At 68.1% G+C, this 55,552-nt stretch carries 53 protein-coding genes and 1 pseudogene (1 of these 54 cut by a window edge); 17 read left to right on the top strand and 37 right to left on the bottom strand.

Annotation, left to right across the window (positions count from 1 at the left end):
- Positions 1 to 182, bottom strand: partial view of a PAQR family membrane homeostasis protein TrhA gene (gene trhA / locus L810_RS12255; protein ID WP_021158676.1) — the 5' end (the start) only. 439 nt of this gene lie to the left of the window's left edge; 182 of the gene's 621 nt are visible here — the first part of the coding sequence; it begins with the start codon at positions 180 to 182; its stop codon lies beyond the left edge, outside the window.
- Between the two features lie 210 nt (positions 183 to 392).
- Positions 393 to 779: an ArsR/SmtB family transcription factor gene (locus L810_RS12250; RefSeq protein WP_088611426.1), complete on the bottom strand. Its 387-nt coding sequence runs from the start codon at positions 777 to 779 to the stop codon at positions 393 to 395.
- A 135-nt stretch (positions 780 to 914) separates the two neighbouring features.
- On the opposite strand from L810_RS12250, the gene L810_RS12245 reads away from it, so the two are divergent.
- A complete protein-coding gene (locus tag L810_RS12245; RefSeq protein WP_051392229.1) occupies positions 915 to 2,072 on the top strand; it encodes an MFS transporter in 1,158 nt (385 codons plus the stop codon).
- A 116-nt stretch (positions 2,073 to 2,188) separates the two neighbouring features.
- Here the strand turns inward: L810_RS12245 and L810_RS12240 are convergent, their stop codons facing one another.
- On the bottom strand, positions 2,189 to 2,395 hold the full coding sequence (locus L810_RS12240) for a YbdD/YjiX family protein (protein ID WP_006480280.1): 207 nt from the start codon (positions 2,393 to 2,395) through the stop codon (positions 2,189 to 2,191).
- Positions 2,396 to 2,407: 12 nt separating this feature from the next.
- The gene (locus L810_RS12235; RefSeq protein WP_021158673.1) at positions 2,408 to 4,486 is read right to left on the bottom strand and encodes a carbon starvation CstA family protein; all 2,079 of its coding nucleotides are present in this window, start codon (positions 4,484 to 4,486) and stop codon (positions 2,408 to 2,410) included.
- Positions 4,487 to 4,756: 270 nt separating this feature from the next.
- Between L810_RS12235 and dapF the strand changes: the two genes are divergently transcribed.
- Entirely contained in the window at positions 4,757 to 5,587 is an 831-nt protein-coding gene (gene dapF / locus L810_RS12230; RefSeq protein WP_021158672.1) for a diaminopimelate epimerase, read from the top strand.
- A 228-nt stretch (positions 5,588 to 5,815) separates the two neighbouring features.
- On the opposite strand, the gene L810_RS12225 is transcribed toward dapF, so the two are convergent.
- The 4 genes from L810_RS12225 to L810_RS12210 all read right to left on the bottom strand — a co-directional run bounded on the left by L810_RS12225 (position 5,816) and on the right by L810_RS12210 (position 10,042).
- Positions 5,816 to 6,244 (bottom strand): PRC-barrel domain-containing protein, encoded by a 429-nt coding sequence (locus L810_RS12225; RefSeq protein WP_042974211.1) that lies wholly within the window; start codon positions 6,242 to 6,244, stop codon positions 5,816 to 5,818.
- Positions 6,245 to 6,432: 188 nt separating this feature from the next.
- Positions 6,433 to 7,389 (bottom strand): hypothetical protein, encoded by a 957-nt coding sequence (locus L810_RS43960; RefSeq protein WP_021158670.1) that lies wholly within the window; start codon positions 7,387 to 7,389, stop codon positions 6,433 to 6,435.
- 16 nt (positions 7,390 to 7,405) lie between these two features.
- Positions 7,406 to 8,536, bottom strand: coding sequence for a 3-deoxy-7-phosphoheptulonate synthase (locus L810_RS12215; RefSeq protein ID WP_021158669.1), 1,131 nt, complete (start codon positions 8,534 to 8,536; stop codon positions 7,406 to 7,408).
- A gap of 189 nt (positions 8,537 to 8,725) precedes the next feature.
- Positions 8,726 to 10,042: a lipase family protein gene (locus L810_RS12210; RefSeq protein ID WP_042974184.1), complete on the bottom strand. Its 1,317-nt coding sequence runs from the start codon at positions 10,040 to 10,042 to the stop codon at positions 8,726 to 8,728.
- Positions 10,043 to 10,447: 405 nt separating this feature from the next.
- Here L810_RS12210 and L810_RS12205 point away from each other — a divergent pair, with 405 nt between their 5' ends.
- From L810_RS12205 to L810_RS12195, 3 genes are read left to right on the top strand one after another with little or no spacing between them, the layout of a single operon-like run.
- A complete protein-coding gene (locus L810_RS12205) occupies positions 10,448 to 11,002 on the top strand; it encodes a hypothetical protein (protein ID WP_042974183.1) in 555 nt (184 codons plus the stop codon).
- 28 nt (positions 11,003 to 11,030) lie between these two features.
- The gene (locus tag L810_RS12200) at positions 11,031 to 11,453 is read left to right on the top strand and encodes a hypothetical protein (protein ID WP_021158667.1); all 423 of its coding nucleotides are present in this window, start codon (positions 11,031 to 11,033) and stop codon (positions 11,451 to 11,453) included.
- Positions 11,453 to 12,718, top strand: coding sequence for a hypothetical protein (locus L810_RS12195; RefSeq protein WP_042974205.1), 1,266 nt, complete (start codon positions 11,453 to 11,455; stop codon positions 12,716 to 12,718). The genes L810_RS12200 and L810_RS12195 overlap by 1 nt, the downstream gene beginning before the upstream one ends.
- Positions 12,719 to 12,809: 91 nt before the next feature.
- On the opposite strand, the gene L810_RS12190 is transcribed toward L810_RS12195, so the two are convergent.
- A complete protein-coding gene (locus tag L810_RS12190; protein ID WP_042974181.1) occupies positions 12,810 to 13,517 on the bottom strand; it encodes a YceH family protein in 708 nt (235 codons plus the stop codon).
- A gap of 410 nt (positions 13,518 to 13,927) precedes the next feature.
- Between L810_RS12190 and L810_RS12185 the strand changes: the two genes are divergently transcribed.
- Positions 13,928 to 14,692: an SDR family oxidoreductase gene (locus L810_RS12185; RefSeq protein WP_042974179.1), complete on the top strand. Its 765-nt coding sequence runs from the start codon at positions 13,928 to 13,930 to the stop codon at positions 14,690 to 14,692.
- A 13-nt stretch (positions 14,693 to 14,705) separates the two neighbouring features.
- On the opposite strand, the gene L810_RS12180 is transcribed toward L810_RS12185, so the two are convergent.
- Genes L810_RS12180 through L810_RS12170 form a run of 3 tightly spaced genes read right to left on the bottom strand, consistent with a single transcriptional unit; the run spans position 14,706 to position 17,139 of the window.
- Positions 14,706 to 15,413, bottom strand: a complete 708-nt coding sequence (locus L810_RS12180; RefSeq protein WP_021158665.1) for an MOSC domain-containing protein — start codon at positions 15,411 to 15,413, stop codon at positions 14,706 to 14,708.
- Positions 15,410 to 16,306 (bottom strand): dihydrodipicolinate synthase family protein, encoded by an 897-nt coding sequence (locus L810_RS12175; RefSeq protein ID WP_021158664.1) that lies wholly within the window; start codon positions 16,304 to 16,306, stop codon positions 15,410 to 15,412. The genes L810_RS12180 and L810_RS12175 overlap by 4 nt, the downstream gene beginning before the upstream one ends.
- Before the next feature lie 50 nt (positions 16,307 to 16,356).
- Positions 16,357 to 17,139 (bottom strand): aldolase, encoded by a 783-nt coding sequence (locus tag L810_RS12170; protein WP_021158663.1) that lies wholly within the window; start codon positions 17,137 to 17,139, stop codon positions 16,357 to 16,359.
- Between the two features lie 133 nt (positions 17,140 to 17,272).
- Between L810_RS12170 and L810_RS12165 the strand changes: the two genes are divergently transcribed.
- The gene (locus L810_RS12165; RefSeq protein ID WP_021158662.1) at positions 17,273 to 17,815 is read left to right on the top strand and encodes a helix-turn-helix domain-containing protein; all 543 of its coding nucleotides are present in this window, start codon (positions 17,273 to 17,275) and stop codon (positions 17,813 to 17,815) included.
- A gap of 31 nt (positions 17,816 to 17,846) precedes the next feature.
- Positions 17,847 to 18,584, top strand: a complete 738-nt coding sequence (gene hutC, locus L810_RS12160) for a histidine utilization repressor (protein WP_021158661.1) — start codon at positions 17,847 to 17,849, stop codon at positions 18,582 to 18,584.
- A gap of 104 nt (positions 18,585 to 18,688) precedes the next feature.
- On the opposite strand, the gene L810_RS12155 is transcribed toward hutC, so the two are convergent.
- Positions 18,689 to 19,537: a phytanoyl-CoA dioxygenase family protein gene (locus tag L810_RS12155; protein ID WP_021158660.1), complete on the bottom strand. Its 849-nt coding sequence runs from the start codon at positions 19,535 to 19,537 to the stop codon at positions 18,689 to 18,691.
- A gap of 39 nt (positions 19,538 to 19,576) precedes the next feature.
- Entirely contained in the window at positions 19,577 to 20,380 is an 804-nt protein-coding gene (locus tag L810_RS12150; RefSeq protein ID WP_042974177.1) for an ABC transporter substrate-binding protein, read from the bottom strand.
- Between the two features lie 440 nt (positions 20,381 to 20,820).
- On the opposite strand from L810_RS12150, the gene L810_RS12145 reads away from it, so the two are divergent.
- Positions 20,821 to 21,300: a helix-turn-helix domain-containing protein gene (locus tag L810_RS12145; protein ID WP_021158659.1), complete on the top strand. Its 480-nt coding sequence runs from the start codon at positions 20,821 to 20,823 to the stop codon at positions 21,298 to 21,300.
- Positions 21,297 to 21,986, top strand: coding sequence for a nucleotidyl transferase AbiEii/AbiGii toxin family protein (locus L810_RS12140; RefSeq protein WP_021158658.1), 690 nt, complete (start codon positions 21,297 to 21,299; stop codon positions 21,984 to 21,986). The genes L810_RS12145 and L810_RS12140 overlap by 4 nt, the downstream gene beginning before the upstream one ends.
- Before the next feature lie 3 nt (positions 21,987 to 21,989).
- Here L810_RS12140 and L810_RS12135 read toward each other — a convergent pair whose 3' ends face one another.
- On the bottom strand, positions 21,990 to 22,664 hold the full coding sequence (locus L810_RS12135; RefSeq protein ID WP_021158657.1) for an ankyrin repeat domain-containing protein: 675 nt from the start codon (positions 22,662 to 22,664) through the stop codon (positions 21,990 to 21,992).
- 185 nt (positions 22,665 to 22,849) lie between these two features.
- Here L810_RS12135 and L810_RS12130 point away from each other — a divergent pair, with 185 nt between their 5' ends.
- On the top strand, positions 22,850 to 23,713 hold the full coding sequence (locus tag L810_RS12130) for a LysR family transcriptional regulator (protein ID WP_021158656.1): 864 nt from the start codon (positions 22,850 to 22,852) through the stop codon (positions 23,711 to 23,713).
- A 107-nt stretch (positions 23,714 to 23,820) separates the two neighbouring features.
- Here the strand turns inward: L810_RS12130 and L810_RS12125 are convergent, their stop codons facing one another.
- The 3 genes from L810_RS12125 to L810_RS12115 form a co-directional block, all read right to left on the bottom strand.
- The gene (locus tag L810_RS12125) at positions 23,821 to 24,306 is read right to left on the bottom strand and encodes a nuclear transport factor 2 family protein (RefSeq protein WP_021158655.1); all 486 of its coding nucleotides are present in this window, start codon (positions 24,304 to 24,306) and stop codon (positions 23,821 to 23,823) included.
- A 67-nt stretch (positions 24,307 to 24,373) separates the two neighbouring features.
- On the bottom strand, positions 24,374 to 25,558 hold the full coding sequence (locus L810_RS12120) for an amidohydrolase family protein (protein ID WP_042974175.1): 1,185 nt from the start codon (positions 25,556 to 25,558) through the stop codon (positions 24,374 to 24,376).
- A 102-nt stretch (positions 25,559 to 25,660) separates the two neighbouring features.
- Complete coding sequence (locus tag L810_RS12115) at positions 25,661 to 26,860, bottom strand: amidohydrolase family protein (RefSeq protein ID WP_042974172.1); 1,200 nt, start codon at positions 26,858 to 26,860, stop codon at positions 25,661 to 25,663.
- Positions 26,861 to 27,399: 539 nt separating this feature from the next.
- On the opposite strand from L810_RS12115, the gene L810_RS12110 reads away from it, so the two are divergent.
- Complete coding sequence (locus L810_RS12110; protein WP_021158654.1) at positions 27,400 to 28,047, top strand: glycine zipper 2TM domain-containing protein; 648 nt, start codon at positions 27,400 to 27,402, stop codon at positions 28,045 to 28,047.
- Positions 28,048 to 28,260: 213 nt separating this feature from the next.
- Here the strand turns inward: L810_RS12110 and L810_RS12105 are convergent, their stop codons facing one another.
- The 3 genes from L810_RS12105 to L810_RS12095 form a co-directional block, all read right to left on the bottom strand.
- Complete coding sequence (locus L810_RS12105; protein WP_021158652.1) at positions 28,261 to 29,652, bottom strand: amino acid permease; 1,392 nt, start codon at positions 29,650 to 29,652, stop codon at positions 28,261 to 28,263.
- 106 nt (positions 29,653 to 29,758) lie between these two features.
- A complete protein-coding gene (locus L810_RS12100; protein ID WP_021158651.1) occupies positions 29,759 to 31,009 on the bottom strand; it encodes an NAD(P)/FAD-dependent oxidoreductase in 1,251 nt (416 codons plus the stop codon).
- Positions 31,010 to 31,040: 31 nt separating this feature from the next.
- Positions 31,041 to 31,394: a RidA family protein gene (locus tag L810_RS12095; protein WP_042974203.1), complete on the bottom strand. Its 354-nt coding sequence runs from the start codon at positions 31,392 to 31,394 to the stop codon at positions 31,041 to 31,043.
- A gap of 299 nt (positions 31,395 to 31,693) precedes the next feature.
- On the opposite strand from L810_RS12095, the gene L810_RS12090 reads away from it, so the two are divergent.
- Together L810_RS12090 and L810_RS12085 are read left to right on the top strand one after the other, a co-directional pair.
- Positions 31,694 to 32,329: a helix-turn-helix domain-containing protein gene (locus L810_RS12090; RefSeq protein WP_042974171.1), complete on the top strand. Its 636-nt coding sequence runs from the start codon at positions 31,694 to 31,696 to the stop codon at positions 32,327 to 32,329.
- A 164-nt stretch (positions 32,330 to 32,493) separates the two neighbouring features.
- Complete coding sequence (locus tag L810_RS12085; protein ID WP_021158648.1) at positions 32,494 to 33,003, top strand: GNAT family N-acetyltransferase; 510 nt, start codon at positions 32,494 to 32,496, stop codon at positions 33,001 to 33,003.
- Between the two features lie 76 nt (positions 33,004 to 33,079).
- Here L810_RS12085 and L810_RS12080 read toward each other — a convergent pair.
- Both L810_RS12080 and L810_RS12075 read right to left on the bottom strand, forming a co-directional pair.
- Positions 33,080 to 33,284, bottom strand: a pseudogene (locus L810_RS12080) (endopolygalacturonase); the annotation flags it as partial.
- A gap of 173 nt (positions 33,285 to 33,457) precedes the next feature.
- Entirely contained in the window at positions 33,458 to 33,817 is a 360-nt protein-coding gene (locus tag L810_RS12075) for a hypothetical protein (RefSeq protein WP_021158646.1), read from the bottom strand.
- Positions 33,818 to 33,944: 127 nt separating this feature from the next.
- On the opposite strand from L810_RS12075, the gene L810_RS12070 reads away from it, so the two are divergent.
- Positions 33,945 to 35,303: an aspartate aminotransferase family protein gene (locus L810_RS12070; RefSeq protein ID WP_042974168.1), complete on the top strand. Its 1,359-nt coding sequence runs from the start codon at positions 33,945 to 33,947 to the stop codon at positions 35,301 to 35,303.
- Positions 35,304 to 35,435: 132 nt separating this feature from the next.
- On the opposite strand, the gene L810_RS12065 is transcribed toward L810_RS12070, so the two are convergent.
- The 5 genes from L810_RS12065 to L810_RS12045 all read right to left on the bottom strand — a co-directional run bounded on the left by L810_RS12065 (position 35,436) and on the right by L810_RS12045 (position 41,487).
- Positions 35,436 to 36,653 (bottom strand): serine hydrolase domain-containing protein, encoded by a 1,218-nt coding sequence (locus L810_RS12065; RefSeq protein WP_042974201.1) that lies wholly within the window; start codon positions 36,651 to 36,653, stop codon positions 35,436 to 35,438.
- Between the two features lie 77 nt (positions 36,654 to 36,730).
- Positions 36,731 to 37,927, bottom strand: coding sequence for a serine hydrolase domain-containing protein (locus L810_RS12060; protein ID WP_021158642.1), 1,197 nt, complete (start codon positions 37,925 to 37,927; stop codon positions 36,731 to 36,733).
- A 58-nt stretch (positions 37,928 to 37,985) separates the two neighbouring features.
- Entirely contained in the window at positions 37,986 to 39,398 is a 1,413-nt protein-coding gene (gene hydA / locus L810_RS12055; protein ID WP_021158641.1) for a dihydropyrimidinase, read from the bottom strand.
- A 10-nt stretch (positions 39,399 to 39,408) separates the two neighbouring features.
- Positions 39,409 to 40,137 carry a maleate cis-trans isomerase family protein gene (locus L810_RS12050; RefSeq protein ID WP_021158640.1) on the bottom strand — a complete coding sequence of 243 codons (729 nt, stop codon included), beginning with the start codon at positions 40,135 to 40,137 and terminating at the stop codon, positions 39,409 to 39,411.
- A 51-nt stretch (positions 40,138 to 40,188) separates the two neighbouring features.
- Entirely contained in the window at positions 40,189 to 41,487 is a 1,299-nt protein-coding gene (locus L810_RS12045) for an MFS transporter (protein WP_021158639.1), read from the bottom strand.
- Positions 41,488 to 41,659: 172 nt separating this feature from the next.
- On the opposite strand from L810_RS12045, the gene L810_RS12040 reads away from it, so the two are divergent.
- Complete coding sequence (locus L810_RS12040; protein WP_042974167.1) at positions 41,660 to 42,373, top strand: GntR family transcriptional regulator; 714 nt, start codon at positions 41,660 to 41,662, stop codon at positions 42,371 to 42,373.
- Between the two features lie 21 nt (positions 42,374 to 42,394).
- On the opposite strand, the gene L810_RS12035 is transcribed toward L810_RS12040, so the two are convergent.
- Together L810_RS12035 and L810_RS12030 are read right to left on the bottom strand one after the other, a co-directional pair.
- Positions 42,395 to 43,579, bottom strand: coding sequence for a M20 aminoacylase family protein (locus L810_RS12035; RefSeq protein WP_021158637.1), 1,185 nt, complete (start codon positions 43,577 to 43,579; stop codon positions 42,395 to 42,397).
- A gap of 69 nt (positions 43,580 to 43,648) precedes the next feature.
- Positions 43,649 to 44,881 carry a diaminopropionate ammonia-lyase gene (locus L810_RS12030; protein ID WP_021158636.1) on the bottom strand — a complete coding sequence of 411 codons (1,233 nt, stop codon included), beginning with the start codon at positions 44,879 to 44,881 and terminating at the stop codon, positions 43,649 to 43,651.
- Between the two features lie 180 nt (positions 44,882 to 45,061).
- Between L810_RS12030 and L810_RS12025 the strand changes: the two genes are divergently transcribed.
- On the top strand, positions 45,062 to 45,538 hold the full coding sequence (locus L810_RS12025; RefSeq protein ID WP_021158635.1) for an Lrp/AsnC family transcriptional regulator: 477 nt from the start codon (positions 45,062 to 45,064) through the stop codon (positions 45,536 to 45,538).
- 83 nt (positions 45,539 to 45,621) lie between these two features.
- Here L810_RS12025 and L810_RS12020 read toward each other — a convergent pair whose 3' ends face one another.
- The 7 genes from L810_RS12020 to L810_RS11990 form a co-directional block, all read right to left on the bottom strand.
- Positions 45,622 to 47,346, bottom strand: coding sequence for a tannase/feruloyl esterase family alpha/beta hydrolase (locus tag L810_RS12020; protein WP_021158634.1), 1,725 nt, complete (start codon positions 47,344 to 47,346; stop codon positions 45,622 to 45,624).
- Between the two features lie 28 nt (positions 47,347 to 47,374).
- Positions 47,375 to 48,514, bottom strand: a complete 1,140-nt coding sequence (locus L810_RS12015) for a porin (protein WP_021158633.1) — start codon at positions 48,512 to 48,514, stop codon at positions 47,375 to 47,377.
- Positions 48,515 to 48,581: 67 nt separating this feature from the next.
- Positions 48,582 to 49,787 (bottom strand): 3-(3-hydroxy-phenyl)propionate transporter MhpT, encoded by a 1,206-nt coding sequence (gene mhpT / locus L810_RS12010; RefSeq protein WP_021158632.1) that lies wholly within the window; start codon positions 49,785 to 49,787, stop codon positions 48,582 to 48,584.
- A gap of 276 nt (positions 49,788 to 50,063) precedes the next feature.
- Complete coding sequence (locus L810_RS12005) at positions 50,064 to 50,558, bottom strand: MarR family winged helix-turn-helix transcriptional regulator (RefSeq protein WP_042974199.1); 495 nt, start codon at positions 50,556 to 50,558, stop codon at positions 50,064 to 50,066.
- A 197-nt stretch (positions 50,559 to 50,755) separates the two neighbouring features.
- Positions 50,756 to 52,507 (bottom strand): acyl-CoA dehydrogenase, encoded by a 1,752-nt coding sequence (locus L810_RS12000; RefSeq protein WP_021158630.1) that lies wholly within the window; start codon positions 52,505 to 52,507, stop codon positions 50,756 to 50,758.
- Between the two features lie 10 nt (positions 52,508 to 52,517).
- Positions 52,518 to 54,422, bottom strand: a complete 1,905-nt coding sequence (locus L810_RS11995) for a feruloyl-CoA synthase (RefSeq protein WP_021158629.1) — start codon at positions 54,420 to 54,422, stop codon at positions 52,518 to 52,520.
- A gap of 101 nt (positions 54,423 to 54,523) precedes the next feature.
- The coding region (locus tag L810_RS11990) for an aldehyde dehydrogenase family protein (RefSeq protein WP_042974165.1) at positions 54,524 to 55,552 on the bottom strand (1,029 nt) is incomplete at its 5' end.

Genomic DNA, 55,552 nt, shown 5'->3' with positions numbered 1-55,552 from the left:
CTGTGGTACAGCGTCGAGATCGCGTAGAGCACGCAGAGCATCGCACCGTACACGCTGAAACTCACCACCTTGTAGGCGTCGCCTTCGAGCGCGCCCATCGTCACCAGTGTTACCAGCCCTGCCACCGATAGCACCGCGCCGACGAGATGGGTAATGCTGTTGAAACGCTCACCGGCATGCACGACGGGCTCCTCCTGTGCGGGTTCATCGGGTTGAATGGTTCACATGATACCGGCCGGGAAACGAAGCCGGGTTGCAGGCAGATCAAGCCCGGCACTCGAAAGGCTCCGCGGCGCCGCGCGCCCGGCGCGTCACGCTCGCCGCCGCATGGCGAGCCGGCGCGTGCCGCCGGGCGGCTCATCCACCCTCCACCTTCCACCCTCCAGCAGCCGTCAACCGTCGCTGTCTGCCGGCGGCGCCCACTCGGCCACGAGCTTCAGCAGGCCGGGAAAGCGCAGATCGAGATCTTCCGTGCGCACGCGGCTGCGCCGCTCGAGCCCGTATTGACGCTGGCGCAGCACGCCCGCGTCGCGCAACGCCTTGAAGTGATGGGTGAGCGACGATTTCGGGCGATCGAAGCCGAACCAGCCGCAAGGATGGTCGTAAGCCTCGGATTCCAGCATCAGTTTCCGCACGATCGTCAGTCGCAACGGATCGGCCAGCGCGCCAAGAATGGTTTCGAGCCGAAGCTCGGCGACGTCCGGCTCCGGCAGCGGATCGGGCAAATCCGCGGGCGCCGGCGCGAGGCCGGCCGCCCGTTCAGGGTGGGTTCGTTTCATGTCCGCAAGCATATCACCCTGTACGAGTTTTTTCGAACTAAACTATAGTTCGAAAAAACTCGTACAAGGAGCGCACTCATGTCCGACACCGCCGTCCCCCAATCGCGACCCGCGGGCTCGCGTTCCGCGCCTCGCATGGCGCACGCCGCCTGGATGGTCACCGCCGTGTTCATGCTGTCCAACTCGCCGACGCCGCTGTACGTGTCCTGGCAGCGCGCACTCGGTTTCTCGTCCGGCACGCTGACCGTCATCTTCGCGCTCTACATCGCCGGCCTGCTGGGTACGCTGCTCGTCGCCGGCCAGCTTTCGGACCGTTACGGGCGCAAGCCGGTCCTGCTGCCCGGCCTCGCCGCGGCGCTGATCGCGTGCGCGTTGTTCGCGACCGCGTCGTCCGTCGCCATGCTCGCGGTCGCCCGCTTGCTGACGGGCATCGCGGTCGGCGTGATCGTGTCGGCGGGCATGGCGTCGGTGATCGATCTCGCGGGCACCGAGCGCCGCAAGGCCGCGCTGCTCGCGTCGGTCGCCATGGTGCTCGGCGCGGGGCTCGGGCCGTTGCTCGCCGGGATTGCCGCACAAACCACCGCGCATCCGGTCGCCCTCGTCTTCGGCGTCGAGTTCGTGATCCTGCTGAGCGCGTTGGCCGTCGCGCTGCGGCTGCCGCGCAACCAGCCCGCGCAGGCGCCAGGCGACGCGCCGCCGCTACGTCTGCCGTCCGTGCCGGTTCACAACCGGCGCCATGTCGCCAGCGGTGTCGCCGTGTTCGGGCCGGGCATCACCGCAACCTCCTTCGTGCTTGCGTTGGGTCCGTCGTTGCTGGCACGCCTGCTTCACGTGCGCAGCCCGCTGCTCGCGGGCGGCATGGCCTGCGCGATGTTCATCGCCGCTACCGGTGTCCAGTTCGTCGCGCGGCGCGGATCGATCCGTGCGACGTTCGTTGCCGGCACGGTCGCCACCACGCTGTCGATGATGATGCTGTGCATCGCCGTGCATGCGTCGTCGGCTGCCGTCCTCGTCGCGGCGGCGCTTTTCGCGGGCGCGGGACAAGGCCTCGGGCAGCTCGGCGGCCTGACGCTGATCGGCCTGCACGTACCGGACGCGCGGCGCGCCGAAGCGAACGCCGTCATGAACATCGGCGGCTACCTCCCGGCGGGACTGATGCCCGTGATGACCGGGTACGCGATCGACCGCGTCGGCTTCACGGCAGGCGCGACCGGTTTCGCCGTCGCCTTGACGCTGATCGCGCTCGCCGCGGGGGCCGCCGCGGTGCTTGCGCTCCGTCACGACAACGACTGACGGCCGTACGCAGCGGCATGCGTTGCACGAGCCGGTCGCCTTGCGGCGACATGAAAAAAGGCGTCATGGCTTTCACGCCATGACGCCTTTTCGTTCTTTCCTGCCGTTTCAACCGCTCAACAGCACTTCCCTGCTCCCGACCCGTACCGCGCATTCTGACGCTCGCGGAAGAATTCCTCGTACGTCATCGGCTCGCGGTCCGGATGGGTCTCGCGCATGTGCGCGACGTAGGTGTCGTAGTCGGGCAGGCCGACCATCAGCCGCAACGCCTGCCCGAGGTAACGCCCCGCGCTGCGCAGGTCGCTGCCAAGATCGCTGAACATCGCGGCCTCCCCTCAACGTCCGCTGCCGAGCGCCTGCGCGGCCGGCATCGCTTCGTACGGCGTCTCGCGCACGGTCGGCTTCGACTCGCGGCGCGCGCGCAGCACGGCGAGCACGCCGTACACCGCGATCGCCACGACGACGAAGATGAACAGCCCGGCCAGCGCCGCGTCGATGTAGTCGTTGAAGATGATCCGCTTCATCTGCGCGATCGACTTCGCCGGCGCAAGCACCTTGCCTTCGTCTACCGCGGCCTGCAGCTTCGCGGCGTGCGCGAGGAAGCTGACCTTCGGGTTCGCGTCGAAAATCTTCTGCCAGCCGGCGGTCAGCGTGCAGATCAGCAGCCACACGGTCGGCACGATCGTCACCCACGCATAACGCTCGCGCTTCATCTTGAACAGCACGACGGTGCCGAGCACCAGTGCGATCGCGGCCAGCATCTGGTTCGAGATGCCGAACAGCGGCCACAGCGTGTTGATGCCGCCGAGCGGATCGACCACGCCCTGGTACAGGAAGTAGCCCCACGCGGCCACGCACAGCGCGGTGGCGACCAGGTTCGCGGGCAGCGACTCGGTGCGCTTGAGCGCCGGGTGGAACGTGCCGAGCAGGTCCTGCAGCATGAAGCGGCCCGCGCGCGTGCCCGCGTCGACGGCCGTCAGGATGAACAGCGCCTCGAACAGGATTGCGAAGTGATACCAGAACGCCATCATCGCTTCGCCGCCGATCACCTGGTGCAGGATGTGCGCCATGCCGACGGCCAGCGTCGGCGCGCCGCCCGCGCGCGCGATGATCGTCGTTTCGCCGACGGCCTTCGCGGTCTGCGTCAGCATGTCCGGCGTCAGCACGAAGCCCCATTGCGTGACCGTGTTGGCCACCGCTTCCGGCGTCGAGCCGAGCACGGCGGCCGGTGCGTTCATCGCGAAGTAGATGCCCGGCTCGATCACGCACGCGGCAACCAGCGCCATGATCGCGACGAACGATTCCATCAGCATCGCGCCGTAACCGATGAAGCGCGCGTTGGTTTCGTTGTCGATCAGCTTCGGCGTCGTACCCGACGAGATCAGCGCATGGAAGCCCGACACGGCGCCGCACGCGATCGTGATGAACAGGAACGGGAACAGGTTGCCCGACCACACCGGGCCCGTGCCGTCGACGAACTTCGTCAGCGCGGGCATCTTCAGTTCCGGCGCGACGACGAGGATGCCGATCGCGAGGCCGAGGATCGTGCCGATCTTCAGGAACGTCGACAGGTAGTCGCGCGGCGCGAGCAGCAGCCACACCGGCAGCACCGATGCGACGAAGCCGTAGCCGATCAGGATCCACGTGAGCTGCGTGCCGGTGAACGTGAACCACGCGGCGAGCGTCGGCGAATCGTGCACGTGCTGGCCGAACGCGATCGACGCCATCAGCAGCACGAAGCCGATGATCGACACTTCGCCGATGCGGCCCGGACGGATGTAGCGCGTGTAGACGCCCATGAACAGCGCGATCGGAATCGTCGCGGCGACGGTGAACGTGCCCCACGGCGAATTGGTCAGCGCCTTCACGACGATCAGCGCGAGCACCGCGAGGATGATCACCATGATCAGGAACGCGCCGAACAGCGCGATCACGCCGGGCACCGTGCCGAGCTCCATCTTGACGAGGTCGCCGAGCGAACGGCCGTCGCGACGCGTCGAGATGAACAGCACGATGAAGTCCTGCACCGCGCCGGCGAACACGACGCCGGCCAGGATCCACAGCATGCCGGGCGTATAGCCCATCTGCGCGGCGAGCACGGGCCCGACGAGCGGGCCGGCGCCGGCGATCGCGGCGAAGTGATGGCCGAACAGCACGTACTTGTTGGTCGGCACGTAGTCGAGGCCGTCGTTGTACTTGACGGCCGGCGTCATCCGCAGCCCGTCGAGCTGCATGACCTTGCTGGCAATGAAACGGCTGTAGAAGCGATACGCGATCAGATACACGCAGACTGCGGCGATCACGATCCAGAGGGCACTGACGCGCTCGCCGTGTGCGAGTGCGATCGTGCCGAACGCGAACGCGCCGAGCAGCGCGACCGCAATCCAGAGCAGGGTACTGGAAGCCCGATTCATGGCGTCTCCTGGTCTCCAATGTGTTTTTGAGTGGATGCGGCGAGGCGCCGAACCCGCGTGACGTCGATGCGTCGTGCCGCGGTCTCGCAAAGGCCGCGGCGATGGGCCGTAGTATTCCGTGTGACCGGGGAGGCTTACAAGCGGTTAACTACGTATGCGGAGCTACGTAGAATTACGTAGATGCCGGTTGGGTAGATATCGTCCGGCGCGCGATTGATCGTGAACGGCGGGCCACGTACAGTGTTCACCTGTCTCTCTGCCGGAACCGCCATGCCGATCGGATTTCAGAAGATGAACGCAAACGGCGACGACTTCGTCATCGTCGACCTGCGCGGTCAGGATCAGGATCGTGAGCACGCGATCGACCGCGACCTCGTGCGACGCATGGGTGACCGGCACCGCGGCATCGGCTTCAACCAGCTTGCCGTCGTGTCGGACTGCGACGACGCGGCGGCCCGCGTCGCCTTCTGGAACGCCGACGGCTCGCCGCTCGACACCTGCGGCAGCGCGACGCGCGGCGTCGCATGGAAGCTGATGCGGGAATCCGGCATGGCGTCGCTCGTGCTGCGGACCCGCCGCGGTTATCTCGTGTGTTCGAGGGAGACGAACGGCCTGATCACCGTCGAGATGGGCACGCCGCTCACCGGCTGGCGGGACGTGCCGGTCGCCGACGCACTCGACACCCTCGCGCTGCCGCTGCCCGGCGCGCCGGCCGCCTGCAACATGGGCAACCCGCATTGCACGTTCTTCGTCGACGATCTCCGCGCGATCGACGTCGCGGCACTCGGCTCCGCCATCGAAACGCATCCGCTGTTTCCGCAAAAAACCAACGTGCATTTCGTTCAGGTCATCGATCGCACGCATATTCGCCTGCGCATCTGGGAGCGCGGCGGCGGCGTGCCGCTCGGTTCGGGATCGTGTTCGTGCGGTGCGGTCGTCAACGGCATCCGGCGCGGGCTGCTCGACGATACGGTGCGCGTGACCTGCGACGGCGGCGATGTCACCGTTCGATGGGACGGTACCGGCAGCGTGCTCCTGAGCGGGCCGGTTTCGTTCGGGTTCAGCGGGGTATGGGTGGGCGAGGAGAAGCCGGCGATCTGATCGCCGGCATGTGTGGCATTCACGGCGTGTGACGGCGCACCGTGCCGATTCGCGCGCGATGCGCAGTTGCATCGGCATCGATCGTCGAGGCAATTCGTCCGGAGCCACGATGCGAGGCCGAACCCCGCCGACTTGCGCCGACTCGCGCCGACTCGCATGGCCATCGACGAACGACGGTCGCCGCCCCCGGCGCGGTGCGCGCCGGGCGGCGATGCATCGAATCGGCGATCAGTGCTTGTCGTCGACCTTCTTCGGCTTCGGCGGCGACGGCACCTTCGCGTACTGGAACGCCGGCGTCGCCTTCAGCGCTTCCTTCGTCGCGCCCGGCAGGTAGATGTTGCCCTTGCGCACGTCGAGCGACGCGATCGGCACCGCGACGTCGTGCGCGGCCACGCCGAGGAAGCCGCCGGCCGACACGATCGCCGCGGACACCGAGCCGTCCGGCGCGACGATCAGGTCGCGCACGGTGCCGACCTTCTGGTTGTCGTCGTTGTAGACGGCCTTGCCGAGCACGCTCTTCTTCACGCTCCAGCCTTCGAGCAGCGCCTGCGATTGCTCGACGGTGACGCTGATCGGCTGCGCACCTGCGATCTGCGCGTGCGCGCTGACGCTCGAGGCGAGGACGGTTGCTGCGATGAGGGTCTTGTAGAAAGCCATGCTGTTGTGCACTCCGGTGAATTGTTGTCGGTCGCGGCGGCCGGCCGAGCCGCCGCCGTGCATGCGCCGCGCGAAGCCCGGCGGCCCGCGCGCGACACATCGCACCGGCCCATGTTAGCGCCACTCGCGCAACGCTGCATCGGACGCGATGACGCAGCACCCGTCACCCGCCCCGCGCGATGGCGACACTACGGACAACGCAGCGAATCGCGAACGCGATCGAACTCCGGCAGATAACGCGCGTAGTTCTCCTCGCGCGCCGTGTAGATCAGCGCGCAGGTCTTCGTGTCGCCGGCAGTCGCCACGACCGCCTGGTGGACGACTGCATCGCCGAGCGTCTCCTTGTGCTCGCAAGTCAGTGCGGGCCTGCCGGCTATCGTTTCGTTTGCCGCGTGCGGCGATTCGGTCGCGCTGCCCCCTTCCCCGCCTCCCTCGTCCCACCCGTCGCAGAGGCTCGACAGGGCATCGTCGCTCTTGTCGCCGATGACGAACTCGATCCCGGCCGAGATCAGCCCGAACCTGAAGCGCCGGATCCGGTAGGTCGCGTCGCCGCGATCCTCCGGCTGGTTCGCGACCCGCCATCCCGCAGGCAGACGCAGTTCCGCGGGCGCCGGATAGTCGCGCACGAGCCGCAGGTCGTTGTCGAAGTTCAGCACACCCGCAACACCCAGCACGACGATCGCCGTCGCAATCGACAGCCAGACGCCGAGCAGCGTCAGCAGGCCGATGCCCGCCGCACGCCAGTTCGATTGCAGTGCGCCACCGGCCGCCCGGTGAGCGTCGACGGCCGCGCGCTGCGCGTGCCGTGCATAGACGATCGTCCCGGCGAGGCCGGCAATGACGACCACATGCACGAGCGCGTGGGGCACCGCCGCGGTTTCCGGAACGTCCGCCGCCGCGTAAAGCACGATCGACACGAGCGTGACGAGTGCCGTGACGAGAATCTGCCGCTGCGCGAGCGCGCGGTGGCCGAGACGCCGCGCGTTCGCCGCGAGCAGGATGCCGCCGGCGAGCGGCGAGCCGAGAAACGCCGCCCAGCCTATGCCCGCCATCGTGAACAGCTTGCCGGGCGGCACCGTCGCCGCCCCGCCGGAAGCAGCGGGTTCGCCCGGGACAGCCGGTGCGTCGGAAGGGAAATCGGTCATGCCGGTATCGTCCGTGTCATGCGTTGCGCGACTGTGCACGCCGTTGCCGCACGGCCTCCGCCAGCACGTCGAGCACCGGCTCCGTCTGCGTCCAGCTCAGGCAAGCATCCGTGATCGATACGCCGTACTTCAGCGGCACGCCCGGCTTCAGGTCCTGCCTGCCGGCTTCGAGATGACTCTCCACCATCACGCCGACGATCCGGTGCTCGCCCTGCCCCAACTGCCGCGCGAGATCCTGCGCCACCTCGATCTGCCGCTCATGCGACTTGTTCGAGTTTGCATGCGAGCAGTCGACCATCACCTGTTCGCGCAACCCGGCCTTGCGCAGCACCGCGCAGCTCGCCTCGACATGCGCAGCGTCGTAGTTCGGGCCGTTCTTGCCACCGCGCAGGATCACGTGCGCATCGTCGTTGCCGCGCGTCTCGAAGATCGCGGCCATCCCCATCTTCGTCATCCCCATGAACGCATGGCTCGCGGCCGCCGCAACGATCGCGTCGGATGCGACCTGCACACCGCCGTCGGTGCCGTTCTTGAAGCCGATCGGGCAGCTCAGGCCCGACGCGAGCTGGCGGTGGCTCTGGCTCTCCGTCGTGCGCGCGCCGATCGCGCCCCATGCGATCAGGTCGGCGATGTATTGCGGGCTCAGCAGGTCGAGGAATTCGGTCGACGCCGGCAGGCCCAGTGCGTTGATGTCGAGCAGCAATTGCCGCGCGGCACGCAGCCCTTCGTTGATGCGGAAACTGCCGTCGAGGCGCGGGTCGTTGATGTAGCCCTTCCAGCCGACCGTCGTGCGCGGCTTCTCGAAGTAGACGCGCATCGTGATCAGCAGGTCGTCCTTCAGCGCATCGGCGGCGGCCTTCAGCCGGCGTGCGTAGTCGAGCGCCTGGTCGTGATCGTGAATCGAACACGGGCCGACGACGAGCAGCAGCCGGTCGTCGCGGCCGTGCAGGATGTCGCCGATCGCGCGGCGCGTGTCCTCGACGAGCGTCTGCGTGGCGGCCGGCACCGGCAGCTCGTCCAGCAGCAGCGCGGGCGAAATCAGCGGGCGCACGGCGCCGATGCGGACGTCGTCGATGCGCGTGGTGTCCTGCGTCGCGTCGGCGCTGCCTACCTCGCGATCGTGGGAAGGATTGTCGAGGTTCTGCATGGTGATTCTCCGGGGGACGTCTGTAATGATGAGCAGGCTCGATTATGGCACCCGGGCGGGGCGGCGAAGGGTTCCGGCGGGAGGGCCGGGCGCGGCAAAGGCCGCGTTGATGCGACCGGGATCAATCCCGGAGTGAAAAAAGCGACCCGTGAAGGGTCGCCCGGCCATGCGCCTCGCGGTACGGTGCGGCTAGTGCAGCGTCTCGGGCGCCAGCGAATTGCTCGGCAGCAGCGACGTCAGCCAGCAGTTGCTAGGCGCGGCTTTCCCGTTGAAACGGTCGTAGAGCCACGGCAGCATGCCGGCCACCCACGGCACGATCGCCCCGGCATGCTCGAGCGGATACTCGGTGTACGTCACCGGCGTGCCGCTGGCGCAGAACTTCTGCGCGAGCGCGCGCACGTCGTACGCGAGCATCACGCCATCACCCACCTGGCTGCTGAAGGTGCCGTCCAGCGCGCCCGCCGTGCCCTGGCCGATGAACATCGGGATCGTCGGCGATGCGGCCAGCCCGGCATTCACCTTGTTGGCATACGTCACGTACGCGGGAATGCTGTTGATGTCATTCGCGTATTGCGGCTTGAACAGCGTGCCCCAGCGCAGCCCCGTGTATTTCGGCAGGATGTACGCGAGCGACTGGCTCTGGATGTCGTTGAACACGGCGACGCCGGTATCGCTGAGATAGGGCGTCAGGTCGAATCCGTAGCCGCGCGACAGCCCGGCCAGCGCGGCCGCGGCCACGCCGCCCCATACGATGCTGCCGTCGACATAACGCAGGTTGTGCGCGGGGTCGACCAGCACACCGCCTTCCGCCGCGCCGACGAGCTGCCTGTTGATCTCGGGCGCATAGCTCGGCGCGAGCTGCGCGGCCCAGTTCGTCGCGATCGCGCCGCCGGAATAGCCGATCATCGCGACCTTGCTCGACGGACTCAGGCCGGTCGACGGCGTATTGAGCGCCGCGCGGATCGAATCGAGCGTCGTCATCCCGTATTCGGGGCCGGCGGCGAAGTCGGCCGTCTGGCCTTCCGTATCGGGCACGATGACGTTGTAGCCGAGCAGCAGCAGCGTCGACAGCGGAATCGATTCCGCACTGTAGAGCAGCGTGCCGACGTTGATGATCTTCGTGACGTCGCGATCGCCGGCGATCACCTGCGACGGCTCGTCGTACGGGTTCAGCGAATCGTAAGCCGACTGGTACGAGATGGCCCGGCCGTTGCTGACCTGGCTCCGGATCACCGACGTCACGTTCACGACCGGCTGGTTCAGCGCGTTATTGGTGCGATACAGCAACTGCTGCGCGGTCAGCGCGGTCGGAATGCCGGCCACGTGATAGGTGACGTTGCGCGCCTTGAGCACCGTGCCCGGTGGAATCGATGCCAGCGGCGTGGTGCCGGTGTAGGTATAGAACGGATCGGACACGGCCGGTGCGCCGGCGCTGGCCGGCGGTGCGGCGGCCGCCAGCGCGGCGGATACGGCTGCCGCGGCCAGCATGAAACGTCTGGAGGACATGGTTGGGGCCCCTGGGATAACCTGCTTTCATCGAAGGAAGTTCGGCGGTGTTGCAGACCATCGTGTGCGCCGCGTCAAAACCGTTTCCGTGCCATCGACTGTCTCCTGTGAAAGATTGATCCGGCCTGTTCTGAATTCGTCGTTTTAGTAGGAGTACAAACCGGATTGATTGAAGCACATCGAGAACGCGCTCGACGGGCGTTTTCCATTGTTTGAAGGTAAACGTCTAAACGCGCCGCCGCACGATGCGGGGCGCGCCGGCCGTTCGGCCGACTGTCCGCGTTTCGCGGAAGTACCGTACGATCACGGCTGTCGGGTACCGAAGCGGCCGCGTCGTGCGATGCCGGCCGCACGGCGCACCGCCTGCCTGTGACCGATCGTTTCCTGCCCAGCCGACACGCCACGATGACCGTCTCCGAACTGCTCCGCGCCATTCGCCAACCGTATGCCGACCTGCTCGCGAAAGCGGCCGCACAACCGGCCGTGATCGCCGAACCGGCCTACCGGCATGCCGACGGCGCGCTCGCCACCGAAGGGCCGCTCGCGCTGCCGTGCCGGGCCGACATCATCGCGACCGAAGGCGAATCGGCCGGCCAGCCGGCGATGGTCGATTCCGCCACGCAGCTGGATTTCGAGCCGTTCGCGTTCGATCTCGACACGGCGGCCGTGTCGATCCGCCCGTTCGTGTGGGACTGGGCCGCGATCGAGGCCGACCGTCTCGACGAAAGCGCGGCGGCCGACGCGTTCAAGGCATGGTTCTTCGCGTGGTTCGATGCCGACGACGAGAACACGCCGGCCGAAAGCGGCCTGCACGGGATCGTTCACTACCTGTCGGAACCGGTTCGCGCGGAACAGGGTTGGCGCGTCCATGCGGATCTCGGCTCCGCGCCCGAAACGGCCGTCGAGGATCTGCTGTTCCGGCTCGTCGATGCGGGCGCTTCGCGGATCAGCGTCGGTTGATTGGCCACTTCGTTTCCCTTACGCCATCATGAAAAAACTCTTCGCAGCCGTGCTGCTCTGCGTGTCGCTGCCGGCACTCGCCAAGGTATCCACCGAGGTGTTCTGCTTCAGGTCGGACGGCGACAAACCCGTGCGCTTCGAGATGCGCACCTACTATGACGATGCGGTCAAATGGTCGGGCGGCAGGGTGCGGTACGCGCAGTCGAAAACGGCCCTGCCCCTGGTGATCGAACACGAGGAGGATGAGGTGCTCGACGAAAGCCGTCCGCACCAGTACACGACGACCTGGGTCGAAATGGTCGGCGGCAAGGTCAACGGGCGCTACGAAATGATGACCCAGGGTGCGATGGTCTATTCGATGACTTACACCAACGCGCGCACCGGCAAGCAGACCGCGTTCGGCCGCGCGCTGGATGTCGATGCGTCCGAACAGACCGGGTGCCGCTGGTGATGCGCCCGCTGATCCGGATCGCGTGGGTGCTGGTCGCGCTGCACGCAGGCTTCGCGCATGCCGCGCCGCGCACGGTCTACGAAGGCACGCTGCAAGGTGCCGGAGCCGTCGTGATGGAACTCGACGATCGCCCGGCCGCGGACGGCTCGATCTCGGGCCGCTACTTCTATGCGCAGCACGGCGTCGATATTCCGCTGCACGGCACGCCCGCGCAACTGGTCGAGCCGCTCGTGCGAACGCAGTTGCCGGACGACGCGCGCAGTCCGTTGGGATACCGCGAGCAAGCCGATTTCGATCACGCCGCGGCCACGTGGCAAGGCACGCGGGACAAGGCCGGCTATCGCGGCCGCTGGACCGACACACGCTCCGGCAAGACGCGCAGCTTCACGCTGCGGCGCGTCGCTGAATACGATCCCGACGCGGTTGCGCCCGGGTCGGTCGAAGCGATCACCGCGGTATCCGCGGGGGGTGTCGGCAGCGGCATCGCGCGCAGCGCGGAGATCGACATGCAGCACGCCCCCTATGCCACGCTGAAGCTTGCCGGGCACGTACGGCCGGTGGGCGCCGAGATCGGCGACGGCCTGGTTGCCTACCGGATGTGGAGCGACCCGCGCACCGTGCTCGCGTATCCGCGGCTGAGCCGCCATCCCGATCCGGCCGTGATGGCACGGGTCAACCATCTGCTGGAACAACGGCACTGGCAGATGAGTCTCGCAGCGCTCGAATGCGCGGCGACGCGCTATACGGACGACGGGCCGGCAGCCGGTACGCTCGGCAGTTACGACGACGAGCACGTAACGGTCACGTGGCTGTCGCGCGCGGTGTTAGGTATCGTGGAATCGGGCAGCCTGTTCTGCGGCGGCGCGTACCCGGACAATCACTACGATCCGGTCACGTTCGACCTGCTGCGTGGTACGTACCTCGACTGGAATCGCGTGATCGACGCGGCTACGACAGGCAAGGACGGCGACCCGGGAACGAGCCCCGCGCTGGCGAGTTTCATTACGCAGTTGCGCGACAAGGCAACACACGGTCTGCAAGTGACAGACGGCAAAGACGTCTCGCTGTCGTGCGCGGATGTATTCCCCGAGTATCTGGCGTTCGAACTCGACGCACCCGGCAAGCTGTCGTTCGTCGTATCCGGGATCGGCCACGCGATGGGCGCCTGTCTCGGGCCGCAACTCGATGTGCCGTTTGCGTCGCTCGCGCCGATCCTGAGGCCGGGCGGCGCACGTTATCTCGTACCGGGCGTCAAGCTGAAGTAATGCGGCGGTGCCGGCGCTATCCGCGTCGCGCCCCCGCCCGGCCGCGTGACAACCGGGCCGCGCGAGGGCGCATGAACCGCAGTCGCTCGTGTCAGGACGCGTCGCCTTGCGCGTCGACGTCGATGCCAAGCTCGCCGGCCATCCGCAGAACCAGCGCATTCAGTCGCGCCACTTCATCCGCGAGGCGCTTCTGTTCAGCCTTCAGCGCTTCGAATTCCGAAGGCGGCACGGAATCCGCGCCGCCGGCCTCCGCACCCGCGAAGTCGGCCACGTTCACTTCGCCGCACATCAGGTGCATCCAGCGGTTCTCGCGCGCGCCCGGCGCACGCGGCAACCGGACGACGAGCGGCTGCGCGCGCGCCGCGAGTTCGTCGAGGAACGCCTCGACCGACGAGATATCCGCGAAACCGTGCAGGCGCGCGCTGTTCAGGCGCAGCTCGGCGGCCGTCTGCGGGCCGCGCAGCAGCAGGATCGTCAGCAGCGCGATCGCCTGGCTCGGGATGCCGAGCACGCGGTTCACGTTGTGCTCGAAACGCGGCACGCGGCTGCTGCTGCCTTCCATCACGAGGCTCAGGTGCTTCAGCCCGTCGAGCGCGGTCGTGACTTCGTCCTCGCTGACGTTCATCACCGGCGAGCGCGCGGTTTTCTGGTTGCAGCCCGCGGTCAGCGCATTCAGCGACAGCGGATAGGTGTCCGGCACCGTGTGCTGTTTCTCGACGAGCACACCGAGAATGCGGGCCTCGAGGGGCGTGAGTTCGCGAAGAGCGCGTGGCGTGGGCGTATCCGGCGTGGTGGTCATGAGTGGCGTCGCAGCGTGCAGCAGGTGAAGGGAAACAGTCGCGGCCCGTCCGGCATCGCGCACGGGCGAGCCATATGATAGCTCGCGTCGCATGGCCCGGTGCCGCTCGCCGCGCCGGCGCGCGCACTTGCCGCAGCCGGCTTTCGCCCGCCCTGCCTGCCGGCCGTCGCCGCGCGGCGACGGATGCGCGCCGTGCCGGCGATTCCGCCGCCTCGCACGCGGCGGCGTTTGCGCGACACGCATGCCGGCGCTACGATATGCGTCACCCCGACGTCCGCGGCGCCGCGCGAGCGCTTTCGCACGCATCACCACGCATCGCCCGTCCCGCACGCCATGCCGCCACGCATGCGCGTCGCCCGTCGACGCCGCTCATCCGTTCATCCATTCACCCCTTCGACCCGCTCACCGCCATGACCGCATCCTCTTCCGCACCGCACGTGCGCGCCATCGTCACCGGACACACGCGCGGCCTCGGCGCGTCGCTCGCCGAACAGCTGCTGCTGGAAGGCATCGCCGTGCTGGGCGTGTCGCGCGGCCGTCATCCGACGCTCGCGTCGCAAGCCGGCGACCGATTCAGCGAAATCGAACTCGACCTGTCGGACACGCCGGCCGTCGCGGCATGGCTGGCCGGCGACACGCTGCGCCGCTTCGTCGACGGCGCGTCGATCGTGCTGCTGTTCAACAACGCGGGCATCGTCGATCCGATCGGCCCGCTCGCCGCGCAGGATCCGGCGATCGTCGCGCGCGCGGTCGGCGTGAACGTCGCGGCGCCGCTGATGCTGTCGGCCGCGCTCGCGCAAGCGGCATCGGCCACGACCGAATGCCGGATCCTGCACGTATCGAGCGGCGCGGCGCGCAACGCGTACGCGGGCTGGAGCGTCTACTGCGCGACCAAGGCCGCGCTCGATCATCATGCGCGCGCGGTCGCGCTCGACGCGAACCGTGGGTTGCGGATCTGCAGCGTCGCGCCGGGCGTCGTCGACACGGGCATGCAGGCAACGATCCGCTCGACCAGCGAAGACAACTTCCCGATGCGCGAGAAATTCGACCAGTTGAAGTCGAGCGGCGCGCTCGCGACGCCCGAGGCGGCCGCGCGTCAGTTGATCGGCTATGCACTGAGCGATGCGTTCGGCTCGGTACCGACCGCCGACGTGCGGGAACTGCCGGGCCACTGAGCCACGCCGAACGTCAACGTCCTTCGAGCCGCTTCGTCCAGTCTTCGACCCGCCGCTCCGCCCGGCGCCTGTCGAGCAGCTTGCGCCAGCCGGCCGGCAGTATCGGGACCTCGCACAGCGCGTCGAGCGCGGCCATGTCGAGCGTGCGCCGGTACAGCACGTCGAGCACTGCCGACAGTGTCCATTGCGGATAGACGCGCCGCTGCAGCGCCAGCACGTCGCCCGGCGCCACCCAGCCCGCCTGCAGCACGCGGTAATACCAGCCGGTCCGGCCGCTTTGCTGCACGAGCGCGGCCATCCGCGGATGATCGAAGCGCGCGTTGAGCTTCCAGCACGGCTGCCGCGACTGCGACACCTGAAGCACGGCGCCGCCGAGCGTGAACTCGTCGCCGAGACACACGTCGTGCTCGGTCACGCCGTGCGTCGACAGGTTCTCGCCGAACGCACCCGGTTGCGCGAGCACGTCGCGCGCGCCGATCTGCGCAGCCCACCATGCGTAGTGATCGTGCGCGTAGTGGTGCACCGCCTTGTCGGGGCCGCCGTGATGCCGCGCGTCGGCCTGCTCGTCGCCGGCAAAACCGAGCGCGCCCAGCCACAAGCGCGATCCGACCGGCTGCTTGTCGATCGCGCTGGCGTGCGGCGTGCCCGCCAGTGGCCGGCTCGCGCCGATCCGCACCGCGCCGATAACGGCCGAGATCGCCGGCCGTGCCGCGTCGCTCATGTCGTCACACCGTCAGGCAATGCCGCCAGCAGGCGTTCGAGTTCGCGTGTACGCGCGTCGCCGAGCGGCATCAGCGGTTTCCTCGGTTCGCCGGCATCGAAGCCGCACAGGCGCAGCCCGGCCTTCACGGTCACCGGCAAGCCACCGTTGACGATGAACTGCAGCAGCGGCAGCTGCGCCTGAAAAACCGCCCGGGCGCGTGCCAGATCGCCCGCGCGCATCGCATCGAACAGCGCCAGCGGCAACGCCGCATTCAGGTTCGGCGCGGCCGTGCACCATCCGGCCGCGCCTGCCGCGAGTGCGGCAAGCGCCATCGGGTTGCTGCCGTTGTAGAACGGAATCGCGCCGTCGCTCAGTTGCGCGAGACGGTGCATCCGCCCGATGTCGCCCGTGCTCTCCTTCACCATCGTCACGTTGTCGACGGTCCGGCAGATCGTCACGATCAGGTCGGGCGACATGTCGACGCCGCTCGTCGCGGGGTTGTTGTACAGCATGATCGGGATGCCGATGGCGGCGCCGATCGCGCGATAGTGCGCGACGATCTCGTCGTGACCGAGCTTCCAGTACGACACCGGCAGCACCATCACCGCATCGGCGCCGGCCTGCTCGGCGAAGCGCGCGCGGCGCACCGCGCCCGCCGTGGTGAGATCGGAAATGCCGACGACGGTCGGCACGCGCCGGCGCACCGCGCGGATCGACGCGGTGGCGACCGCCTCCCATTCGGCGTCGGACAGGTACGCGCTCTCGCCGGTACTGCCCAGCGGCGCGATCGCGTGGACGCCGTCGGCGATCAGGCGCTCGATCAGCGCGTCGAGCGCCGTGAGGTCGACGCCGCCGTCGGCGGAGAACGGTGTAACCGGGTAGGCAATGATGCCTTTCAGCAGGATGGACACGATATGTAATCCTCAGTGATGGTCGGGCGCGGCGGCGGCGAATCGCCCGCTCACGCGACGCAGTCCCGATGCGTGCGCAATGCCCTGCGCGCGTAGTAGTCGAAGGTCACCGCGTCGCGCTTCGGCTTCGAAATCCAGTCGTGCGCTTCGCGCGCCAGCGCCGGCGGCACCGGCCTGATCTCGCCGGCCGCCATCGCGAGCAGTTGCAGCTTCGCGGCCCGCTCGATCAGCAGCGCGAGGATGCACGCTTCCTCGATCGTCTTGCCGACCACGAGCTGGCCGTGATGCGACAGCAGGATCGCGCGCTTGCTGCCGAGCGCCTTCGAGATGATCTCGCCCTCCTCATTGCCGACCGGCACGCCGGGCCAGTCCTTCAGGAACGCGCAATCGTCGTACAGCGGGCAGGTATCCATGTGCGACACGACGAGCGGCTGCTCGAGCATCGACAGCGCCGCGACATGCGCCGGATGCGTATGGATGATGCAGTTCACGTCCGGGCGCTCGCGATAGATCCACGTATGGAACCGGTTGGCCGGATTCGGGATGCCTTCGCCGTCGACGACGTCGAGATCCTCGTTCACGCGCAGCAGGTTCGCGGCCGAGATCTCGTCGAAACCGAGCCCGAGCCGCTGCGTGTAGTACGTGCCGGCGTCGCCCGCGCGGCAGGTGATCTGCCCGGCCAGGCCGGAATCGTGGCCGGCATCGAACAGGATCCGGCACGTGAGCGCGAGCTTCTGCCGCGCGGACCAGCCGCTGTCGCCCACCTCGTTGTCGAGACGCCGCTCCGCCAGTGCGACCAGCGCGTCCTTCGTCAGATTCAGCGTTTCCGCCATGTTCACCTCCTGAATGGACCGGGTCGGTCGCGCCGTCCGCGCCGCTTTTCCGGGAACACGTGACACACGATACACCACAGGACACTTTGTGTCATGCGTTACAATCGGTTTTTCGAAGGACACCTGGCGCCCCATGACGATTCGCCTGAAGCTGCTCAGAAAACAGAAGGGCTGGACGCTCGATGTGCTGGCCGACGAGACGGGCCTCACCAAGAGCTACCTGTCGAAAGTCGAGCGCGGCCTGAGCGTGCCATCGATCGCGGTCGCGCTGAAGCTGTCGAAGGCACTGAATGTCGATGTCGAACAGTTGTTCTCGGAAAGCCGCAACCGCGAGCTGATCACGGTCACGCGCGCCGGCGAGCGCACGGCGATGGGCGCGGCGGCCGACAGCCACGCACACCGCTTCGAGAGCATCGCGGCCGGCGTCGCGCCGAAGAAGATGTTGCCGTTCGTCGTGCATCCGCCGCACGAATTCGTCGCATCGACGTTCCGCGAGCACGAAGGCGAGGAATTCCTGTTCGTGCACAAGGGGCGCGTCGAAATCGAATTCCCGAACGAGACGGTGCAACTCAAGACCGGCGATTCAGTCTATTTCAACGCACTCATCCCGCACCGCACGCGCAGCCTCGGCGCCGCGCAGGCGGAGATCCTGGTCATCGTCAGTCACGACGACTAGCCTCGCCACCTCTTCGCGCAAGGATCCCCCGATGGTCACGAAGGCCACCGCACCGTTCCAGCAGATCAAGACGCTCGTTCGACAGAACGTCGACTCGGGCGACTGGCGCCCCGGCGACCGCCTTCCGTCCGAGCTCGATCTCGCCGCGCAGTTCGGCGTCGCACGCATGACGGTCAACCGCGCGCTGCGCGAGCTGACCGAGGAAGGCGTGCTGAAGCGCATCGCGGGCGTCGGCACGTTCGTCGCCGAGGTGAAGCCGCAGTCGAACCTGCTGATGATCGCGCACATCCGCGACGAAATCCGCGCGCGCGGGCACGAATACCGCTGCCGCGTGCTGAGCCAGTCGAGCGAGCCCGCGTCGTTCGACGTCGCGGCCGCGTTCGGCCTGCCGGTCAATACGCCGGTTTTTCACGTGGTGTGCGTGCACGAGGAAAACGGCCGCCCGATCCAGCTCGAGGATCGCTACGTGAACCCGGCCGCCGCGCCCGGTTTCATCGACCAGGATTTCCAGGTCGAACCGCCGTCCGAGTACCTGTACAACAACGTGTCGCACTACGAACTGGAAATCGAGCACGTGGTCGATGCGTCGCTGCCGACCGGCGAACAGGCGCGGCTGCTCGACATGCGCGCCGACGAGCCGTGCCTCACGCTCACACGCCGCACCTGGACGAACGGGTTGCCCGTCACGTTCGTGCACTTTCTGCATCCGGGCAACCGCTACCGGCTCGGCTCGCGCTTTAAGCCGGGCGCCGGGCGCCACCCGACCTGATCCTTCGTCACACACCCTTCGTCAAACACCGGCACGCGCAAAAGCGCGCGGTGGCCGTTTCGTCAGAAAACGGCCGCCGCGTCCTTCTCGCCCGCCCGCCGGCGTCAGAGCGCGCCGGCCTGCCCCGCGCCACGCGACCACACGACCGGAAACAGCGGGTGGTCGAGCGGCGCGCCATCGGGCAGTTGCTCCGCGAGCCCGGGGAAATCGGGCGACGTCTTCCAGCGGCGCGGCGCGTGACGAATATCGTCGCCGACGAAGCGGATCGAGAACGCGCGCCGACGGTTCTGCGTACCGCCCGACGCATGCAGCGTGAGCATCCGGAAGCACACCATGTCGCCGGGCTCGAGCGCCCAATGGCGGATCGGAAAGGCCGCGCGGTCGCCTTCGATGTCGGGCAGGTCCGCGAGGCTGCCTTCCGGAAACCACTTCGCTTCCTTGTCCATGAACGTGCGCGGCATCAGCCACGGCCCGCGATGCGAGCCCGCGACGAATTCCAGCGTCGATTCGAGCGGCACCAGATCGACCGGAATCCACATGCTGACGTTGTCGTCGCCCTCGATGTTGTAGTACGGCTGGTCCTGGTGCCACGGTGTGCGCTGCCGCGTGCCGGGCTCCTTCACGAGCAGGTGGTCGTGATGGAGCCGCACGTTCTCCGTGCCCATCAGCGCGGCGGCCACCGACGGCGCGGGCGAGCGCACGATGAAGTCGCGATACGCGTCGTTGTGCTGCCAGTTGCAGAAATCCTCGAAGAACCAGCCCGGATCGTCGGGCCGGCTTGCGACTTTCGCGCGCGGGCTCGGCTGCGCGAGATTCGCGTCGATGCCGGCGCGCAGCGCGGCGATTTCGTCGGGCGAGAAGATGCCCTTGATGCAGACCGCACCTTCCTCGCGGAACGCGGCGATCAGTTCGGGCGTCACGGCTTGCGCGACGCGCTCCTCGATACTCGTCATGGTGTGCCTGTCGATTGAATGAATTGCGGAGTCACCGAATCACGGTGCCGAAGTCAGCTGCTGCTTCGCACCGTAGATGTCGAAGTCGAAATATTTCGCGGCGATCTTCTGGTACGTACCGTTCGCGCGGATCGCGACGATCGCGTAGTTCAGCCGCTTCTTCATCGCGTCGTCGCCCTTGCGCACGCCCATCGCGACGCCGTAGCCGGTGATCCGCACGTCGGTCACGTCGGGGCCCGCGAACGCATAGCCCTTGCCGCGCGGCGTCTTCAGGAACGAATAGCCGGCCTGCGTCTTGTCCTGGAAGGTCGCGTCGAGGCGGCCGTTGACGAGATCCTGGTACACCTGGTCCTGGTTCTGGTACGAGACGATCGTCACGCCCCTGGTCGCCCATTCGGCTTTCGCGTACGCCTCCTGCGTCGTGCCCTGGTCGATCCCGACGCGCTTGCCCGCGAGCGACGCGGCGGTCGGCAGCAGCTTCGAACCGACCGGCGCGACGAGCGCGCCCGGCGACGCATACAGCTTGTTCGAGAAGTCGATCTGCTTGAGCCGCTCGTCGGTGGCCGTCATCGCGGACATGATCACGTCGAACTTGCGCGCGCGCAGCGCCGGAATCATCCCGTCGAAGCCCTGCTCGACCCAGACGCACTTCGCACGCAGCTGCTCGCAGATCGCATTGCGCAGGTCGATGTCGAAGCCGGCGAGCGAGCCGTCGGGCTGCTTCGCCTCGAACGGCGGATACGTGGGGTCGATGCCCCAGCGGATCGTCGACGTGTCCTGCGCGAACGACACGAGCGGCGCGAACGCCAGCGCGGTAACGAGAAGCTTTGCAGTGCGGTTCATGGCGTGTCCTTGATGGTCTCGACGCGGCGCGCAAGCGCCGGCGTCCGGTGGGGGGCGGTGCGCGAACGACTGGGACTTCGATGAAACTGCGATGCAGTCTAGACCGCTCAATTTTTGAGCGCAAGCGGGGGAAGACGGGATGGGCGGCTTAAGGCCGGGTGGAAGCGAGACGACAGAGATCGCGCGCGAAACAAGCCTGAATGGCGAGGATTTTCGCGGTTTTCGGGTGTTTACCCTGCGAGACGCACACCAGCAACAGAGCGTGTTTTTCCGGATATCCGAGAAATAGCGATGTCTATACAGGTATCGCCCGATCCCGATCCAGTGGCGTTGGCGATGCGTCCTATACCGCCCCAGGCGTTCTCAGAGACAATAAGCCATCCGGACATGTAAGATATACTTTACATTCAAGCGTATTGAATCTGCGCCGGGAGGTCAACGTGCAACTCTATGAAATCGGTCAGGCCGTTGCGAGACGGAGGGCGGAACTCGATCTCACGCAGGCCCAGCTTGCCAAGCTCGCCGGGCTGTCTCGGTTCACCGTCAACCAGCTCGAAGCCGGCAAAGTCAAGGATCTCGGAATCAACAAGCTGATCCCGTTGCTCAGCGTGCTCGGCATCGAACTTCTGGCATTGCCGCGACAGGCCCATAACGGCCTCTACAAGGCCGTCGTGAGCGCGAACGTCAGCTACAAGGGTGAATTGACCGAACGCCTGCTGGCCGACGCGTTGACCACTGGACACATTCCGGAAGGATACGAGTCACAGTTCTCCGTCATCCTCGACGAGGTGCCGTTACCTGTCGTGGTGAAGGCGGCAGAGGAAGCCGCCGAACGCTCGGGCACCCCGCTTCGGACCATCTGGAAAAACCTCGCGGCATGGTCGAAGGATCTTCACCTGTATCGGGAGGTATGGGCATGACCGCACCATCCGCGTTGCCTGACGGCCCGTGGCAAGGCCTTTTTCGTCACGCAGTGACGCTGGTTGACGAGATACGCAAGCACGGCACGTCGAATCCGTTCTGGACGTTCGGCGGAGGCACGGTTCTCATGCTGCGCCATGGCCATCGCGTGAGCAAGGACGTCGACATCTTTGTACCCGACCCACAATATCTCGGGTACGTGAATCCCCGCATCAGCGACGCCGCATCCGACATCACGACGGACTACGAAGAACATGCTGGTTTCGTGAAACTGGTACTGCCCGACGGCGAAATCGACTTCGTAGTCTCCCGAAATCTAATGTCTCCCGGCTACGACGAATGGATGCTGATGGATCACGTCGTCAAGGTCGAGACTTCCGCGGAAATCGTCGCCAAGAAAATGTGGCACCGTGGCGATCGCCCGACCGCGCGGGACCTGTTCGATTTGTGTCTGGTCATCGAGCGAGAACCGGACAGCCTGATGCAAGCAGGGGCATTTCTCGTTCGACATCGCGATACGTTTTTGCGTCTGCTCAACGAGCATCGTACCTTCGTCAAGTCGCGTTTCGACGACATCCAGACACTCGGCTACACGCCGTCGTTCGACTATTGCGTCGAACTGGCCGAAGCATTCCTGCGCAAACTTCCCGGCGGCACGCCCGAACAAAAGTCACGCCGCCGCTAAGCGTTACCGCGCCCCCGCCCCCACCAGCACCCGCTCGATCGCCGCATACCCGCGCCGCCGCGCATGCTGCAGCGGCGTCACACCGTTCGAGTCCGCCAGATTGACGTTCGCGTGCCCGTCGACGAGCAACTGCACGATCCGCACATAACGCTCGCTGCCGTCGCCGAGCATGATCGCCTCCAGCAGCGCAGTCCAGCCGAGCCGGTTCACGTGGTCGACGTTCACGCCCGCGTCGATCAGCGTGCGCACCGTCTCCACATGGCCGCGCTCCGCCGCCGGAATCAGCGCGGTGCCGCGATAGCGGTTCGTGCTGCGCAGGTCCGCGCCGTGCGCGAGCGTCAGCCGCAGGATGTCGAGATAACCGCGCGCACCGGCATACAAATACGGGCTGTCCTGGATCGCGTCCTTCGCGTTGACGTCCGCGCCCGCGTCGATCAGCACGCGCGCCGCCTCGACGCGATTGCCGTGTGTCGCGATCAGCAGCGCGGTGCGCCCCTGCCCGTCGCGCGAATCGATCTGCGCGCCGCGTTCGAGCAGCAGCCGCAGTTCGCCCACGTCGCCCCGGTCGGCCGCGCTGCGCAACCTGCCCTCGAGCGCGCCGCCGTCGGCGGCGGCCACGGCCGACGTGAGCGTGGTCAACGCAAACGAGCCGACGATTGCGATCCGTTTGAAAAACATCCAGTGTCCTCCTGGCCTGCCGCGCACGCCGAAGCACGGCCGATGCGATGCATCACGCGCCCCCGTGGCGCCACACGACGCCGCGCCGGGTCCGGCGAAACCGCGATTGCCCACGGCATCCGGCCATGTTAAAAGTCGTCGCACGCATTTGAAAATGAAATGCTCGAATCCACAGAAGTGCAGAAATGAATAGACCCCTGTTCGACATCGACCTGCTGCGCGCGCTCGTAATGGTCGCCGACTGCGGCAGCTTCACGACGGCGTCCGCGCGCCTGCACTCGACGCAGTCGACGGTCAGCCAGAAGGTGCGCCGGCTCGAGGAAATCGCCGGGCATCGCCTGCTCGACCGCGGCACGCGCGACGTGCGGCCGACCGACGCGGGCGTGACGGTGCTCAGCTATGCGCGGCGCATGCTCGCGTTGAACGACGAGATGCTGGAAGCGCTGTCGGGTGCGACGGTCGCGCTGACGATCCGGCTCGGCGTGCCCGACGATTTCGCGGCGGGCCGCACGACGCATGCGCTCGCGGCATTCAAGCGCGAGCATCCGCAAGTGAAGCTCGAGGTGATGTGCGGGCTGAGCCGCGACATCAGCGCCGCATACGACCGCGGCGAACTCGACCTAGTACTGATCAAGCAGCGCCGCGACAGCCGCGAGGCCGTCGTGCGCTGGCCGGAGAAGCTGCGCTGGATCGACAGCGCCGCGCATCCGTCGATCGATCTCGACCCGGTGCCGATCGTCGTGTTTCCGCCGCGTGGGCTCTATCGCGACGACATGATCAAGGCGATCGAGGAGCGCGGCCGCCGGTGGCGGATCAGCTTCACGACGTCGAGCCTGAGCGGCATCCAGGCCGCCGTCGCCGACGGGCTCGGCATCAGCGTGCTGCCCGCGCGCGTGGTGACGGACGAGCACGTCGTGCTGACCGCGAAGGAGGGTTTCGCGCCGATCGAACACATGGACATCGCGATCCTGCATCGGCCGACGGCCGACCCGATGGTCAGCGAACTGACGAAGGCGCTCGCGGCCATGCTGGAGCACGAGGAGCAATAGGAAAGAGAACGTCGGATGCGGCAAGCGGGCGGACGCCGCGACGCCGCCGGCACGGCCGATGCGACGCGATCGCGCGCGCGTCGGCACGTCCGCGCGCCCGATCCCCGTCAGAACATCGTGTTACCGTTCGCGGCCTGCTCGGGCACGGGTTGATTGACGTCCCAGTGCTCGACGATCTTGCCGTTCTCGAGCCGGAAGATGTCCATGATCGCGCTGCCGCGCGTGCCGGGTTCGCGCACCGCGTGCACGTGCAGGATCACAAAGTCGCCGTCGACGAACGAGCGCTTGATCTCGCTGTGCGACCGCGGATACTTGTCGCGCAGGAACGCGACGAACTGGCGGAAGCCGTCGCGGCCGTCGGCCGCGTTCGGGTTGTGCTGCACGTAACGATCGCCGACATACGCGAGTGCGGCGTCGGCATCCTTCTCGTTCAGGCCTTTTTCATAGAACGCGAGCACCGTGCGCCGGTTCGCTTCCTGCTGCGCGTCCGTTCGCGCGTCCGACGGCCCGGCCGCCACCGCATGCGCGGCGCTCACGGCGAACAGGGCCGCCGCCATCCATCGTGCGGCCCGTGCCGCGGTCGTGCGTCGCATCGTCTTCTCCCGGGAAATCCGGCTGAAAACCGGATCATACCGGGGCGATGCTTCACTCGGGTTTCACTCAGACCAGCGCGCCGTTACGCGCCACGATCTTCCCCGACGACACGACGAGCCGACGCACCGGCCGTGCGACGACGGCCTCGGCGAACGTCAGCGCGTCGACCAGCACGACGTCCGCGCGGCTGCCCGGCTGCAGCCCGTAACCGTCGAAGCCGCAACCGCGCGCCGCGCCGTGCGTCACGCAGTCGAGCGCGACCTCGAGCGCGTCGTCGCGGCGGAAATCGTTGCGCATGCCGATCAGCATTGCGCGTTCGAGCATGTCGGGCGACCCGTACGGCGTCCACGTATCGCGCACGCCGTCGTTGCCGCCGATGACCGTCACGCCCGCCGCACGGCACGCGGCCACCGGCGGCACGGGCACCGCCGCCGGCGCGGTCGTGACGAGCCCGACGCCGAGTGCCGCCATCCGGGCAAGCAGCGCATCGCGCTCGCGTTCGGCGATATCGCCCAGACAGAACCCGTGGCTGATCGTCACCTTGCCCTGCATGCCGTGCGCCGCCGTGCGCTGCAGGATCAGGTCGAGCGAATACGCGCCCATCGAGCCGCGCTCGTGCAGGTGGAGGTCGAGCCCGCGGCCATGGCGTTCGGCGATCGCGAACAGCACGTCCACCGCCTCGACCGGATCGCCTTCGATCGCGCACGGGTCGAGCCCGCCGAGCAGATCGGCGCCGGCGGCGAGCGCGTCGGACAGCAGTGCGTCGGTGCCCGGCCGCTTGAGCACGCCCGATTGAGGAAACGCGACGATCTGGATTTCAACCTGCCCGCGCAGCGTCTCGCGTGTCGCGAGCACGCCGTGCAGATGCCGCAGCCCGGCTTCGGTATCGATGTCGACGTGGGTGCGGATACGCGTCGTGCCGGCCGCGAGGAATGCACGCGCCAGCGCGAGCGACGCGACGCCGGCGTCGTGGCCGCTCGTCGCGCGATAGTGGCGCTCGTTCTCGATCCGGTCGACGAGGCGCGGGCCGACCTGGTTGCGATACCACGGCATGCCCCAGTGCGTCTTGTCGAGGTGCGTATGGCCTTCGACGAGGCCGGGCAGCGCGAGCGCCCCCGCGCCGTCCTCGATCGCGCAGCCGGCGGGTGCGTCGAGCGACGGGCCGATGCGCGCGATGCGATCGTCTTCGATCAGGATGTCGAGCGCGGCGTCGGCGCTCGGGCGGACGTTGCGGATCAGCAGGTTCGTCATGTCGGTTCCGGTGTGGTCAGTCAGTGCGGTCAGTGCGGTCGGTACAGTCAGTGCAACGGGGCACGGCGCGTGCCGTGCCGCCGCTCAGGTCGGCCAGGCCGGTCAGCGCGTGAAGCGCAGCGCAGGGGCGAACGGCGCGCCCGTGTCGCTTTCGCCGCGGCGGAACACCCAGCGCTCGGCCGGCACGCCCGCGACGGCCGCCGCCGCATTCGGCGCACGCACCGCGACGAACGTCGCGTCGCAGCCGACAGCGATTCCATAGTTCTCCTTGCCGATCATGCGCGCGCCGGCATGCGTCGCCATGTCCAGCGCGATGCCGAGCGCTTCGTCGGTGTAGAAGCCCGACCGATAGCCGACCATCATCGCGCGCTGCAGCATGTCGCCGTTGCCGTAGGGCCACCATGCGTCGCGGATGTTGTCGTTGCCCGCGATCACCTGCACGCCTGCGTCGCGCAGCGGCTGTACCGGCGGAAACGCGCAGTCGCCCGGCGCATTCGTCAGGATCGACACGCCGGCTTCGGCCAGTGCCGCCGCGGTGCGCCGCACGTCGTCGTCGCTCACCTGACCGAGCGCGTACGCATGGCTCACGTTCACGCGCCCGCCGAGCCCCGCCGCGCGCGTGCGCGCCGCGATCCGCAGCAGTTGCGCGATGCCCGTCTCGCCCGGCTCGTGCAGGTGGATGTCGATCTTCGCGCCGCGCTTCTCGGCGATGCCGAACACGATGTCGAGCTGGCCGTCCGCGTCGCCGTCGAGTGTCGTCGGGTCGATCCCGCCGACCACGTCCGCGCCCTCGCGCACCGCTGCGTCGAGGATCTCCGCGGTGCCGGGGCACGTGACGACGCCGGCCTGCGGGAACGCGACGAGTTCGATGTCGACGATGCCGCGCCATTGCTCGCGCGCGGCCATCACGGCCTGCAGGTTCGACAGGCCCGTCGTCGCATCGACGTCGACGTGGCTGCGCATCGCGACCGTGCCGAACGCGGCGGCCTGCGCGATCAGCGCATTCGCGCGCTCGACGATCGGCGGCGCGGCCGCGAGCTGGCGCTTCTCGACCGCGAGCCGCTCGCGCAGCGTGCCGACCGTTTCGTGCGGCACCCAGCGATCGCCGACGAAGCTCTTGTCGAGGTGGATATGACCATCGACGAAACCGGGCAGCACGACGCGGCCGTCGAGGTCGATCGTTTCCGCGCCGGGCGCCGCCGCACGATCGGCGCCGATCGCGGCAAAGCGGCCGTCACGGACGACGAGGTTGATGGGCTGGCCGCCGGCATCGACGGCGTTGATGAAGATACGATCGGTCATGGCTCGGAATGTGGGGCGGTCGCGGCACGTCGCCGGCGCGGACAGGGGAAGGCACCGCAGCCGGCCCGGCGCGACCGTTGGCAGGGAATCCGGCCACGATATCGGACGGCGCCGACAGAGGCCAATTAAATGTCGCGATGCCGCGCATTCGATTTCGCGATGCGCAGCGCAAACGCCGCGCCAGCCACGCGCGGCTGCGGGGTCCGATCTCGTCGGCGACGGCCCGCATGCCGATGGCCCGTCGGGTGACGTCGCCGAAGCCGACGTTTCGCGCGCCGGCATCGAGGGGCCGACTGCCTCGCAGGATAAGCCGCCGGACCGCTGTCGATCCGCGTCATCGCGGTTGCCGAACGGGCGCCGCCGCCCTCGCCGCGCATTGCGCGACCGCCCCGCCCGGGCGGCGATTTACGCGGCAACAGACTTTACACGTTGTTACCCGGCCGCACCGGACGCGCCACCCGCCATTCCTTATACTCACGCCGAGTTCGCCACCCGTCCTGGCATTCGTCGGCGAACCCGTTGCCGATGCAGGAATCATCATGATGCGCATGCCTTCCACGAAGACCGTTCTGTTCGCCTCGCTCGTCGCCGTCGCGGCGCTTCCGCTGACCGCCTGCGTCGCGCCGGGTTACTACGGCGCGCAGCCGGGGTATCCGCAGCAACAGCAATACGCGACGCCCGGCTACGCGCAGCCCGCGTATTCGCAACCGGGCTACGTGCAGCAGCAACAGCCGTATCCGAACCAGGCGCCGCAACCGTACGATCAGTACGGCAACCCGCAGCAATACGGGTCGCAGCCGTATGACCAGTACGGCAATCAGCAGCAATACGGCAACGGCTACGGCACGCAGTACGGCACGGTCTCGAACATCCAGCCGGTCAACGGTTCGGTCGGCCCGTCGGGCGTGGCCGGCACCGTCGTCGGTGCGCTGGTCGGCGGCCTGGTGGGCAACCAGTTCGGCCGCGGTCACGGCCGCGATGCGGCGACCGTGATCGGTGCGCTCGGCGGCGCGGTGGCCGGCAACCAGATCGGCCAGCAGATGGGCGCCGCGCAAGGCCCGAGCAGCTACCGGATCGACGTGCAGGTCAGCGACGGCACGATGCGCTCGTTCGACGTGCAATCGCCGGGCAACCTCCGGCCGGGCGATCGCGTGCAGATCAACGGCAACCAGCTGGCGCGGTATTGATTCGGATGCGGTGCGCCTGACCTGATCGGGCGCATCGTCGCGCGTTTGACGTCGGGGCCGGTTCGGCGCGACGGCGTACCTGCTTCACCCCATCCTCATCCTTCGTGCCGGCGCGGCGCACATGACGCACGCGCCGGCATCCGCCTTCAGCGCACCCGGCGCACGACCGCGCCACCACTCGCACTCCGACATCCGCGCCCGCGCGCCTGGCCGTCACACCCGCTCGACCCCGAGCCCGACCCGCGTCGACCGCGCGGCCGCCTGCAGATGCCGCGACCGCCGGTAGACGATCGTCATCACCACCATCACCGCCGCACCGGCATACAGCGACCCGCGCGTCGACGGATCGACGCCGAGCATCACGAACACGAACGCGACGAACACGAGACAGATCCACGACGTGACCGGCGCGTACGGCAGGCGGAACGCGACCGTCTCGCCGCGCGCGGCCAGCACGCGCCGGAACCGCATGTGCGTCAGCACGATCATTGCCCAGATCACGGCCACGTCGAACGACAGGAACGACATCAGCCAGCCGAACACGCGCGCGGGCATCACGTAGTTCAGCACCACGCCGACCGACATGAACAGCACGGTCGCCCGCACCGCGCGCGACGGCGACCCGCTGGCGCTCAGCGCCGCGAACGACGCAGGCGCGAGGCCGTTGCCGGCCATGCTCGACAGCATGCGCGCGCCGCTGAACACGATGCAGTTGAAACTCGACAGCGCGGCCGTCACGACCACGAAGTTGACGATGCCGGCCGCCTGCCGCAGCCCGAGCGATTCGAACGTCGTCACGAACGGGCTGCCGTGCTCGCCGAGCTCGTGCCACGGATACAGCGCCATGATGATGAACAGCGCGCCGACGTAGAAGATCAGGATGCGCCACAGCACCGAGTTGATCGCGCGCGGGATCATCTTCTGCGGCTCGCGCGCCTCGCCGGCCGTGAGGCCGATCATCTCGACGCCCGCGAACGAATACGCGACGATCGGCAGCGCGCTCACGACCCCGAGCACGCCGTGCGGAAACACGCCGCCGTGCCGCCACAGGTTCGACAGACCGACCGGCTCGCCGTGATGGCCGATCCCCGTGAACACGATCAGCGCGCCGCCCGCGATCATCAGCACGATCGTCACGACCTTCACGATCGCGAACCAGAACTCCAGCTCGCCGTACACCTTCACGTTGAGCAGGTTGAACGCCGAGATCGCGGCGATCGCCGCCACGACCCACAGCCACTGCGGCACCTCCGGAAACCAGAAGCCCATGTAGATGCCGATGGCGGTCGTCTCCGCGACGCCGACGCCGACCATCAGCAGCCAGTAGCTCCAGCCGACCACGTAGCCGGCGTACGGCCCGAGGTATTCGAACGCATACGCGCCGAACGAGCCGGATACCGGCCGGTGCACGGCCATCTCGCCGAGCGCGCGCATGATCAGGAAGATCATCGCGCCGCCGATCAGGTACGCGACGAGCGCGCCGGGCCCGGCCGCCTTGATCGCGGACGCCGAGCCCAGGAACAGGCCGACGCCGATGGCCATGCCGAGGGCCATGAACGAAATCTGGCGCGCGCCGAGCTCGCGCCGCATCGTGTGCTGTTGCATGTCGTCTCCAGTCGTTGATCGTCGCGGCAAGCCGGATGGGCCGGCCGCTGGACGGAGCGGCCGGCGTCGTGTGCCGGCCGCCCTGCTGCAGCGCACGGACGCCGGTTCAGCGCCCGTGCAGAAAACGTTCGACGCGAAACGGCGCCGGATCGACGAACGGCTGCGTGCCGGTCATCAGGTCGGCGATCAGCCGGCCGGTCACGGGGCCGAGCGTGAAGCCGTGATGCGCGTGCCCGAACGCGAACCACAGATCGCGGTGGCGCGGCGCCGCGCCGATCACGGGCAGCATGTCGGGCGTGCAGGGCCGGCGGCCGAGCCACGGCGTGCCGTCGACGCGCGCGCCGAGCGGAAACAGCTCGCGCGCGACCGGTTCGACGGCGGCAAGCTGGGACGGCGTCGGCGGCGTATCGCGATGGCCGAGCTCGACGCCGGTCGTCAGGCGGATGCCGCGCGTCATCGGCGTGATCAGGAAGCCGCTGTCGGCGTCGAGCACGGGCCGGTTCAGCCGCGCGCCCGGCTGCGGCGCGTAGTGCATGTGATAGCCGCGCTTGACCGCGAGCGGCAGCGTGTAGCCGAGCCGCTCGCACAGCAGGTCCGACCAGGGCCCGAGCGCGACGACCGCCGCGCGCGCGTCGACCGGGCCTTGCGCGGTATCGACGCGCCAGCCGTTCGCGGCCGACAGCGTCAGCGCGTCGCCGGTCAGGATGCGGCCGCCGAGTTGCTCGAAGCGGCGCGCATAGGCGGTGACGAGTGCATTCGGATCGCTGATCGAATCGGAGCCCGTGTAACGCAGTGCGCCGATCAGCGCGCGGCTCAGGTTCGGTTCCGCGTCGCGCAGCGCGGCCGCATCGAGCGCATCGAAGGTCACGCCGTATTCGGCATGCCAGCGCTCGGCGTCACGCGTCTCGGCATCGCGCGTCGCGGCCGTGCGGAACACCTTCAGCCAGCCGCCTTCGCGCAGCAGTGCGCCGGCGCCGGACGCTTCGATCAGCGCGCGATGCTCGGTCACGCAATGTTCGATCAGCGGCGCGTACGCGCGCGCGATCTCCGCATGGCGCGCCGGATGCGAATTGCGCCAGTAGCGGTACAGGAACGGGATCAGCTTCGGCAACGCGCCGACGTGATAGCGGACATCGGGCGAGCGGTTGCACGCGTATTTCAGCAGCGTGCCGAAGCCGCGCGGAAACGCATACGGGTACACGCCTTCGCGCTGGATCAGCCCGGCGTTGCCGAGCGACGTCTCGTTGCCGGGCGCCTTGCGGTCGACGAGCGCGACCGACAGGCCGCGCTGCTGCAGATGGACGGCGACCGATACGCCGATCATGCCGCCGCCCAGGACGAGCGTGTCGTAGGTCATCGGGAGGCTCCTCGGGCGGGCGGCGCCGGCGTCAGGCGAGCGCGGTCACGGCGATCTCGACGTCGAGACCGGGCTTCATCAGCAACGCCTGCACGCACGCGCGGGTCGGCGCGTGGCCGGCCGGCACCCAGGCGTCCCACACCGCGTTGAACGCGTCGAAATGCGCGGCGTCGCTGAGCCATACGTTGGCCGTGAGCACACGCGTCTTGTCGACGCCGGCCGACGCGAGCAGCGCGTCGATGCGCGTGAGGATTTCGGTCGCCTGCACGGCGATCGGCGCGCCGGCCGTATCGGGCACCTGGCCGGCCAGATGGACGATGCCGTTCGCGATCACGACCTGGCTCATGCGTGCGCCGGTCTGCAGACGTTTGATTTCACTGGACATGGATTGCACCTTCACGGGCCCGGCCGCGACCGGCCGGAAAAATGACTGGGAAAGACCGCTGGCGTGCGCAGGATCGGGGCGCCGCCGCACGGGCGAGCTGTGCCGATTCGGACACGATTCGTACACGTGTCGCGCACCTGTCGTTCAGGCCGGCCGCACCGGCCGCGCGAGTTTCGCGTCGTCCGATGCTAGAGTGGCCGTCACGCCGACCGTCGGCGCTTTCGACGAAATTATCATATACGAGAAAATTTATTCTCGTATACGACAAAACCCGTATTCACGTCGCGCCCTGTATCCGCATGCCCAAATCCACCGTTCCCGTTCCGCCGCCCACCGACACCGCGCCGCAACTCGACCACCAGACAGTCGGCGCGCGGCTGCGCGACGCGCGCAAGTCACGCGGCCTGACGCTCGCGCAACTGTCCGAGCGTTCCGGTATCGCGGTGTCGACGATTTCGAAGGCCGAGCGCGGCGACATTGCGCTCACCTACGACAAGTTCGCGGCGCTCACGCATGCGCTCGCGCTCGACTTCGACACGATGTTCGGCCGGCCCGCGCCCGCCGGCGCGATGACGCCGTCGTTCACGCCGGCCGGCCAGCAGATGGTCTACGACACGCCGAACTATGCGTACGGGATGCTCGCGAACGACCTGACCGGCAAGCGGATGGTGCCCGTGCGCGGGCGGATCCATGCGCGCAAGCTGTCGGACTTCGCGGACTACATCCGGCACAGCGGCGAGGAGTTCGTGTTCGTGCTGAGCGGCGAGCTGGAACTGCGCTTCGAGAACGGCCACGCGTACCGGCTCGGCGCCGGCGACAGCCTGTACTTCGACAGCGCTGTCGGGCACGTGTACCTGAGCCTCGGCGACGCCGATGCCGAGGTGCTCGCGTGCTGCGTCGACGGCGACGCGCGACGGCCGCGCGACGCGATCTGAACGCAACGGCGCGGCCACGGCGAGCGATACGCGGAACGCGGAACGCCGACACGCGCGATCCGGATTCCTATTAGGATTAGTACGATGCATTCCGCGGCCATATCGGTCATAGCGGCCATAGCGGCCCGCTCCGGCATGCACGCCCCTCAACCGGAATCCCCTCGATGACGATCACGACTCGCCTGCTCGACGCGGCCGACGCCGCCCGTTTCCAGACCGTTCGCCTTCGTGCGGTCGACATCGCGCCCACGTCTTTCCTGCCGACGCCCGACGAAGAATCGCAGGTGCCGGTCGACGAATTCGCGATACGCATCACGCCGACCCATGAACGTGCCGTGTTCGGCGCATTCGACGGCGATACGCTCGTCGGCATCACCGGCGTGCGCCGCGATGCGCGCGCGAAGATCGCGCACAAGGCGACGATCTGGGGCGTGTTCGTCGATCCCGCCTATCGCGGGCAGGGCATCGCGCAGACGCTGCTCGAAAGCGCGACCGCGCATGCGGCGCAGGCGTGGGGCTGCAAGCAACTGATGCTGTGCGTGAACGAGGTCAATGCCAACGCGGAGCGGCTGTATGCGTCGCAGGGGTTCGTCCGGTTCGGCACGGAACCGCGCTCGCTGTTCGTCGACGGGCGGTTCTACGACGAACACCACATGGTCAAGACGCTGGCTTGACGCGTTCAATCGGGTTCGTATTCGCGTGCATCGACCGCGGCACGCGAATGCCCTTCACCCTCACCTTCACCTCACATCACCGTTTGTCGGTGATCGTCGTATTGACTGCCTTGCCCGGCGATCGTCACGTTCGTCAGCGTCAGCGCGCTCACGTTGAACGCATGGATCGGGCCCGGCGACGTGACCGTCGGCGTATCCGACGCGACCGACGTGACGAAGTCGCAGTTGCTGATCGTCTCGCCGGAGATCGGCTGCACGGTCGGCACAGGCGGCGTGCCGTTGTTCAGTGCGTGGGGTATCGACACGTCCGGCGGCAGATCACGAGTGATACGTCGTCGCATCACAATGCGTAGTCTAAATGCGATCAAAACAGGACACGCATTTGTCGCTTACCCCGTTTTTACCGAACCACTCCGCTGAATGTGTGTGCCCACTCACATCATCGAATGCGCTGTTAGAAATACGTTGTCGTATGTTTATGCGCAAAAACTTCAACTGAAATGCCCCGGCCGACACCGTCCGCCGGGGCAACGACCTGCTCGCCGGCAGCCGCTACCGCACCCGTCGCCGGCTCGCGCCCAGCCGAAGCAGCCGGTTCGTCGAACACCAGCACCAGGTCGCCGTGATCACTCCCGCTGGTCGAGGTCGCCCCGCTGACGACCGGCACATGGGCGCTGACTTTCAAGTTGCGGGTTTCGTCGTAGCCATCAAAACCGTCGTGCCCGGGCTTGACCAGCGTGATCGTGCGAGCGGAGCCGAATACGATTTCCGCGCCGCCTGTCTTGCCCGTCAGCACGACCCTTGCGTCGGCCATGTCGTCGCGACCGTTCGACAGCCGCAGCGGATATTCTCGCGCCCCCTCGCCTCGGTAATTCCGCCTCTGTTCAGCCCCCCGCCGGCCGCGCTATCGTTTCTCCTTCTTCACAGCCCAGGAGCTGCCTTTGCCTTCCCGCCACGGAGTCGACCTCATCCGCGCCCGCGCGCTGTTCGATCGCGAGCGCCAAGCGTTCACCGAAGCCATGCCGGTCTCCCGCGCCCTGTCCGCGGAAGCATCCGAGCACTTGCTGTTCGGCGTGCCGTTGCACTGGATGCAGGACTGGTCGACGCCGTTCTCGCTGTATGTGAAGGAGGCGCGCGGCGCGACGTTCACCGACGTCGACGGCCATCGCTACGTGGATTTCTGCCTCGGCGATACGGGCGCGATGTTCGGCCACGCGCCCGAACCGGTCGCCCGCGCGCTCGTCGAACAGGCCACGCGCGGTTATACGACGATGCTGCCGAGCGAAGACGCCGCATGGGTATCGCGCGAACTCGCACGCCGCTTCAAGCTGCCGGTCTGGCAATTCGCATTGAGCGCCAGCGACGCGAACCGCTTCGTGCTGCGCTGGGCGCGCGCGGCCACCGGCCGCAACACGATCGTCGTGTTCAACGGCTGTTATCACGGCACGGTCGACGACGTATTCGTCGATCTCGTTGACGGCCGCCCGGTGCAGCGCGACAGCCTGCTCGGGCAATCCTACGACCTGCTCGCCAACACGCGCGTCGTCGAATTCAACGACCTGGCCGCGCTCGAAGCTGCGCTGAAGGATGGCGACGTGGCATGCGTGCTGGCCGAGCCCGCGATGACGAACATCGGGATGGTGCTGCCCGACCCGGGCTTCTGGGCGGCCGCGCGCGAACTGACGCGCCGCTACGGCACGCTGCTCGTGATCGACGAGACGCACACGATCAGCAGCGGCCCGGGCGGCTACGCGGTCGCGCACGATCTCGACGCGGACATGCTGGTGGTCGGCAAACCCATCGCGGGCGGCGTGCCGTGCGCGGTGTACGGGTTCAGCGCCGAGTTCGCGGAACGCGCGAAGCAGGCGAAGCTGAACGCGCCGCCCGGCCATTCGGGCATCGGCACGACGCTCACCGCGAACATGCTCGCGATGCATGCGATGCGCGCGACGCTCGCCGAAGTCGCGACCGACGCCGCGTATGCGCACATGTTCGAACTCGCCGCGCGGCTGGCGACGGGGCTCGAACAGGCGATCGCGAAACACGGGTTGCCGTGGTGCGTGACGCGCATTGGCGCGCGCACCGAGTTCCAGTTCGCGCCCGTGCCGCCGCGCAACGGCACGATCGCGGGCGCGCAACTCGACAGCGAACTCGAGCACATCGTGCACCTGTACCTGCTGAATCGCGGCGTGCTGATCACGCCGTTCCACAACATGATGCTCGTGTGTCCGCAGACGACGGCCGACGATGTCGATCGGCTCGTCACGCAGTTCGACGCGTGCCTGGGCGAACTGGCGTGACGTGATGCACCGCGCGTCCGGCCCGCCCGCAACGGCGCGGCCGGACGCACACCCGGCGCGACTTCCGCAGATCAGTCGGCGCGCGCACCCGCTTCCGGGTCCACACGCTGCGCCTCACACGTATCGCCATGGCTACTTCGGCAGATCCGTCGGATCGACCTGCGTGCCGGGCACGCCTGCGGAGCGCGCACTCACTTCAAGCTCGTCGCGCAGCGCCGCACGCGTATCGGCGCCGCCCGAGCCCGGCCCCGACGCCCGCCTGCCATCGAGCGCCGGCAGGATATAGCCGTTCACCATCCGGCGGAACAGCTTCACGTTCTCCGCATCGCGCAGGCCACCGTCAATCGGCAGCACGCCCGTCATCACGATCACCGTGTTGCGCTTCGGCAGCACCGTGATGAATTGCCCCTTGAAGCCCATCGCGTCGAATTCGGGCTCGCTCTCGACGATGTTGTTGATCCACCAGTAGTAGCCGAAATGCGCCGACACACGCGGCGACGTCATCTGCGCGATCCACGCCTGCGGCACCACCTGCCGCCCCTGCCAGCGCCCACCGTCGAGCACGAGCATGCCGATCTTCGCCATGTCGACCGCGCGTAGCCGCAGCCCCCAGCCGGCCGACACGAGCCCTGTGCGATCCGCGCGCTCCCATGTCGCGCGCTTCATGTCGAGCGGGGCGAACAGACGCGCCTGCGCATAACGCTCGACGGGTTCGCCGGCCGCCGCGCTCAACATCGCCGACGCGAGGATCGGGTTCACGTCGGTGTATTCGAACGCGGTGCCGGGCGCGACCTTCGGCGCGGCCGAGACAGCAAGCTTCAGCCGGTCGGGCGCGGTGTAGTAGATCGGATCGTCCTTCGGGCTGAAGTCGTAATGCAGTCCGCTCGACATCGACAGCACGTGCTTCAGCTCGATGCCTCGCTTGTCCGCGAGCGCGCCGCCGAGGTCGGGGCGCCACGCGGCGAGCCGCGCGGCCACCGGCTCGTCGAGATGCACGGCGCCCTGATCGACCAGGATGCCCGCGACGAGCGACGTCACGGCCTTCGTCACCGAGTACAGCTCGTAGGTCGAATCGCGCGACGCGTTCGCACCGTAGCGCTCGAAGATCAGCTTGCCGTCCTTCACGACGAGCAGGCTGTAGACATCGAGCTTCTGCTCGCGGATCCAGCGCGACAGCTCGACGAGCTTGCGCGAATCGACGCCGGCATCCTCCGGCGCAGCGGCTTCGATACCGGTTTCATGCAGCGGCGGCAGTGCATCGGCCGCATGCGCCGCCGACATCGTCGGCACCGGCGCGAGCGCACCGCTGCCGATCAGCAGCGTCGCAAGCCGCGCGAGCAGCCGGCGCATGAAAGGCGCGGCACGCGATGCGGGCCGCCGCGAATCGGGCCATGCGTCCGGATTGGCGATCATGTTCGTCATCCTTGTCAAATCTCCGGCGCATCGTTGAATGCGGCGGCCGTGCCGGGCACGCCCTTCGTCTCGCGGCTGCGCGCCAGCTCGTCGCGCAGTGCCTGCGTCGTTTCCGCGCGCTCGACCGGCGGCTGCGCCGGCGTCAGCGCGGGCAGGATGTAGTCGTTCACCATCCGTCGATACAGGTTCAGGTAGGTTGCGTCGCGCAAGCCGCCGTCGGTCGGCAGCAGGCTCGTCATGACGACGACCGCACGCTGCGCGGGCAGCACCGTGATGAACTGCCCCTTGAAGCCCATTGCGCCGAATTCCGGCGTGCCGTGTTCGACGACGTGACTGATCCAGCAGTAGTAGCCGTAATCGGCCGCGGCCGGCGACGGCGTCGTCATCTGCCGGATCCAGCCAGCCGGCACGATCTGCTTGCCGTTCCAGCGGCCGTTGTCGAGCAGCAGCATGCCGATCTTGGCCATGTCGACCGCACGCAGCCGCAGGCCCCAGCCGCCCGCCACCGCGCCGGTGCCGTCGGCGCCACTCCAGCGGTAGTGCGCGAAGCCGAGCGGCTCGAACAGCCGCGAGCGCGCGAACGCGTCCTCGCGCTCGCGCGCGGCGATCGACACGGCCGTGCCGACCAGCACCGGGTTCACGTCGATGTAGTCGAACTGCGTGCCGGGCGGCTGCGCCGCGCGGCTCGTCACCGCGACTTTCAGCCGGTCGGGTGCTTCGTAGTACAGCGGATCGGTGCCTTCGCGCGTCGTGTAGCGCAGCCCGCTCGACATCGACATCAGGTGGCGCAGCTCGATGTCCCGCTTGTCCGCGAGTTCGCTCGCGAGATCGGGCCGCGCGGCCGCGATCAGCGGCGTGACCTTCGTCGACGGGCCGAGCTTGCCCTCGCCGTCGAGGATGCCGGCGAGCAGCGCGGTGATCGTCTTCGTCACCGAATACAGCTCGTAGTTGTGATCGCGCGTGAGGCCGTCGCCGTAGCGCTCGAACACGATCTTGCCGTCCTTCACGACGACGAGGCTGCGCACGTCCATCCGGTCGCGGCGCAGCCATTCGGACAGCCGCACGAGCGGCGCCGAATCGACGCCGGCCGATTCGGGTACGACGCTCGGCATGTCCTGCGGCGCGCCGCCGGCGGCCAGCGCCGGCCCGCCGCACGAACCGGCGACGATCGCTGCGGCCGCGATGCCGCGCATTGCGTTGGAAATACTCATCCTTGCTCCTGCTTAAACCGCGCCCGCCGCGTGGAACGGGCGCTCACATCGACGGACGTCAATCGAGGTACGGCTTGCCGGCCGGCACGAACTGCCCGCGCCCCGGCTCGGCCGCGAGCAGGCGGCCATCCTCGACGAGCAGCTCGCCGCGCGACAGGCAATGACGCGGCCAGCCCGTCACCTCGATCCCTTCGTAGGGCGTGTAGTCGACCGCATGATGCAGCGACGCATTCGCGATCCGCACGCGCTTGTCCGGATCCCACACGACGATGTCCGCATCGGCGCCGACCGCGATCGTCCCCTTGCGCGGATACAGCCCGTACAGCTTCGCGGGGCGCAGCGACGTGAGCTCGACGAACTGGTGCAGCGACAGCCGCCCGTGACGCACGCCGTCGAACAGCAGCGGCAGCCTCGTCTCGAGCCCCGGAATCCCGTTCGGGATATGGTCGAACGAAACGGCCTGCCCGCCCGGATGCTTGCCGCACGGATCGTCGTAGCTGAACGGCGCATGGTCGGACGAGAACACCGAAAACACGCCCTGCTTCAGCGCCTTCCACACGGCCTGCTGGTTCGCCGGATCGCGCGGCGGCGGGCTGCATACGCACTTTGCGCCTTCATAACCGTGATCGTCATGGCCGAGATCGGCGGCCGTCAGATACAGGTATTGCGGGCACGTTTCGGCGAGAATCGGCAGCCCGCGCGACTGCCCCCAGCGGATCTGCTCGATCGCCTCCGCGCCCGACACGTGCACGATCAGGATCGGCACGTCGACGAGTTCCGCGAACGCGATCGCACGATGCGTCGCTTCGCGCTCGACCACGGCCGGCCGCGCATGCGCATGGAAACGCGGTGCGACGTGGCCGTCGCCGAGCAGCCGCTCGGTGAGCCAGCCGATGCAGTCCGAATTCTCCGCATGCACCATCACGAGCGCACCGTGCTCGCGCGCGACCGACAGCACGTCGAGCATCTGGCGGTCGTTCAGCTTCAGGTCGTCGTAGGTCATATACACCTTGAACGACGTGTAGCCGTTCGCGATCAGCCGCGGCAATTCTTCCGCCAGCACGTGCGGCGTCGGATCGGCGACGATCAGGTGAAAGCCGTAGTCGACCAGCGCACGCCCGTCGGCGCGCCGGTGATAGTCGTCGACGGCCGCCTGCAGCGACTGCCCCTTCGCCTGCGCGGCGAACGGGATCACGGTCGTCGTGCCGCCGCACAGCGCCGAGCGCGTGCCGGACAGGAAATCGTCGGCCATCCGCAGCCCGTCGGGCATCGGCTGGTCGAGATGGCAGTGCGCATCGACGCCGCCCGGCATCACGAGCATGCCGCTCGCATCGAGCTCGCGCGGCGCGCGCGGCAGCCCGTGGCCGAGCATGGCCACGCGCCCCGCGCGGATGCCGATGTCGCACGAGAACCGGTCCGCCGCCGTGACGACGTCGGCGTGCCGGATCACGAAATCGAGATCGTTCGACATGGCGCCCGCCTCAGATCACTTCGCTGAAGAGACGGCCCCAGCCCTTCACCTGCCGCGTGTCGTAATCGGCAAGCTGCAGCGACTTCCACACGACGGTCGAGATCGTGTCGTAGATCGGGATGCCCGTTTCCTCCTCGAGCGCAGGCACCAGGTGCGCGGCGTTCAGGTTCGTGCAGAAGATCGAGATCGCGCGCGGGCCGGCCGCCGCGACTTCGCGCACCATGTTGCCGATCTCGTCGCCCGTCACTTCGGAGAACGAGAAATTGACCTTCAGGTTCAGGTGGCGCTCGGCGATGCAGTTCAGCCCCGAACGGCGATAGTTGTCGACGATCTTCGTCTGCACGTCGTCGAGATACGGCGTGACGAGGCCGAATTCGTGCGCGTTCGTCTTCTTCAGGATCTCGTTGAGCGCGAGCACCGACGTGGTGGCCGGAATGCCGGTCGCCGCGGTGATGCGCTCGCACAGCCGCTCGTCGGCCTCGAAGCCGAGCCAGCCCGACGACGTGCCGTTCCACGCGATCACGTCGACCTTCGCGTCAGCGAGCAGCAGCGCGGCCTGGATGATCTTGTCGTCGTCGAACTGGCCGAGCGCCTGGCCCGTCAGCGAGATCTCGGTGACCGGAAAGCGCGCGAAGTGCGCGGACACGCCCGGCAGGCCGGCGACCATCGCGCTCGTCAGCGGTTCGAGCGACGTGTTGGAGGACGGGGTGAGCATGCCGAGCAGGGTACGTTTTTTCATGACGGGTTTCTCTCTACCAGTGAATGCAGTCGATGCAGTGAAAGGGGTCGGTCAGACGGGGAGCTTGTTTTCGTAGTCGATCGCGCTGGAGCACACGAGCAGGCCGACGCCGGCCGCCGCGAACACCATCAGCGCAAGGAAATAGGAACCGGTGAACTGCACGATCGCGCCGACGACGATCGGCACGGTGACGCCGCCGATGTTGCCGCCGAGGTTCATCAGGCCGCCGAGGAAGCCGATCTTGTTGCGCGTGCCGAGCGACGACGGGATGCACCAGTACAGCCCGCACCAGCGCAGGAAGAACAGCGTCGACGACAGCAGCGCGACGCACACGACGGGGTCCTTCACATACGCGACCGAGAAGATCGACACCGTGGCGATCACCGCCGCGATGCCGAACAGCGTGCGCATCACGACGTTCGGGCGGCCGCCCGCGGCCTTCCACTTGTCGGCGATCCAGCCGCCGAGCAGTTCGCCGACGAAGCCGCTGAAAAAGATGATGAAGGTCGAGCCGCCCATCTGCTTGATGTCGAAGCCGTGCACCTTGTGCAGGTAGTTCGGCATCCACGTGAGCAGCCCGTAGAACACGCTGTTGAAGCACATCCAGCCGAAGAACATGCACCACACCGAGCGGTACTTGAAGAAGTCGCGCGAACGGCCCGACGCACCGGCCGGCTCGGCCGCGAGATCGCTCGCATGCGACGCCTCGATGTATTCGGCTTCGAGGTCGTTGACACCCGCATGTTCGCGCGGCGAGTTGCGGATGTAGTGCCACGCGAGCAGCCCGGCCAGCACGGTGCCGACGCCGGCCACCGCGAACGCGAGCCGCCACGAGCCGAGCACCGCGATCAGCCCGGCGATCAGCACCGCGCCCAGGGCTGCACCGAGCGGCGCGCCGCCGTCGAGCAGCGTGGCGCCGCGGCCGCGCTCGGTCTGCGTCATCCAGATCGCGTTGAGCTTGCCGCCGGCCGGGTAGATCGGCGCTTCGGCCGCGCCGAGGCCGAGGCGCGTGAGCAGCAGCGACGGTGCATTCGTGCACAACGCGGCGATCGCCTGGAAGAAGCCCCAGAACACGGTCGCCGTCGCGATCACGATACGCGGCTTGAACCGGTCGGCCAGCATCCCGCCCGGGATCTGCATCACGGCATAGGTCCAGAAGAACGAGCTGAGGATCAGACCCTCCATCGCGGGCCCGATATTGAACTCCTGCGAGATGTAAGGCATGGCGACGGACAGCGACGCGCGATCGACGTAGTTGATCGCGATGAGGCTCAGCATCACGACGAATATCTTCCAGCGAACAGCGGATTTGCCGACCGTCATGGCGGCGACACCGGAGGTTGAAGACATGGACGGACTCCAGGAGTGGACGAGGATGGTCAGGACGTCGCGCAACGTGGAACCGAGTATAGGATTAGAAATTTATAATTACCGTTAGCGTAAACACTTGGTTTCATTGAGATTCTTTAATCACGATGTTGGTACAGGGTAAGCCCCGATATCGTGATAAGCTCGCACCATCATGAGCCAGACACCCCGCAATCCCCTGCTTCTGCGCACGCGCGGCATGGCCGCCGAGATCGCCGCGCGCCTGCGCGTGATGATCGACGAGGGCGAATTGCCGCCCGGCGCGCGGATCGACGAAAAGGAACTCAGCCTCGCGTTCGACGTGTCGAAAACGCCGCTGCGCGAAGCGCTGAAGGTGCTCGTCGCGGAAGGCGCCGTCACGCATCGCCAGTACATCGGCTATCGCGTCGCGTCGATCGACCTCGACGACCTGGTCTCGACGTTCGAGCTGCTGCACGGGCTCGAGGCGATGGCGGGCGAGTTGCTGCGCAAGCGGATCGGCACGGCGACGCTCGCCGCGCTGCAGGCGAAGCACCGGAAGATGGTGGAGTGTCATGAAGCCGGCAAGCGCACCGAGTATTTCCGGCTGAACCAGCAGATTCATCAGATGATCGTCGACGCGGCCGGCAACCCCGTGCTGTCGGGCATCTATGCGTCGCTGATGTCGAAGGTGCACCGCGCACGCGGCGCCGCGAACACGGACACGCTGCGCTGGGCCGAGTCGCTGCACGAGCACGAGGACATCATGGCCGCGCTCGCCGACCCCGACCATGCGGTGCTGCCGCAGGTATTGCGCAGCCATTCGGAAAACACCGCGCGCGAGGTGCTCGCGATCCTCGATCGCACGGGCACGGCCGACGCGCCGGAACAGCGCTCGGCCGGCGCGTGAAGGCTGCCGGCCGTCGATCCGCTAGGCCGCCCGCAACGCCCGCCGCGCCACTTCCGCGAAATACCGCGCGCCCACCGGCAGGATCGCGTCGTTGAAGTCATACGTCGCGTTATGCAGCGGCACGCCGCCGAGGCCACCCGCTTCACCGTTGCCGATGAACACGAAATTGCCGGGCACCGCCTGCAGGAACGCGCCGAAATCCTCCGAGATCATCATCGGCTGCACGTCGGCGTTCACCGCCTCCGCGCCCGCGACCTCCGCCGCGGCTCGCACCGCCGTGTCGACCCACTCCGGCGAATTCACCGTCGGCGCGAACTCGTGCGTGTACTCGAACGTGCACGCCGCGCCGTACGTGCGGCAGATCCCTTCGCTGATCTCGCGCATCCGCGTTTCCAGCAGCGCCTGCACGTCGCGCGAATAGCTGCGCGTGTCGCCCTTGATCGTCACCGTCGACGGCAGCACGTTGCGCAGCCCGTCGGTGATGAACTCCGTGCAGGAGATCACCGCCTGCTGGCCAGGGTCGAGATTGCGCGACACGATCGTCTGCAGCGCGAGCACGACCTGCGCGCCGATCACGATCGGATCGATGCCCATGTGCGGGCGCGCCGCATGCGTGCCGCGCCCGTCGATCCGGATCACGAAATTGTCCTCGCTCGCCATGATGCCGCCGGCGCGCGTCGAGAAGGTGCCCGCGCGCATGCCCGGCATGTTGTGCGCGCCGAAGATCGCGTCGACCGGGAAGCGCTCGAACAGCCCGTCGGCCATCATCGCCTTCGCGCCGCGGCCGTGCTCCTCGGCCGGCTGGAAAATGAAACGCACCGTGCCGTCGAAATCCTTGCGCTCGGCCAGCAGTTGCGCGGCGCCGAGCACCATCGACATGTGACCGTCGTGTCCGCACGCATGCATCTTGCCGGGCGTGCGCGACGCGTGTTCGCGGTCAGGCGCGTGCTCGGCGATGTTCAGCGCGTCCATGTCCGCGCGGATGCCGATCGCGCGCTTGCCGGTACCGGCCGTCAGGTTCGCGACGAGCCCCGTGCCGCCGATCCCCCGATGCACGTCGAGCCCGAGCGTCGTCAGGATGCGCGCAACGTAGTCCGACGTGTTCACCTCTTCGAAACCCGTCTCCGGATGCTGGTGCAGGTGGCGGCGCCAGGTCTTCAGTTGGCCCTGCAGCGTGCTTTCGTCGATTGCGTCCATTGCGTCCATTGCGTTTGCCTCGTCGGTCGTAGTCGGTCGTAGTCGGTCGTAGTCGGTCGTAGTCGGTCGTGATGTCGTTCAGGCCGCCACCGTCGCGCGGTCCAGCCAGTCGCGCTGCCGCGCGAGCACGGCGTCGGCCGCCTCGCCGACGCAGCTCCGGTACACGGACGGCGCCGTCGCGCCTTCCGTATTGATCGCCAGCACGCGCGAATGCGCGTCGAGCCCCACCTGCCGCGCGCGTGCCGGGTCGCGCATCAGCACGTCCAGCCCCGCGATACCGGCCGCGCCCGATTCGCCGGCCACGACCGGCACGTCGCGTTCGCTGCCGGCCGCGAGGCCGCGCATCGCCTGCACCGCGTCTTCGTCGTCGATCAGCATGAAATGGTCGATGCACATCTCGAGGAAATCCCACGCCAGCGGCGACGCCTCGCCGCACGCGAGCCCGGCCATCACCGAATCGACGCTGCCGGTCGCCTTGGTGGCACGCCCGGCCAGTGCACTCTGGTACAGGCAGTCGGCCTGGCGCGGCTCGACGACGATGAAATGCGGCCGCTCCACGCCGTCGCGCTCCCACAGATAACTCGCGACACCTGCGGCGAGGCCGCCCACGCCGCCCTGCAGCAGCACATGCGTGAACGGCCGCCCGTCGTCCCGCGCCGCCTGCGCGGCGGCCTCGGCGGCGATCACGCCGTAGCCCTGCATCACGTCGCGCGGAATCGCTTCGTAGCCGTCGTACGACGTATCCGACACGACATACCAGCCGTTCGCTTGCGCGAGCTGCGCCGCGCAGACCACCGACTCGTCGTAGTTCCCCGCGATGCGCACGATCCGCGCGCCGTACGCGGAGATCGCACGCTCACGCTCGGCATCGACGTTCGCGTGCAGCACGATCACGCACCCGCAGCCGATCGCGCGCGCGGCGGCGGCGAGCGCGCGGCCGTGATTGCCGTCGGTCGCGCTGATCACCGTCAGGTCGGCCAGTTCGGACGCGTAGCGGCCGGTGACGAGCCCTTGCGGATCGAGATCCTGCTGGCGGCGCAGCCGCTTCACGAGCCGCACCAGCGCGATCGGCGCGCCGAGCGCCTTGAAGCTGCCGAGCGGCGAGCGGCACGACTCGTCCTTCACGCTGACGCTCGCGACGCCGAGCCGCGCGGCGAGATCCGGCAGCACGCGAAGCGGCGTGCGCGCGTGGCCGACGAGCGGCCAGTGCGACAGCCACGCGCCGCTTTCGTCGGCCGACGCGATGTTCATCACGCGTCGCAGCGCGTGGGGATAGGCGGCGCGCGATGCGCGGGGGTTGGCGATCAGCATGGCGAAAGGCTCGGGAACAGGGCCGCGCCGGCGGCCAGTCGGGTGGATCGGATCGGGCAAGCGCGGGTTGCGCTCGCCGTCGGTTGGAAAAATAATATTGCGCATCCCGGTCAATAAAATCGCCGAATCGACCGCTCATACGCAAAAATTTCTCATTCTTTCGAGGTTTCACGCCCCATCATGACCACCTCACTCGATGCGTTCGATCGCAAGCTGCTGATGGAAATCCAGCGCGACGCGCAGACGCCGCAGAGCGAACTCGGCGCGCGCGTCAACCTGTCGACCGCGGCCGTGAACCGGCGCCTGAAACGTCTCGCGGACGACGGCGTGATCGAGCGCTACACCGCCGTCATCGCACCGGACAAGGTCGATCATCCGCTGACGATCGTCGTCAACGTCGAGGTCGAAAGCGAGCAGATCGACCAGCTCGACGCGATGAAGCGTGCGTTCGAGCGCTGCCCGCAGATCCAGCAGTGCTACTACGTGACGGGGGAATGGGATTTCGTGCTGATCGTCGCGGTGCGCAACATGGATCAGTACAACGCGCTCACGCGCGAGCTGTTCTTCGCGAACAACAACGTGAAGCGGTTCAAGACGCTGGTGAGCATGAGCCGCGTGAAGGTCGGGCTCGAAGTGCCGGTCGATCCGGGCGAATGAATGAGTGAATGCGTGAGCGGTTGCACACAAGAAGCGGCCGGCACGCGATCGCGCGCACCGGCCGTTTCCCATCGACGGCTACGTCAGCGGCAACTGAAGCTCGCCGCCGAATTCACGTCGCCAGAACCGTTGTAGCGCGCCACCTGCGGATACGGGCACAGCGGGCGCGTGCGACCCGCGCCCCATGACGCCGGCACATCCGCACTCGGCACCGCGTTCGTCGCGTCGCGCGCGGCGGCCACCACCGTAGCGGGCGCCTGCCCCTGCTCGACCCACGCGACGAGCGGCGTCAGCAGGTCGAACTGGTCGGCCGCCGGCCCGCCCGAACAGTGGTTCATCCCCGGCACCGGATAAAGGCGCGCGAAATCCGACGCATCGCCGCCGTTCGCCTGTGCGAGCCGCGCATACCAGTCACGCGTGTCGTCGAACGAGAACACCGGGTCGCCCGTGCCGTGATAGACGAGCAGCTTCGCGCCGCGCGCCTTCAGCGCGGACAGGTTCGTCTCGTCGGGCGGCGTCATGAACGTCCACGCGGATTGCGTGTACGTACCGTTCGTCGCGAAGATCGCCGGTGCGTCGTTGTCCATGTCGAAGCCGAGCGCGAAACCGGGCAGGTTCGCGAGCGTCGCGGCGCTTTTCGGCGGCGTCGAGAACGTGAACGCCATCGCGGCCGGATCGAGCGTGATCGAATTCGACTGCTTCCACGCGGCCCAGCCGCCACCGGCAATGCCCGGGTCGTACGGAAAACCCGCATAGAGCGCCGTACCCGCGCTGTTGCGTGCGCCCGTGAACACGTTCTCGAGCGCGGTCTTCTGTGCGGGCGTCAGGCAGGCGCCCGTGCGCGTGCCGTTCGCGCAAGTCGGGACGTCCGACTCGACGCTGAAGTGCGCCTGGCACGCGGCGACGTCCTGCACCATCCCGTCGGTAGCACCGTCGAGCGCATCGCATTTCTCGAGGATCTTCGCGCCGACGAACTGCCGCTCCGCGTCGGTGAAGCCGCTGCGGATGTCCGGCAGCCCGTTCGTCCCGGTCGCCGAGGCGATCTTCGCGAACTGCTGCGCGCCGTACATCTCGCCGATCGCCGCCTTCGGCAGATGAAAACCCGGATCGCCCGCGATGATGCCGTCGTAGTCGGCCGGGTTGCGCACGGCGGTGACCATCGCGTGACGGCCGCCGTTCGAGCAGCCGCCGAAATAGCTGCGGTCGGGCGCCTTGCCGTACGCGAGCCGGATCACCTGCTTCGCCATCGGCGTGAGCGCGTCGACCGCGCCGTAGCCGTAGTCGATGCGCGCCTGCGGATCGAGGCCGAACAGCGGATTCTGCGCGGCACTGTGCCCGGAATCCGAACTGATCACCGCGAACCCCATGTTCAGCGCATCGTTCAGCGGCCCGCCGCCGCCGATCTCGCCGGTCGCGGTCACGACATTGCCGTCGAGCCCGCCGTTCGCCTGGTAGAAGAAACGGCCGTTCCACGCCTTCGGCAAGCGCATCTCGAAGCCGATTGCGTAGGTCTTGCCGTCCACCGCGCTCACGCGCTGGTTCATCTTCCCTTCGATCACGCAGTGCTCGGCGACCGGCTTGCCGGCCACCGTCAGCGCGCCCGCGGCCGCGGTCGTCACCGACGTGAACGACGTGTTCGCATACGCGAGCTTCGCGGCGAGCGCGTCGCAGGTCTGCGTCATCGCGGCCGGCGTCGCGGCGCTCATATGTGTCGGCGTGGCGTTGACCGAATCGTCGCCGCCGCACCCGGCAAGCATCGCCGCCGCGGACAGCGGCGCAATGCAAAGGAATGCAGATTTTCTGTTCAAGATATCCCTCGTTCGTCAGGCTGCCGAATCAGAACATGTGCCGCACGCCGACCATCGCGCCGAGCTGCCCCATCCCTTCGCCGGGCGTCGTGCCGGGCCCGCCGCCGCTGACCGCGTAGCGCGCATGCGCGCTGTTCCACAGATACGACGATTGCGCATAGACGGCCGTGCGCTTGGTCAGCAGATAGGTCGCGCGCAGCGTGGCCATCGTCGCGCGCGTGTCGTGCGCGCTGTTGACGATCCGGTAGCCCTCGCCGTCGACGACGAAATCCGGCTTCACCGCATACGACGCGCCGACGAAGAACAGGTCCGAATGCGCACCCGGCGCGGCCGGCGAACCGGTCGATACGCGCCGCCCGATCCAGCCCGCGCCGATCCGCGCGCCGGCCGCCTGCGCATACGCGCTCACGTGCGCGCGAGCGTCCTTGCCGCCGCTGCTCGTGAAAGGAACGGGCGCCACGCCGTCGAAGAAGTTGGCGGCCGCGCCGGTGCCGCCGCGCTGCTCCTCGTACGACGCCGCCGCGCCGAAATACGCGCTGTCGTACTTGAGCATCACCGACCAGTTGCGGCACTGCGTGGCATCCCCCGGCACCTGGCCCGCGCACGTGCCCTGCCCCGGCGAGTTGCCGGTGCCCGCGCCGTCGCGGCCGAACGAATACGCGGCGCCGAGCGTCACGCCGCGATACGTGCCGACGTAGGTCACCGCGTTGTCGGAGCGGCCGTTCGGCACGTACGCATCGAATGAGCCGAGCCCGTAGATGTCGGGGCCGATGATGTCCGCGCCCTGCAGCGCGAGATAGGTCATCGTGTACTGGCGGCCGAACGCGAGCGTGCCGAAACCGCCCTTCAGCCCGACGAACGCCTGCCGCCCGAACAACCGGCCGCCCTGACCGAGATCGCCGCCGCGCACGTTGAAACCGCTTTCGAGTGTGAACACCGCCTGGTAGCCGCCGCCGAGATCCTCGGTGCCGCGCAGGCCCCAGCGCGACGGCAGCTCGCCCGTCACGCCCGGCATGCGCACCACGTGGTCGCCGGCCGCGTTCGCGTGCGACACGAACTCGACGCCCGTATCGATGATCCCGTACAGCGTCACGCTCGACTGCGCGTGCGCGCCGGTCGCGGCCAGCGCGCATGCGCCGGCCGCCAGCAAGGCTTTGGTGTGCTTCATGGTGTTCGTCTCCAGACCTGTGTCGTAATCGCGCTCTACCGGCGCTCGTGGTTGAAATGGGAAGAAATCAGTCGTGCGCCTGCGGGCGCCGGATCAGCATCAGCGCAGCGACGGCGGCGACGAGCGTGACGGGAATGCTCGCGCCGATCACGACCGACGCGCTGCGGCCCATGGCGAGCAGTTCGGCGGCGGCGAGCGGCCCGACCACCGAGCCGAGGCGGCCGACGGCAACGGCAGAGCCGACGCCGGTGCCACGCATCGCGGTCGGGTAATAGATCGCGGCCAGCGCATACAGCACCGACTGGCCACCGACGACGAACATCCCGGCCGCGAACGCGGCGGCGGACAGCCACAGGAGCCCGGGCGCGATCGCCAGCGCGGCAAGCGACAGCACGATCCCCGCGTACATGCCGCCGACCACGCGCGACGGACGCAAGCGGTCCATCGACATGCCGATGCCGAGCACGCCGAGGCCGCTGCCGATGTTGAAGAAGATCTGCACGATCCCGGCCTGGCTGCGCGCGAGCCCCTTCGCGGCCATCAGCGACGGCAGCCAGTTCAGCAGGAAATACAGCACGATCAGCGTGCAGAAGTAGCTGAGCCACAACGCCAGGGTCGTGCCGGTGCGCGAGCCGCCGAACAGCGTCTGTCCGACGCTGGGGCGCGCCGCGCCCGATGCGCTGACGTCGAGGAACGCACGCGATTCGGGCAGCAGTGCGAGCAGCAGCGGCGCGAGCAGCAGCGGGCCGACGCCCCCGACATAGAAAATGTGCCGCCATTCGGTGTCGCCTGCGAGCAGCACGCCGATCAGCGACGCGATCACGCCGCCGAACGGAATCCCGCAGTACATCACGGCCACCGCGCTGCTGCGCGAGCGTGCGTCAACCGCTTCCGACGACAAGGCAATGAGGTTCGGCATCGCGCCGCCGAGGCCGAGGCCCGTCAGCGCACGAACGGCGACCAGCATCGCGAAGCTCGACACCTGCGCGGTCGCGATCGACAGCAGCCCGAACAGGCAGACCGACGCGATCAGCACGTGCTTGCGGCCGACCCGGTCGGCCAGCCAGCCGCCGAGCATCGCGCCCGGCAGCAGGCCGAACGTGCCCGCGCTGAACGCGAGCCCCATCTGTGAAACCGAGAGCCCGAATTCGTGGGCCATGCGCGGTGCCGCGACGCCGACCGACTGCAGGTCGAGCCCCTCGAGCAATGCGATCGCGAAACACAGGCCGAGCGTCGTCGCGACGGCCGACCTTGCGGCAACGGAAGTGTCCATGCTGTCTCCTAACCGTGACTCGCGCGGCATACGCGGAACGCATGCGCGGTGTCCTTGCTTTATCGTGATCGGGTTTCGTCTATTTATCAGGTAACCTGATTAAGAACCCGAAAGAAAATCCCGCCGAGGGACGGGATGATTTAATAACAGGTAACCTGATATTTCAAGTGTCGCGAGCGCGGTGTTAACCCGCAACCCGTTCGCGACCCGCGCCATGCCGCGGCATGGCCCCGCGCGGCCGGAGAAACCGGAACGAAAGACGCGACGGCGGCGTGCTCAGTCGCGCAGGTTGCGTACGAACAGCTCGAGCGTGCGGTGAACCTGCGCGACGTCGTCGGCGCTCACGTCGTCGCCGAGCATCCGGCGTTCGAGCGGCCGCAGCACCTGCTCGCATTCGCGCAGGATTGCCGAGCCCTCGTCGGTCAGACGCAGCAGGATCACGCGGCCATGGCTGGGATCGGCCTCGCGCGTCACGAAGCCGCGGGCGGCCATCGCAACCATCACTTCGTTCGCGGATTGCGGCGTGATGAACGAGCGCACCGCGAGTTGCGCATTGGACAGCGCGCCGCGCGCCTCGAGCACCGACAGCGCCGTGTACTGCGCGAGCGTCACACCGAGCGGCACGAGCGCATCGCTCATCTGGCGGCGCAGCAGCCGGTCGAGATTGCCGATCAGGTAGGTAAGCCGCTGCTGCGAACGCGCGCGCGGCCTGGCTTCGCTGGCGCGGGCCGCGCGTTTCGGGCCGGCCGGTTTGACGGGTGTCGAACTCATGAACGTGTCGGAAGGAGGATCGCGGGCCATCTTACCTCACGCGGTCCGGATATCAGCCCGTAATCGGCCCTTATGTCGGCCCGTAGGTCGGCCCGTAGGTCGGCCCCGTAGGTCGGCCCCGTAGGTCGGCCCGCACGGCGGCTCGTGCCGGCCGGCGAGCCGCCCCGGGGGCCGCCCACACCCGGCTCGGACAAACCTTACGCCGCGACAACCGGCAGCGCCGCGCGGCAGCCCGCGTCCACCAGCGCGAGCCGGTGTGCGAATGCCGCGAGCGGATAGTCGAAGAAGTAGGTGCCGACCGCGCGCTTGCCCGCACGGAACGAATCGTCTCCTGGCGCATCGCCGACGATGCGCAGCGTGCGCGCCCACGCGAACGCGAGCAGCAGCCAGCCGACCAGCGCGAGATAGTCGTCCGCGACCCGGTAGGGCAGATCCGGATCGTGCTCGCTCGCGCGGATCACGCCGGCCGTCACGCGCTCGAGGTCTGCGCACAGCGTGGCGACGCGCGCCCCGGCGTCCCTCGCCCGCTCGTCCGCTGCCGCCTGGACGCTCTGCGCGGCTTCCGCGCGAATCAACTCGAGCAGCGCATGCAGCGCCTCGCCGCGATCCCCCAGCACCTTGCGCACCAGCAGATCGATCGCCTGGATCTCGTTGGTCCCTTCGTACAGCATCGACACGCGGCAATCGCGCACCGTCTGTTCGATCCCGTATTCGTGAACGTAGCCGTAGCCGCCGAATACCTGCAGCGCGTTCGACGCGGCCGCGAAGCCGTTCGCAGTGAAGAACGCCTTGGCGACCGGCGTGAGCAACGATGCCAGCCGCGCCGCCGCGAGCCGTGCCGGCGGCTGCGGATCGTGCGCGGCGACGTCGAGCCAGTGCGCGATCCAGTAGCCGATCGCGCGCTCGCCTTCGACGATCGCCTGCGCATCGAGCAGGATGCGGCGGATCGCGGCGTGTTGCGCGATCGGCGCCGCGCTGCCCTGCACGCGCTCGCGCGCATAGGCCGACGCGGCCTGCCATGCGCTCTGCGCATGCCCGACACCCTGCATGGCGACCTGCAGGCGCGCCGCGTTCATCATCACGAACATCGATGCGAGCCCGCGATGCGGCTCGCCGACGAGCCAGCCCGCGGCCGCGTCGAAACGCATCGTGCAGGTCGGGCTTGCCTTCAGCCCCATCTTCTTCTCGATGCCGTCGCACCAGACGCCGTTGCGCACGCGGCCGCCCGGCGCGTCGAGCCACTTCGGCACGACGAACAGCGACAGCCCCTTCGTTCCCGCCGGCGCATCGGGCAGCCGCGCGAGCACGAGGTGCACGATGTTGTCGGTCAGGTCGTGCTCGCCGCCGGTGATGAACAGCTTGCTGCCGCTGATCCGGTAGCCGTCGGCGGCCGGGTCCGGCACTGCCTGCGTGCGCAGCAGGCCGAGATCGCTGCCCGCCTGTGGCTCGGTGATGCACATCGTCGTCAGCCACTCGCCGCTCGCGATCTTCGGCAGCACGTCGCGCTTCAGGCGCTCGCCGCCATGCGCGCGCAGGCACGCCACCGCGCCGTGCGTGAGCCCCGGCGACATCAGCCACGCATGGTTCGCCCCTGCGAGCATCTCCTGCAGCGCGACGTCGAGCAGATGCGGCAGCCCCTGGCCGCCGCAATCGGCGTCGAGCGCGAGCGTCGGCCAGCCGGCGTCGACGTAGTCGCGGTACGCATCGCGAAAGCCCGCCGGCATCGTCACGCCGGCACCGTCGAACCGGCAGCCCTCGAGATCGCCGGTCGAATCGAGCGGCGCGATGCGTTCGACCACGAAGCGGGCGGCTTCGTCGAGCACCTGCCCGGCGGTCGACAGGTCGAGCTCCGCCCAGTCGGGCACGCGGCGCCACAGCGCCGGCGCGTCGAGCCATTCGCCGATCACGAACAGCATGTCGCGCAACGGCGCGCAATACGCGTTGCTCATCGCGCGCACCTCATGCGCGGCGCGCCGTGCCGGCGACGATCACGCCCGCGTCGGCCGCGCCCGGTTCGTACATCGCGTCGACCACCGCCGCACGGTGCATGAGCACCGCACGCTGGTTGATCGAGCCCTTGTCGGTGACTTCGCCGAGATCGAGCGAAGGCGGCGTATCGAGCACGCACAGCCGCGTGACGAACGTCGCGCTGCCGGTCGCATCGCGGTTCAGGCGCTCGAGCAGGCCCGCGAAGAACGCCCGCACCGCGGGCGCCTGCAGGACGGTGCGCACGTCGGCGTCCGGTGCCGCGCCGGCCAGGCGACGGCAATCGTCGACGCGCGGGAAGATCATCACGCCGACGTCGTCGCGGTTCATCCCCGTGACGACCGCGTCCTGCACGTACGGCGCGCCGTTCGATACGATCCGCGCGCGCATGGGCCCGACGCTCACGAAGGTGCCTGACGACAGCTTGAAATCCTCCGCGATACGCCCGTCGAACATCAGGCCGATCTCCGGCCGCGCGGGATCGACGAAACGCACCGCATCGCCGCTGCGGTAGTAGCCCTCCTCGTCGAACACCTCGCGCGCGTCGTCGCCGCTCGCGCGCCAGTAACCGGCCATCACGTTCGGCCCGCGAAAGCGCGCCTCGAGCTTGCCGTCGACCGGCACCAGCTTCGCGTCGCAGCCGGGCGCGGGCAGGCCGATGTAGCCGGCCCCCGACACCGGCCCGGTGGTGAACATGCACGATGGCGCGGCCTCGGTCATCCCGAGGCCCGCCATGATCCGGATGCGCTCGCCGCAGTGCGCGAGCGTCACGCGCTCGAGCCGGTCCCACGCGGCCTGCGACAGTCCGGCGCCCGCGAAGAAATACATCTTCACGCGCGAGAAGAAGGTTTCGCGCAGCGCGGCATCCGTTTCGAGCGCCGCGGCCAGCTCTTCCCAGCCCTTCGGCACGTTGAAATACACGGTGGGCGCGATCTCGCGCAGGTTGCGCAGCGTCTCGCCGAACTTGCCGGCGACCGGCTTGCCGTCGTCGATGTACAGCGTGCCGCCGTTGTACAGCGCGATGCCGACGTTATGGCTGCCGCCGAACGTGTGATTCCACGGCAGCCAGTCGACCAGCACCGGCGGCTCCAGGCCGAACTGCGGAAACGTCTCGAGCAGCATCTGCTGGTTGCTGCACAGCATCCGGTGCGTGGTCGGCACCGCCTTCGGCAGCCGTGTCGACCCAGACGTGAACAGGAATTTCGCGATCGTGTCGCCGGTGATCGCATCGTGCGCAGCATCGACGCTGCCCGGTGTCGTGTCGAGCAGCGACGCGAAACGCGTGACGCCGTCCATCCCGTCGGGTGCCGACACGACCACGCGCTCGACATCAGGCGGCACCGACGCGTCGAGCGCGGCACGAAACGCCGCGCCGTCCGACGCGAAGACCAGCCCCGGCGTGAGCACGGCGAGCGCGTGGCGCAGCTTGCCGTAATCGCTCGACACGAGCGAATACGCGGGCGACAGCGGCGCATGCGGAATGCCGGCCCACATCGCGCCGAACGCGAGTTGCAGATGTTCGAGGTCGTTGCCCGACAGGATTGCGACGGGCCGCTCGGCCGACAGCCCGCGATCGAGCAGCGCCTGGCCGATCGCGCGGGCGCGCTCGAGCATCTGCGCATACGTGATGCCGATCCACGTACCGTCGGGCCCGCGCCGCGCGACCAGCCAGCGGTCCGGATGCGCGCGCGCGCCGCCCGCGAGCCGGTCGGTCAGCCGGCGTGGGTACGCGCCGAGCGGGGTCGTCGCGCGCAAGGTCCAGCAGCCGTCGCGCTGCACGATCTCCGGCGGCGCCGTGCCGATCGCCACGGGGCGATAGCCGGCGGGAACGCGCTGGGCGGCAGCCGCGTCGCGCAGTTGGGTCGGATCCGCATCCAAGTTCTGTCTCCGGTCGGTTCCGCCCCGCGCGCGTGCGCGCGCCGGGCGGAGACTTCATTGTGTCGTTGTCTTATCTGGGGCGCCGCGGCGCCCGGGACGGCTCAGATCGGGTAGTGACGCGGCGCGGTCTGGACCGTGATCCAGCGCAGGTCGGTAAACTCGGCGATCGACGCCTTGCTGCCGAACCGGCCGTAGCCGCTTGCCTTCACGCCGCCGAACGGCATCTGCGCCTCGTCGTGCACCGTCGGGCCGTTGATGTGGCAGATACCCGATTCGATCTGCTTCGCGACCTGCATCGCGCGCGCGATATCGCGGCTGAACACCGCCGCCGACAGCCCGTACTCGCTGTCGTTCGCGGCCGCGAGCGCGGCGGCGTCGCCGTCGACGCGCTGCACGGTCACCACCGGCCCGAACGATTCGTCCGCATACAGCTGCATGTCGCGCGTGACACCGTCGACGATCGTCGGCTGCATCACCGCGCCGTCGACTTCACAGCCGAGCGGCAGCGCGGCGCCGTGCGCGCGCGCGTCGTCCACCATGGCCGCGATCCGCTGCGCGGCGGCCGCGCTTTCGAGCGTGCCCAGCACGACGCCCGGCGCGGCCGGGTTGCCGGCCTTCAGCGTGCGCGCCTTCGCGACGAGCCGTTCGACGAACGCATCGGCGACCTTGCGATCGACGATCACGCGCTCGGTCGACATGCAGATCTGCCCCTGGTTGAAGAACGCGCCGAATGCGACCGCCTCGACCGCCGCGTCGAGATCGGCGTCGTCGAGCACGAGCACCGGCGCCTTGCCGCCGAGTTCAAGCAGCGCCGGCTTCAGGTGCTGCGCGGCGAGCGTCGCGACGATGCGGCCGACGCGTGTCGAACCGGTGAAGTTCACGCGGCGCACCGCCGGGTTCGCGATCAGCCGCTCGACGATCGCCGGCGCGTCCTGCGGCGCATGCGTGATCACGTTGACCACGCCGTCGCCGAGCCCTGCGTCGTGCAGCACGCTGCCGATCAGCCGGTGCACGCCCGGACACCCCTCGGACGCCTTCAGCACCACCGTGTTGCCGCATGCGAGCGGCATCGCCAGCGCACGGGTCGCGAGAATCACCGGCGCATTCCACGGCGCGATCCCGAGCACGAC

It is taken from the genome of Burkholderia sp. AU4i (assembly GCF_000466765.1).
Taxonomy (GTDB): Bacteria; Pseudomonadota; Gammaproteobacteria; order Burkholderiales; family Burkholderiaceae; genus Burkholderia; species Burkholderia cepacia.
The sequence above is the reverse complement of the archived record's forward strand: the minus strand, read 5'-3'. Positions and strand labels throughout refer to the sequence as shown.

What these genes read in the sequence shown, in the direction of transcription:
- mhpT (WP_021158632.1), bottom strand. Translation starts at nt 49,787, where the DNA reads ATGGACACTTCCGTTGCCGCAAGGTCGGCCGTCGCGACGACGCTCGGC.
- L810_RS12200 (WP_021158667.1), top strand. Translation starts at nt 11,031, where the DNA reads ATGAAAAAACTCTTCGCAGCCGTGCTGCTCTGCGTGTCGCTGCCGGCA.
- L810_RS12100 (WP_021158651.1), bottom strand. Translation starts at nt 31,009, where the DNA reads ATGACCTACGACACGCTCGTCCTGGGCGGCGGCATGATCGGCGTATCG.
- L810_RS12035 (WP_021158637.1), bottom strand. Translation starts at nt 43,579, where the DNA reads ATGGACGCAATGGACGCAATCGACGAAAGCACGCTGCAGGGCCAACTG.
- L810_RS12150 (WP_042974177.1), bottom strand. Translation starts at nt 20,380, where the DNA reads ATGAACCGCACTGCAAAGCTTCTCGTTACCGCGCTGGCGTTCGCGCCG.
- L810_RS12095 (WP_042974203.1), bottom strand. Translation starts at nt 31,394, where the DNA reads ATGTCCAGTGAAATCAAACGTCTGCAGACCGGCGCACGCATGAGCCAG.
- L810_RS12165 (WP_021158662.1), top strand. Translation starts at nt 17,273, where the DNA reads ATGACGATTCGCCTGAAGCTGCTCAGAAAACAGAAGGGCTGGACGCTC.
- L810_RS12170 (WP_021158663.1), bottom strand. Translation starts at nt 17,139, where the DNA reads ATGGCGGAAACGCTGAATCTGACGAAGGACGCGCTGGTCGCACTGGCG.
- L810_RS12235 (WP_021158673.1), bottom strand. Translation starts at nt 4,486, where the DNA reads ATGAATCGGGCTTCCAGTACCCTGCTCTGGATTGCGGTCGCGCTGCTC.
- L810_RS12210 (WP_042974184.1), bottom strand. Translation starts at nt 10,042, where the DNA reads ATGTCCTCCAGACGTTTCATGCTGGCCGCGGCAGCCGTATCCGCCGCG.
- dapF (WP_021158672.1), top strand. Translation starts at nt 4,757, where the DNA reads ATGCCGATCGGATTTCAGAAGATGAACGCAAACGGCGACGACTTCGTC.
- L810_RS12075 (WP_021158646.1), bottom strand. Translation starts at nt 33,817, where the DNA reads ATGGCCGACGCAAGGGTCGTGCTGACGGGCAAGACAGGCGGCGCGGAA.
- L810_RS12135 (WP_021158657.1), bottom strand. Translation starts at nt 22,664, where the DNA reads ATGTTTTTCAAACGGATCGCAATCGTCGGCTCGTTTGCGTTGACCACG.
- L810_RS12005 (WP_042974199.1), bottom strand. Translation starts at nt 50,558, where the DNA reads ATGAGTTCGACACCCGTCAAACCGGCCGGCCCGAAACGCGCGGCCCGC.
- L810_RS12045 (WP_021158639.1), bottom strand. Translation starts at nt 41,487, where the DNA reads ATGTCTTCAACCTCCGGTGTCGCCGCCATGACGGTCGGCAAATCCGCT.
- L810_RS12130 (WP_021158656.1), top strand. Translation starts at nt 22,850, where the DNA reads ATGAATAGACCCCTGTTCGACATCGACCTGCTGCGCGCGCTCGTAATG.
- L810_RS12250 (WP_088611426.1), bottom strand. Translation starts at nt 779, where the DNA reads ATGAAACGAACCCACCCTGAACGGGCGGCCGGCCTCGCGCCGGCGCCC.
- L810_RS12120 (WP_042974175.1), bottom strand. Translation starts at nt 25,558, where the DNA reads ATGACGAACCTGCTGATCCGCAACGTCCGCCCGAGCGCCGACGCCGCG.
- L810_RS12000 (WP_021158630.1), bottom strand. Translation starts at nt 52,507, where the DNA reads ATGAGCAACGCGTATTGCGCGCCGTTGCGCGACATGCTGTTCGTGATC.
- L810_RS12190 (WP_042974181.1), bottom strand. Translation starts at nt 13,517, where the DNA reads ATGACCACCACGCCGGATACGCCCACGCCACGCGCTCTTCGCGAACTC.
- L810_RS12060 (WP_021158642.1), bottom strand. Translation starts at nt 37,927, where the DNA reads ATGAGTATTTCCAACGCAATGCGCGGCATCGCGGCCGCAGCGATCGTC.
- L810_RS12090 (WP_042974171.1), top strand. Translation starts at nt 31,694, where the DNA reads ATGCCCAAATCCACCGTTCCCGTTCCGCCGCCCACCGACACCGCGCCG.
- L810_RS12195 (WP_042974205.1), top strand. Translation starts at nt 11,453, where the DNA reads ATGCGCCCGCTGATCCGGATCGCGTGGGTGCTGGTCGCGCTGCACGCA.
- L810_RS12105 (WP_021158652.1), bottom strand. Translation starts at nt 29,652, where the DNA reads ATGCAACAGCACACGATGCGGCGCGAGCTCGGCGCGCGCCAGATTTCG.
- L810_RS12240 (WP_006480280.1), bottom strand. Translation starts at nt 2,395, where the DNA reads ATGTTCAGCGATCTTGGCAGCGACCTGCGCAGCGCGGGGCGTTACCTC.
- L810_RS12125 (WP_021158655.1), bottom strand. Translation starts at nt 24,306, where the DNA reads ATGCGACGCACGACCGCGGCACGGGCCGCACGATGGATGGCGGCGGCC.
- L810_RS12225 (WP_042974211.1), bottom strand. Translation starts at nt 6,244, where the DNA reads ATGGCTTTCTACAAGACCCTCATCGCAGCAACCGTCCTCGCCTCGAGC.
- L810_RS12215 (WP_021158669.1), bottom strand. Translation starts at nt 8,536, where the DNA reads ATGCAGAACCTCGACAATCCTTCCCACGATCGCGAGGTAGGCAGCGCC.
- L810_RS12245 (WP_051392229.1), top strand. Translation starts at nt 915, where the DNA reads ATGGCGCACGCCGCCTGGATGGTCACCGCCGTGTTCATGCTGTCCAAC.
- hydA (WP_021158641.1), bottom strand. Translation starts at nt 39,398, where the DNA reads ATGTCGAACGATCTCGATTTCGTGATCCGGCACGCCGACGTCGTCACG.
- L810_RS12050 (WP_021158640.1), bottom strand. Translation starts at nt 40,137, where the DNA reads ATGAAAAAACGTACCCTGCTCGGCATGCTCACCCCGTCCTCCAACACG.
- L810_RS12030 (WP_021158636.1), bottom strand. Translation starts at nt 44,881, where the DNA reads ATGCTGATCGCCAACCCCCGCGCATCGCGCGCCGCCTATCCCCACGCG.
- L810_RS12185 (WP_042974179.1), top strand. Translation starts at nt 13,928, where the DNA reads ATGACCGCATCCTCTTCCGCACCGCACGTGCGCGCCATCGTCACCGGA.
- L810_RS12205 (WP_042974183.1), top strand. Translation starts at nt 10,448, where the DNA reads ATGACCGTCTCCGAACTGCTCCGCGCCATTCGCCAACCGTATGCCGAC.
- L810_RS12085 (WP_021158648.1), top strand. Translation starts at nt 32,494, where the DNA reads ATGACGATCACGACTCGCCTGCTCGACGCGGCCGACGCCGCCCGTTTC.
- L810_RS12065 (WP_042974201.1), bottom strand. Translation starts at nt 36,653, where the DNA reads ATGCGCCGGCTGCTCGCGCGGCTTGCGACGCTGCTGATCGGCAGCGGT.
- L810_RS12040 (WP_042974167.1), top strand. Translation starts at nt 41,660, where the DNA reads ATGAGCCAGACACCCCGCAATCCCCTGCTTCTGCGCACGCGCGGCATG.
- L810_RS12140 (WP_021158658.1), top strand. Translation starts at nt 21,297, where the DNA reads ATGACCGCACCATCCGCGTTGCCTGACGGCCCGTGGCAAGGCCTTTTT.
- L810_RS12115 (WP_042974172.1), bottom strand. Translation starts at nt 26,860, where the DNA reads ATGACCGATCGTATCTTCATCAACGCCGTCGATGCCGGCGGCCAGCCC.
- hutC (WP_021158661.1), top strand. Translation starts at nt 17,847, where the DNA reads ATGGTCACGAAGGCCACCGCACCGTTCCAGCAGATCAAGACGCTCGTT.
- L810_RS12155 (WP_021158660.1), bottom strand. Translation starts at nt 19,537, where the DNA reads ATGACGAGTATCGAGGAGCGCGTCGCGCAAGCCGTGACGCCCGAACTG.
- L810_RS12025 (WP_021158635.1), top strand. Translation starts at nt 45,062, where the DNA reads ATGACCACCTCACTCGATGCGTTCGATCGCAAGCTGCTGATGGAAATC.
- L810_RS12110 (WP_021158654.1), top strand. Translation starts at nt 27,400, where the DNA reads ATGATGCGCATGCCTTCCACGAAGACCGTTCTGTTCGCCTCGCTCGTC.
- L810_RS12015 (WP_021158633.1), bottom strand. Translation starts at nt 48,514, where the DNA reads ATGAAGCACACCAAAGCCTTGCTGGCGGCCGGCGCATGCGCGCTGGCC.
- L810_RS43960 (WP_021158670.1), bottom strand. Translation starts at nt 7,389, where the DNA reads ATGACCGATTTCCCTTCCGACGCACCGGCTGTCCCGGGCGAACCCGCT.
- L810_RS12180 (WP_021158665.1), bottom strand. Translation starts at nt 15,413, where the DNA reads ATGAGCGACGCGGCACGGCCGGCGATCTCGGCCGTTATCGGCGCGGTG.